This is a genomic window from Streptomyces sp. NPDC017936 (genome assembly GCF_044328485.1).
Lineage (GTDB): Bacteria > Actinomycetota > Actinomycetes > Streptomycetales > Streptomycetaceae > Streptomyces.
Genome location: NZ_JBIRHK010000012.1, coordinates 1 through 57,671, shown reverse-complemented (window position 1 = coordinate 57,671; position 57,671 = coordinate 1). Strand labels below are relative to the sequence as shown.

42 protein-coding genes, 6 tRNA genes and 1 riboswitch (1 of these 49 running past the window's edge) are annotated in these 57,671 nt (G+C 72.8%); of the genes, 28 read left to right on the top strand and 20 right to left on the bottom strand.

The window, feature by feature from the left end; all coding sequences use genetic code 11:
• Window positions 1-369, top strand: the 3' portion of a protein-coding gene (gene purM / locus ACH4F6_RS24460; RefSeq protein ID WP_397962445.1) for a phosphoribosylformylglycinamidine cyclo-ligase. 705 nt of this gene lie to the left of the window's left edge; 369 of the gene's 1,074 nt are visible here — the last part of the coding sequence; the start codon falls outside the window, past its left edge; its stop codon occupies window positions 367-369.
• A 68-nt stretch (window positions 370-437) separates the two neighbouring features.
• On the opposite strand, the gene ACH4F6_RS24455 is transcribed toward purM, so the two are convergent.
• Window positions 438-689 carry a DUF3073 domain-containing protein gene (locus tag ACH4F6_RS24455; protein WP_397962444.1) on the bottom strand — a complete coding sequence of 84 codons (252 nt, stop codon included), beginning with the start codon at window positions 687-689 and terminating at the stop codon, window positions 438-440.
• 336 nt (window positions 690-1,025) lie between these two features.
• Window positions 1,026-2,129 carry a Leu/Phe/Val dehydrogenase gene (locus tag ACH4F6_RS24450; RefSeq protein WP_397962443.1) on the bottom strand — a complete coding sequence of 368 codons (1,104 nt, stop codon included), beginning with the start codon at window positions 2,127-2,129 and terminating at the stop codon, window positions 1,026-1,028.
• A 219-nt stretch (window positions 2,130-2,348) separates the two neighbouring features.
• Here ACH4F6_RS24450 and ACH4F6_RS24445 point away from each other — a divergent pair, with 219 nt between their 5' ends.
• Complete coding sequence (locus tag ACH4F6_RS24445; protein WP_397962442.1) at window positions 2,349-3,191, top strand: hypothetical protein; 843 nt, start codon at window positions 2,349-2,351, stop codon at window positions 3,189-3,191.
• Between the two features lie 570 nt (window positions 3,192-3,761).
• Entirely contained in the window at window positions 3,762-3,968 is a 207-nt protein-coding gene (bldC, locus tag ACH4F6_RS24440) for a developmental transcriptional regulator BldC (RefSeq protein WP_003949541.1), read from the top strand.
• 619 nt (window positions 3,969-4,587) lie between these two features.
• Here bldC and ACH4F6_RS24435 read toward each other — a convergent pair.
• From ACH4F6_RS24435 to ACH4F6_RS24415, 5 genes are all read right to left on the bottom strand, one after another.
• Window positions 4,588-4,779, bottom strand: coding sequence for a DUF6274 family protein (locus tag ACH4F6_RS24435; RefSeq protein WP_397962440.1), 192 nt, complete (start codon window positions 4,777-4,779; stop codon window positions 4,588-4,590).
• A 184-nt stretch (window positions 4,780-4,963) separates the two neighbouring features.
• A tRNA-Asp gene (locus ACH4F6_RS24430) sits at window positions 4,964-5,038 on the bottom strand.
• 94 nt (window positions 5,039-5,132) lie between these two features.
• Window positions 5,133-9,077 (bottom strand): ATP-dependent RNA helicase HrpA, encoded by a 3,945-nt coding sequence (gene hrpA / locus ACH4F6_RS24425; RefSeq protein ID WP_397962439.1) that lies wholly within the window; start codon window positions 9,075-9,077, stop codon window positions 5,133-5,135.
• Window positions 9,078-9,253: 176 nt separating this feature from the next.
• Window positions 9,254-9,327 (bottom strand) — tRNA-Phe (locus ACH4F6_RS24420).
• Window positions 9,328-9,351: 24 nt separating this feature from the next.
• Window positions 9,352-9,426, bottom strand: a tRNA-Asp gene (locus ACH4F6_RS24415).
• Between the two features lie 429 nt (window positions 9,427-9,855).
• Between ACH4F6_RS24415 and ACH4F6_RS24410 the strand changes: the two genes are divergently transcribed.
• From ACH4F6_RS24410 to ACH4F6_RS24380, 7 genes are all read left to right on the top strand, one after another.
• Complete coding sequence (locus tag ACH4F6_RS24410; protein ID WP_397962438.1) at window positions 9,856-11,061, top strand: DegT/DnrJ/EryC1/StrS family aminotransferase; 1,206 nt, start codon at window positions 9,856-9,858, stop codon at window positions 11,059-11,061.
• Between the two features lie 164 nt (window positions 11,062-11,225).
• Complete coding sequence (locus ACH4F6_RS24405; protein ID WP_397962437.1) at window positions 11,226-12,446, top strand: hypothetical protein; 1,221 nt, start codon at window positions 11,226-11,228, stop codon at window positions 12,444-12,446.
• The gene (locus ACH4F6_RS24400; protein WP_397962436.1) at window positions 12,439-13,149 is read left to right on the top strand and encodes a phosphoribosyltransferase; all 711 of its coding nucleotides are present in this window, start codon (window positions 12,439-12,441) and stop codon (window positions 13,147-13,149) included. The genes ACH4F6_RS24405 and ACH4F6_RS24400 overlap by 8 nt, the downstream gene beginning before the upstream one ends.
• Complete coding sequence (locus ACH4F6_RS24395) at window positions 13,046-16,087, top strand: methyltransferase domain-containing protein (protein ID WP_397962435.1); 3,042 nt, start codon at window positions 13,046-13,048, stop codon at window positions 16,085-16,087. Before ACH4F6_RS24400 ends, ACH4F6_RS24395 begins: the two co-directional genes overlap by 104 nt.
• Window positions 16,084-16,884: an HAD family hydrolase gene (locus tag ACH4F6_RS24390; protein WP_397962434.1), complete on the top strand. Its 801-nt coding sequence runs from the start codon at window positions 16,084-16,086 to the stop codon at window positions 16,882-16,884. The genes ACH4F6_RS24395 and ACH4F6_RS24390 overlap by 4 nt, the downstream gene beginning before the upstream one ends.
• Window positions 16,881-18,176: a phosphoribosyltransferase gene (locus tag ACH4F6_RS24385; RefSeq protein WP_397962433.1), complete on the top strand. Its 1,296-nt coding sequence runs from the start codon at window positions 16,881-16,883 to the stop codon at window positions 18,174-18,176. Before ACH4F6_RS24390 ends, ACH4F6_RS24385 begins: the two co-directional genes overlap by 4 nt.
• On the top strand, window positions 18,173-18,907 hold the full coding sequence (locus ACH4F6_RS24380; protein WP_397962432.1) for a HisA/HisF-related TIM barrel protein: 735 nt from the start codon (window positions 18,173-18,175) through the stop codon (window positions 18,905-18,907). The genes ACH4F6_RS24385 and ACH4F6_RS24380 overlap by 4 nt, the downstream gene beginning before the upstream one ends.
• A gap of 71 nt (window positions 18,908-18,978) precedes the next feature.
• Here ACH4F6_RS24380 and hisF read toward each other — a convergent pair whose 3' ends face one another.
• The gene (hisF, locus tag ACH4F6_RS24375) at window positions 18,979-19,773 is read right to left on the bottom strand and encodes an imidazole glycerol phosphate synthase subunit HisF (protein WP_397962430.1); all 795 of its coding nucleotides are present in this window, start codon (window positions 19,771-19,773) and stop codon (window positions 18,979-18,981) included.
• Complete coding sequence (hisH, locus tag ACH4F6_RS24370) at window positions 19,767-20,408, bottom strand: imidazole glycerol phosphate synthase subunit HisH (RefSeq protein ID WP_397962429.1); 642 nt, start codon at window positions 20,406-20,408, stop codon at window positions 19,767-19,769. Before hisH ends, hisF begins: the two co-directional genes overlap by 7 nt.
• A gap of 296 nt (window positions 20,409-20,704) precedes the next feature.
• On the opposite strand from hisH, the gene ACH4F6_RS24365 reads away from it, so the two are divergent.
• A complete protein-coding gene (locus ACH4F6_RS24365; protein WP_397962428.1) occupies window positions 20,705-21,703 on the top strand; it encodes a phosphotransferase family protein in 999 nt (332 codons plus the stop codon).
• 73 nt (window positions 21,704-21,776) lie between these two features.
• On the opposite strand, the gene ACH4F6_RS24360 is transcribed toward ACH4F6_RS24365, so the two are convergent.
• Both ACH4F6_RS24360 and ACH4F6_RS24355 read right to left on the bottom strand, forming a co-directional pair.
• A tRNA-Glu gene (locus ACH4F6_RS24360) sits at window positions 21,777-21,849 on the bottom strand.
• An 80-nt stretch (window positions 21,850-21,929) separates the two neighbouring features.
• Window positions 21,930-23,570: a metallophosphoesterase gene (locus ACH4F6_RS24355; protein WP_397962427.1), complete on the bottom strand. Its 1,641-nt coding sequence runs from the start codon at window positions 23,568-23,570 to the stop codon at window positions 21,930-21,932.
• Window positions 23,571-23,654: 84 nt separating this feature from the next.
• Here ACH4F6_RS24355 and ACH4F6_RS24350 point away from each other — a divergent pair, with 84 nt between their 5' ends.
• The 9 genes from ACH4F6_RS24350 (at window position 23,655) to ACH4F6_RS24310 (ending at window position 34,446) form a co-directional block, all read left to right on the top strand.
• The gene (locus ACH4F6_RS24350) at window positions 23,655-24,005 is read left to right on the top strand and encodes a metallopeptidase family protein (protein ID WP_003999986.1); all 351 of its coding nucleotides are present in this window, start codon (window positions 23,655-23,657) and stop codon (window positions 24,003-24,005) included.
• Window positions 24,006-24,090: 85 nt separating this feature from the next.
• Window positions 24,091-24,618 (top strand): hypothetical protein, encoded by a 528-nt coding sequence (locus ACH4F6_RS24345; RefSeq protein WP_397962426.1) that lies wholly within the window; start codon window positions 24,091-24,093, stop codon window positions 24,616-24,618.
• A gap of 395 nt (window positions 24,619-25,013) precedes the next feature.
• Window positions 25,014-27,146, top strand: coding sequence for a DEAD/DEAH box helicase (locus ACH4F6_RS24340; protein WP_397962425.1), 2,133 nt, complete (start codon window positions 25,014-25,016; stop codon window positions 27,144-27,146).
• Window positions 27,147-27,383: 237 nt separating this feature from the next.
• Complete coding sequence (locus tag ACH4F6_RS24335) at window positions 27,384-30,488, top strand: FG-GAP repeat domain-containing protein (RefSeq protein ID WP_397962424.1); 3,105 nt, start codon at window positions 27,384-27,386, stop codon at window positions 30,486-30,488.
• 48 nt (window positions 30,489-30,536) lie between these two features.
• Window positions 30,537-32,084: an amino acid permease gene (locus ACH4F6_RS24330; protein ID WP_397962423.1), complete on the top strand. Its 1,548-nt coding sequence runs from the start codon at window positions 30,537-30,539 to the stop codon at window positions 32,082-32,084.
• Window positions 32,085-32,174: 90 nt separating this feature from the next.
• A tRNA-Lys gene (locus ACH4F6_RS24325) sits at window positions 32,175-32,247 on the top strand.
• A 326-nt stretch (window positions 32,248-32,573) separates the two neighbouring features.
• Complete coding sequence (locus ACH4F6_RS24320) at window positions 32,574-33,362, top strand: DeoR/GlpR family DNA-binding transcription regulator (RefSeq protein WP_397962422.1); 789 nt, start codon at window positions 32,574-32,576, stop codon at window positions 33,360-33,362.
• 47 nt (window positions 33,363-33,409) lie between these two features.
• Window positions 33,410-33,766: a DUF4406 domain-containing protein gene (locus ACH4F6_RS24315; protein ID WP_397962631.1), complete on the top strand. Its 357-nt coding sequence runs from the start codon at window positions 33,410-33,412 to the stop codon at window positions 33,764-33,766.
• Window positions 33,763-34,446 (top strand): NUDIX domain-containing protein, encoded by a 684-nt coding sequence (locus ACH4F6_RS24310; RefSeq protein WP_397962421.1) that lies wholly within the window; start codon window positions 33,763-33,765, stop codon window positions 34,444-34,446. The genes ACH4F6_RS24315 and ACH4F6_RS24310 overlap by 4 nt, the downstream gene beginning before the upstream one ends.
• Window positions 34,447-34,479: 33 nt before the next feature.
• Here the strand turns inward: ACH4F6_RS24310 and ribA are convergent, their stop codons facing one another.
• Both ribA and ACH4F6_RS24300 read right to left on the bottom strand, forming a co-directional pair.
• Entirely contained in the window at window positions 34,480-35,115 is a 636-nt protein-coding gene (gene ribA / locus ACH4F6_RS24305) for a GTP cyclohydrolase II (RefSeq protein WP_397962420.1), read from the bottom strand.
• 136 nt (window positions 35,116-35,251) lie between these two features.
• On the bottom strand, window positions 35,252-35,767 hold the full coding sequence (locus tag ACH4F6_RS24300) for a MarR family winged helix-turn-helix transcriptional regulator (RefSeq protein ID WP_397962419.1): 516 nt from the start codon (window positions 35,765-35,767) through the stop codon (window positions 35,252-35,254).
• A 156-nt stretch (window positions 35,768-35,923) separates the two neighbouring features.
• On the opposite strand from ACH4F6_RS24300, the gene ACH4F6_RS24295 reads away from it, so the two are divergent.
• The 4 genes from ACH4F6_RS24295 to ACH4F6_RS24280 all read left to right on the top strand — a co-directional run bounded on the left by ACH4F6_RS24295 (window position 35,924) and on the right by ACH4F6_RS24280 (window position 39,887).
• Window positions 35,924-37,051, top strand: a complete 1,128-nt coding sequence (locus tag ACH4F6_RS24295; RefSeq protein ID WP_397962417.1) for a dihydrofolate reductase family protein — start codon at window positions 35,924-35,926, stop codon at window positions 37,049-37,051.
• Window positions 37,052-37,248: 197 nt separating this feature from the next.
• Window positions 37,249-37,322: transfer RNA gene (locus ACH4F6_RS24290), tRNA-Met, on the top strand.
• Window positions 37,323-37,638: 316 nt separating this feature from the next.
• Window positions 37,639-37,798: riboswitch (cyclic di-AMP (ydaO/yuaA leader) on the top strand.
• Window positions 37,799-37,805: 7 nt separating this feature from the next.
• Complete coding sequence (locus ACH4F6_RS24285) at window positions 37,806-38,828, top strand: M23 family metallopeptidase (protein WP_397962416.1); 1,023 nt, start codon at window positions 37,806-37,808, stop codon at window positions 38,826-38,828.
• Between the two features lie 114 nt (window positions 38,829-38,942).
• On the top strand, window positions 38,943-39,887 hold the full coding sequence (locus ACH4F6_RS24280) for an aldo/keto reductase (RefSeq protein ID WP_397962415.1): 945 nt from the start codon (window positions 38,943-38,945) through the stop codon (window positions 39,885-39,887).
• 111 nt (window positions 39,888-39,998) lie between these two features.
• Here the strand turns inward: ACH4F6_RS24280 and ACH4F6_RS24275 are convergent, their stop codons facing one another.
• From ACH4F6_RS24275 to ACH4F6_RS24260, 4 genes are all read right to left on the bottom strand, one after another.
• The gene (locus ACH4F6_RS24275) at window positions 39,999-41,447 is read right to left on the bottom strand and encodes a PrsW family glutamic-type intramembrane protease (protein WP_397962414.1); all 1,449 of its coding nucleotides are present in this window, start codon (window positions 41,445-41,447) and stop codon (window positions 39,999-40,001) included.
• Window positions 41,448-41,525: 78 nt separating this feature from the next.
• Window positions 41,526-42,332, bottom strand: a complete 807-nt coding sequence (gene trmB, locus ACH4F6_RS24270; protein ID WP_397962413.1) for a tRNA (guanosine(46)-N7)-methyltransferase TrmB — start codon at window positions 42,330-42,332, stop codon at window positions 41,526-41,528.
• Between the two features lie 76 nt (window positions 42,333-42,408).
• Window positions 42,409-43,665, bottom strand: coding sequence for an L-2-hydroxyglutarate oxidase (gene lhgO / locus ACH4F6_RS24265; RefSeq protein WP_397962412.1), 1,257 nt, complete (start codon window positions 43,663-43,665; stop codon window positions 42,409-42,411).
• 86 nt (window positions 43,666-43,751) lie between these two features.
• Window positions 43,752-45,176: an MFS transporter gene (locus ACH4F6_RS24260; RefSeq protein ID WP_397962411.1), complete on the bottom strand. Its 1,425-nt coding sequence runs from the start codon at window positions 45,174-45,176 to the stop codon at window positions 43,752-43,754.
• Between the two features lie 724 nt (window positions 45,177-45,900).
• On the opposite strand from ACH4F6_RS24260, the gene ACH4F6_RS24255 reads away from it, so the two are divergent.
• A complete protein-coding gene (locus ACH4F6_RS24255; RefSeq protein ID WP_397962410.1) occupies window positions 45,901-48,042 on the top strand; it encodes an asparagine synthase-related protein in 2,142 nt (713 codons plus the stop codon).
• Between the two features lie 619 nt (window positions 48,043-48,661).
• Here the strand turns inward: ACH4F6_RS24255 and ACH4F6_RS24250 are convergent.
• Together ACH4F6_RS24250 and ACH4F6_RS24245 are read right to left on the bottom strand one after the other, a co-directional pair.
• On the bottom strand, window positions 48,662-50,230 hold the full coding sequence (locus ACH4F6_RS24250) for a sigma-70 family RNA polymerase sigma factor (RefSeq protein ID WP_397962409.1): 1,569 nt from the start codon (window positions 50,228-50,230) through the stop codon (window positions 48,662-48,664).
• A 468-nt stretch (window positions 50,231-50,698) separates the two neighbouring features.
• Window positions 50,699-51,466, bottom strand: coding sequence for a TetR/AcrR family transcriptional regulator (locus ACH4F6_RS24245; protein ID WP_397962408.1), 768 nt, complete (start codon window positions 51,464-51,466; stop codon window positions 50,699-50,701).
• A 377-nt stretch (window positions 51,467-51,843) separates the two neighbouring features.
• Between ACH4F6_RS24245 and ACH4F6_RS24240 the strand changes: the two genes are divergently transcribed.
• Together ACH4F6_RS24240 and ACH4F6_RS24235 are read left to right on the top strand one after the other, a co-directional pair.
• Window positions 51,844-53,247 (top strand): NAD(P)/FAD-dependent oxidoreductase, encoded by a 1,404-nt coding sequence (locus ACH4F6_RS24240; protein ID WP_397962407.1) that lies wholly within the window; start codon window positions 51,844-51,846, stop codon window positions 53,245-53,247.
• Between the two features lie 284 nt (window positions 53,248-53,531).
• Window positions 53,532-55,184: a SpoIIE family protein phosphatase gene (locus ACH4F6_RS24235; RefSeq protein WP_397962406.1), complete on the top strand. Its 1,653-nt coding sequence runs from the start codon at window positions 53,532-53,534 to the stop codon at window positions 55,182-55,184.
• A gap of 106 nt (window positions 55,185-55,290) precedes the next feature.
• Here the strand turns inward: ACH4F6_RS24235 and ACH4F6_RS24230 are convergent, their stop codons facing one another.
• On the bottom strand, window positions 55,291-56,577 hold the full coding sequence (locus ACH4F6_RS24230) for an MFS transporter (RefSeq protein ID WP_397962629.1): 1,287 nt from the start codon (window positions 56,575-56,577) through the stop codon (window positions 55,291-55,293).
• A 140-nt stretch (window positions 56,578-56,717) separates the two neighbouring features.
• Between ACH4F6_RS24230 and ACH4F6_RS24225 the strand changes: the two genes are divergently transcribed.
• Window positions 56,718-57,278 carry a MarR family winged helix-turn-helix transcriptional regulator gene (locus tag ACH4F6_RS24225; RefSeq protein ID WP_397962405.1) on the top strand — a complete coding sequence of 187 codons (561 nt, stop codon included), beginning with the start codon at window positions 56,718-56,720 and terminating at the stop codon, window positions 57,276-57,278.
• The last annotated feature ends 393 nt before the right edge of the window (window positions 57,279-57,671 follow it).

Genomic DNA, 57,671 nt, shown 5'->3' with positions numbered 1-57,671 from the left:
TCGCTGGACTGCCTGGCGCTGACCCGCACCACCGAGGTGCACGCCTTCAGCCACATCACCGGCGGCGGACTCGCGGCGAACCTCGCCCGGGTCGTCCCCGACACCCTGCACGCCGTGGTCGACCGCTCCACCTGGACGCCCGCCCCGGTCTTCGACCTCGTCGGCCGGACCGGGAAGGTCGAGCGGCTGGAGCTGGAGAAGACCCTCAACATGGGCGTGGGCATGATCGCGATCGTGCCGGAGGCGTCGACGGACGTGGCCCTCGCGACGCTGGCCGACCGCGGGGTCGACGCATGGGTCGCGGGCGAGATCACCGAGCGCGGCGAGCACACCACCGGTGCCGCCCTGGTCGGTGACCACGCCGGCTGAACCCCGCAGGCAGCACAAGACCCGGTCGGCGACCGAAGTCACCGACCGGGCGGGTGCTCAGCGCAGGGTCAAGCGCCGCGACGATGTTGGTGTGAGGACTCCTCGTCCTCGTCCTCGTCGTCGTCCGCGTACAGCTCGGCGTACCGTGCGTACGGGTCGTCGTCCTGCTCATCGTCCTCGAACGGCTCGCCATTCGGCGGCATGTTCGACGTCGATGCGCCCAGCTCTTCGGCCAGGCGTGAGAGGTCCGTCCCGCCGCTGTTGTACTTCAGCTGGCGGGCGACCTTCGCTTGCTTGGCCTTGGCCCGGCCGCGCCCCATGGCTCGACCCCCTCAACGACGGGGCTCGACGGCCCCAGAGTCTTGACACGCGTTCATGGTCCGGAACGGACTCTCCGCAGAGAGGCCGGTCCGTAGGGCTTCCACGGTACCTGAGCCCGCACCCATCCGGTACGTCGCCCGTGGCACGCGCGTGTGCACAGAACCTTCGAGGTGCCCCGTCCTCGCTGGTCAGTGGCGATTTTAACCACTTCTCGGCGGCCGACCCGCCGGAAAAGTGAGAGTTCTCTCCAACTTGCCACCGGCGGGTACCGAGGAAACCCGCGGACGAAACGGGGACGGGGCCTCCCGAGGCTCAGCGGAAGCTCCTCCTCCGGCTCACCACCCGCGCGCCCGGGCCGCGTCGTGCATCCGCTGCTCGGCGATCCGGTCCGCCGCCGCGGCCGGCGGAATCCCGTCCTCCTTCGCACGTGCGAATATGGCGAGCGTGGTGTCGAAGATCTTCGCCGCCTTCGCCTTGCACCGGTCGAAGTCGAACCCGTGCAGTTCGTCGGCGACCTGGATGACCCCGCCGGCGTTCACCACGTAGTCCGGCGCGTAGAGGATCCCGCGGTCGGCGAGGTCCTTCTCGACGCCCGGGTGGGCGAGCTGGTTGTTGGCGGCACCGCAGACGACCGCGGCCGTCAGCACCGGCACCGAGTCGTCGTTCAGCGCCCCGCCCAGCGCGCAGGGGGCGTAGACGTCGAGTCCGTCGACCCGGACGAGCGCCTCGGTGTCCGCGACCGCGGTCACGCCCTCGGGGTGCCGGTCGAGGATCCGGCGCACGGCCTCCTCGCGCACGTCCGTGATCACGACCTCGGCGCCCTCGGCCCGCAGGTGGTCCACCAGGTGGTGGCCGACCTTGCCGACACCCGCGACGCCGACCCTGCGGTCGCGCAGCGAGGGGTCGCCCCACAGGTGCTGGGCGCTGGCCCGCATGCCCTGGTACACGCCGAAGGCGGTCAGGACGGACGAGTCGCCCGCGCCGCCGTTCTCCGGCGAGCGCCCGGTGGTCCAGCGGCACTCGCGCGCCACGACGTCCATGTCGGCCACGTACGTGCCGACGTCGCAGGCGGTCACGTACCGCCCGCCGAGCGAGGCCACGAAACGGCCGTAGGCGAGCAGCAGTTCCTCGGTCTTGATCGTGTCGGGGTCGCCGATGATCACGGCCTTGCCGCCGCCGTGGTCCAGTCCGGCCATGGCGTTCTTGTACGACATTCCGCGGGCGAGGTTGAGGGCGTCGGCGACGGCCTCCGCCTCGGTCGCGTACGGGTAGAAGCGCGTACCGCCGAGCGCGGGGCCCAGAGCGGTGGAGTGGAGGGCGATGACGGCCTTGAGGCCACTGGCCCGGTCCTGGCAGAGCACGACCTGCTCATGGCCGCCCTGGTCCGAGTGGAAGAGGGTGCGCAGTACGTCGACTGGGGCGCCGGATACGTCGGTCACGGTGGTGACTCCTGGGTAACTAGCGGCGATCGGGACGGGGCTCCCGTACGGGTGGCGGGGCCCGTGGGATGAGCGTAGAGCCTGTGCGGCCCGCCGAACGCGAGGTGGTGCGGATCACCTTCTCCCGGAGTACAGACGTGGGACGATTTGCATGTTTTCCGGTCCCGTCGAGGGCCGGCCGGAGGGTTTCCCGCTCGGTCGAAGGGGGAGGGAGCAGGAGTGCCCCAGGTGTCCTCGGTGATCGTTCCGTACGCGGCGTATCTGCGCGTGTACGAGCCGCTGGCCGCCTTCCCGGAGCCGGAGCGCGCTCACTGGGCGCGCTACGCCCGCCGCCCGGACCTCCCCTCCTACCAGGACGAGCTGCGCCGCTCGCTGTCCGACCTGCTGCCCACCCCGCCGGTCGCGGTGCCGGTCCAGGAGAGCGGGGACGCGTTCGTCCTCGAGGCGGAGGGCGTGGTCTGCGTGTGTCCGTGGCGCACCCGGCTGCGCGGCTGGCAGGCCCTGGGGGAGCTGGGGGACGAGCTGCCCGGCCCGGTCCTGGACGCGGTCCTGCCGCCGGTGGTCCGTCTCCAGGCCGCCCAGGACTACGAGCGCTGGCTGGCCCGCAACCCCGACGCCCGCCCCTGGATCCGCACGGCGACCTGGCAGGTCCCGCTGACCTGGTTCGTGCTCGTCTCCGACGGCGAGCGCGAGTGGGACAAGGGGACCGCGGAGCTGCCCCCCGTGCTGCGCTACCGCACCCCGATGGTGCAGGCCCGGCGCCGGGTGGCCCGGGGGCTGCGCGCCCTGAGGGACGCCGTGGACGAGGGGCCGCTCATCGACGGCCTGGTGGACGTGGGGCGCTGGCTCGAGGAGTTCCACCCGCGCTCGCTCGTCGAGCTGGACTACGGCGGACTCGTCCACGCCCTGCCGGCCGGCGACCTGGAGAGCGATCACTCGGCGGCGGACGTCGCCGAGGGCATCGACGCGCTGCGGCGGGGCGACGGGAACGCGGCGGGGGAGGCGTACGCCCGGCTCGTGGAGCGGTGGCGGGCGGTGCGGGACCGGCGGTCCGCGAACTGACGGTGTGACAGGCGCGACAAACGTTTTCTCGGTGACGTACGTCACGGCCGTCAGGGCTTCGAACAGCGTACGGTCTACCGCACTTCACGGAACTGACGGGGCGTCGGCCTGCGTCGACCCCGTTCCGGGCGTATGGCGCAAGAGCCGCGAAGGGTGATGGACCGCACGTACGCGGCCCTTGCGTCGCTTGCCCCTCCTCGTGCCAAAATAGGACAAGGAGCCCGGGGAGGGCTCCGTCCGTCCACTTGTGCTCCATTGTGGGGGGAAGCTCAGCATTGCACGCTTTGGGGGGTCTGGTGACTCCTGAGCGCCCGTGTGACTGATCGTCACAGTGGCGTGACTGTCCGCTATGGCACGGTCCATCGGCTTCCGTCGCCGATGAACACCTGGGGGGCAATTCCATCGGTTTGGCCGACACGGCTGGACAGATGGTGTAGTTGTAGTGCCGAGGACAAGCCGTTCGTCCTATAACCGACTCGACTCGCGTCCGCCATTTCGGGCAACGCGGGTCAAGGTGCAGAATTTAGAGGAAAGAACCGAGAAGGTTCGGTTCTCCCGAGGAGGCCGCTCATGACCGCTCGCACCCCTGATGCTGAGCCGCTGCTGACCCCGGCTGAGGTCGCCACCATGTTCCGCGTGGACCCCAAGACGGTCACACGGTGGGCGAAGGCCGGCAAGCTCACGTCGATCCGCACGCTCGGCGGACACCGCCGTTACCGCGAAGCCGAGGTCCGCGCCCTGCTGGCGGGCATCCCGCAGCAGCGCAGCGAGGCCTGAACAACTGAATGACCGGGCGGAACCCAGGTCCCCCAACCTGTGGGAACGCCCGACAACCGGCTCCAAACGACGTGGGTCCTGCCCCAACAGGGCCCGTTCCCCCAGGGTGCGTCGTCGATCGCGCTGGACTCCGCCGGGTCCAGCGCGATTTTTTTGTGCCCCGGGGCCGGTGGCCCGGCACCGTGCGAGGGTCGCGCCGTGGGCGCCTGGAGCCGGGCGGAGTTGGCCGGGAGCGGTCAGGAGCGATCGATGGTGGTCGGGGTCGATCGAGGTCGGTCGGAGGCCGTCCCGGATCGGTCCGCGGCGGCTGTCGGACGGCTCTGTGAGCGGCCTGGCCGGCGTCTGGGGAATCCCTGGCAGGCTGCCGGGAAGCGTCCCTCCGGCGGCCGTCGGGCGTCCTCCGGGGCGGTACCGGAGGGGTGCACCGAGTGGTGCAATTGCACATATTAAATTGACCACTTGTAGGAGCCGGGTAAGAACCCCTGTTCCGAAAACTCATGCGGTGACACCCGTCACATGCCACTGGCCTTGTCGCCGCCGACGCGTGTGCGATAGAGGAAGCGCTTGCCGCCCCCGCGCCCACCAGCCCACGCCCCCAAGGGTTTTGACGCCGACACGGTCACGCCGGGGTGGGGCTCTCCCCCTCGTCGGCCTCCTGCGCGTCCCGCGCGCCCCGTGGAGCGCCGTCCATCGCCAGCCGCAGCAGGCGGTGGCAGATCGGACAGTGGCGGGTCAGATGTCGATAGGACGACGCGGCCGACAGGTGCGCGCGGAGCAGCGCCCGCGTCTCGTGCCTAGCCGATGCCGCCATACGCCACCTCCAGGAGGCCCGCGCGGGAAACGGGGCCCTGAACTCTGGGGTACCGGCGGAATGTGACGCCGTCAAGGGAGCGGGGCGCGTGCGCGGACGGGGTGTGCCGGTGCGCGCTCGGCGGGGGCGGGACGTGCGGCACGCGAAAGAGCCCGGATCCGAAGATCCGGGCTCTCTCACACTGCGGTCCTGACGGGATTTGAACCCGCGGCCTCCACCTTGACAGGGTGGCGAGCACTCCAAACTGCTCCACAGGACCAGGTTTCGCGGCACTCGGTGTTGCGCTGTGCTGCGAGAAGGACTCTACAGGAGGGTGAGCCCCTTGGTCGAACTCACCCTCCGTGCGGGCCCCGTCACGGGGCCGCCGCGTCGATCGCCTTCACGATCCGCTTGTCGGAGACGGGGTACGCCGTGCCCAGCGCGTGGGCGAAGTAGCTGACCCGCAGCTCCTCGATCATCCAGCGGATGTCCAGGACGGCGGACGGCACGGGCCGGCCCGGGGGCAGCTGCTCCAGCAGCCACGCGTACTCGTCCTGCATCTCGTGGACCTTCTCCATGCGCGTGGTGTCCCGCTGGACGTTGGTCGGCATCTGCTGGAGCCGCCGGTCCGCGGCGACCAGGTACCGCATCAGGTCCGGCAGCCGGCGCAGCCCCGTTCGCGTCACGAAGCCCGGCCGCACGAGCGCGTCGAGCTGCTTGCGCACGTCCGTCAGGTTCGCGAGCAGCGCGGGGCTGGCGACGGCCTTCAGACGGCGCTCACAGGCCTGCCAGGCGGCCAGCACCTGCTGCACCTGTCCCACCGTCCGCACGGTCGTGTCGACGATCTCGGCGCGCACCTTGTCGTACAGCTTCCGGTACGACTCCTCATCCCACGCCGGCCCGCCGAAGTCACCGATCAGCTTGTCCGCCGCCGCCATCGCGCAGTCGTCGAACAGCGCCTGGATCGAACCGTGCGGATTCGCCGACAGGGCGAGCTTCTGAGCGTTCGTCATCTTTTCGGACGCGAACTTCGCGGGGTTGACCGGAATGGTGCGCAGGATCAGCCGGCGGGTGCCCTTCCACATCGCCTCCGCCTGCTCCGCCTCCGTGTCGAAGAGGCGTACGGAGACGGTGTCGCCGTCGTCGACCAGCGCGGGGTACGCCTTCACCGGCTGGCCGGCCCGGCGGGTCTCGAAGACGCGGGTGAGCGTGCCGATCGTCCAGTCCGTCAGGCCCGACCGCTCCAGGGACTCACCGCCCCGGCGCTCGGCGGTGGCCGCGGCGGCCTGGGAGAGGGCCTTGCGGGCCTTCGGCTTCAGCTGGAGCCGGAGCGCCTCCAGGTCCTTGTCCTCGGCCAGCTTGCGGCGCCGCTCGTCGACGATCCGGAAAGTGATCTTCAAGTGTTCGGGGACCTTGGACCAGTCGAAGTCCTCCGCGTCGAAGGGCACGCCGACCATCCGCTTCAGCTCACGGGCCATGGCCGTGGTGAGCGGCTCCTGCGCGGGCACCACCTGGTCCAGGAACCGCTTCGCGAAGTTCGGCGCCGGCACGTAGTTGCGGCGGATCGGCTTCGGGAGCGAGCGGATCAGCTCGGTCACGACCTCCTCCCGCAGGCCGGGGATCTGCCAGTCGAAGCCCTCGTCCGTGACCTGGTTGAGCACCTGGAGCGGGATGTGGACGGTGACGCCGTCCGCGTCCGCGCCCGGCTCGAACTGGTAGGTGACGCGGAACTTCAGCGGCCCCTGCCGCCAGGAGTCCGGGTAGTCGGCCTTGGTGACCGCCTCCGCCGACTCCCGGATGAGCATCTCCCGCTCGAAGTCGAGGAAGTCCGGCTGCTCGTGCCGCTTGCGCTTCCACCAGGAGTCGAAGTGGGCGCCGGACACGACGTGTTCGGGCACCCGCTGGTCGTAGAAGTCGAACAGCGTCTCGTCGTCCACGACGATGTCCCGGCGCCGGGCCCGGTGCTCCAGCTCCTCGACCTCGCTGAGGAGCTTGCGGTTGTCGGCGAAGAACTTGTGGTGGGTCCGCCAGTCGCCCTCGACGAGCGCGTTGCGCAGGAAGAGCTCCCGGGAGACCTCCGGGTCGATGCGCCCGTAGTTCACCTTCCGCTGGGCGACGATCGGCACGCCGTACAGCGTGACCTTCTCGAACGCCATCACCGCCGCCTGGTCCTTCTCCCAGTGCGGTTCGCTGTACGTCCGCTTCAGCAGGTGACCGGCGAGCGGTTCGACCCACTCGGGCTCGATCTTCGCGTTGACCCGGGCCCACAGCCGGCTCGTCTCCACCAGCTCCGCCGACATCACGAACCGGGGCTGCTTCTTGAACAGCGCCGAACCGGGGAAGATCGCGAACTTGGCGTTGCGGGCGCCGAGGTACTCGTTCTTGTTGCCGTCCTTCACGTCCTTCATGCCGACGTGCGAGAGCAGGCCGGCGAGGAGCGAGGTGTGGATGCTGTCGCCCGAGGCGTCCTGCTCGTTGAGGTGGATGCCCATCTGCTTGGCGACGGTGCGCAGCTGGGTGTAGATGTCCTGCCACTCGCGGATGCGCAGGAAGTTCAGGTACTCCTGCTTGCACATCCGGCGGAAGGACGACGAGCCGCGCTCGCGCTGCTGCTCGCGGACGTACCGCCACAGGTTGAGGTAGGCGAGGAAGTCGCTGGTCTCGTCCTTGAAGCGGGCGTGCTGCTGGTCGGCCTGGGTCTGCTTGTCGGCCGGGCGCTCGCGCGGGTCCTGGATGGACAGCGCGGCGGCTATGACCATGACCTCGCGGACGCAGCCGTTCCGGTCGGCCTCCAGGACCATGCGGGCCAGCCGCGGGTCGACCGGCAGCTGGGCCAGCTTCCGGCCGGTCTCCGTGAGCCGCTTGCGCGGGTCCTTCTGCGCCGGGTCGAGCGCCCCCAGCTCCTGCAGCAGCTGCACGCCGTCCCGGATGTTGCGGTGGTCCGGCGGGTCGATGAACGGGAACTTCTCGATGTCGCCGAGGCCGGCGGCGGTCATCTGGAGGATGACGGAGGCGAGGTTCGTGCGGAGGATCTCGGCGTCGGTGAACTCCGGGCGGGCGGTGAAGTCGTCCTCGCTGTACAGCCGGATGCAGATGCCGTCGGACGTCCGGCCGCAGCGGCCCTTGCGCTGGTTGGCGCTGGCCTGGGAGACCGGCTCGATGGGCAGCCGCTGCACCTTGGTGCGGTGGCTGTAGCGGCTGATGCGGGCGAACCCGGGGTCGATGACGTACTTGATGCCCGGAACGGTCAGCGAGGTCTCGGCGACGTTGGTCGCCAGCACGATCCTGCGGCCGGTGTGGGGCTGGAAGACGCGGTGCTGCTCGGCGTGCGAGAGCCGGGCGTACAGCGGGAGGACCTCCGTGAACCGGTACCTCCTCTTCTCGAGCGCGTCGGCGGTGTCGCGGATCTCCCGCTCACCGGAGAGGAAGACGAGGATGTCCCCCTGCCCCTCTCCCATCAGCTCTTCCACGGCGTCGCAGATCGCGGTGATCTGGTCCCGGTCGGCGTCCTCGGAGTCCTCCTCCAGGAGCGGCCGGTACCGCACCTCCACCGGATACGTCCGCCCGCTGACCTCGATGATCGGCGCGTCGCCGAAGTGCCGGGAGAAGCGCTCGGGATCGATGGTGGCCGAGGTGATGACGACCTTGAGGTCCGGGCGCTTCGGCAGCAGCTGGGCGAGGTAGCCGAGCAGGAAGTCGATGTTGAGGGACCGCTCGTGGGCCTCGTCGATGATGATCGTGTCGTAGGCGCGCAGCTCGCGGTCCGTCTGGATCTCGGCGAGCAGGATGCCGTCCGTCATCAGCTTCACGAAGGTCGCGTCCGGGTTCACCTGGTCGGTGAACCGCACCTTCCAGCCGACGGCCTCCCCGAGGGGCGTCCGCAGCTCGTCGGCCACGCGCTCGGCGACGGTACGGGCCGCGATCCTCCTCGGCTGGGTGTGCCCGATCATGCCGCGCACACCACGCCCCAGCTCGAGACAGATCTTCGGGATCTGCGTCGTCTTGCCGGACCCGGTCTCACCCGCGACGATGACGACCTGGTGATCACGGATGGCCGCCGCGATCGCGTCCTTCTTCTGGCTGACCGGAAGCTGTTCGGGATAGGTGACGGCGGGCACCCGCGCCCGCCGCGTCTCCATGCGTTCCTCGGCCTTCGCCGTCTCCGCCTCGATCTCGGCGAGAACGGCGGCACGGGCCTCCGGCTTACGGATCTTGCGCGCGCCTTCGAGCCTGCGCCCGAGCCGGTGCGCATCGCGCAGGGACAGCTCGGCCAGGCGGGGAGCGAGGGCGCCCAGGGCGGGGGCAGGGTGCGTAGACATACGCGATCCAGGATCTCATCCTGGAGAAAAACGTGGCGAACGCTTTTGTCCCGAAGGCCCTGCGCGTCCCCTGTGACCCACGCCCCCGGCCGACACGACGTGGCCACGCGCACGCCGAGGCGGCCGATCCCGGACACGAGAAAGGCCCCGATCCGAGGATCGGGGCCTTTCACCTGTGGCTGGGGCCGGGGTCGAACCGGCGACCTTCCGCTTTTCAGGCGGACGCTCGTACCAACTGAGCTACCCAGCCACGAGATCTCCGGGGAGATCTCAGCGGTCCTGACGGGATTTGAACCCGCGGCCTCCACCTTGACAGGGTGGCGAGCACTCCAAACTGCTCCACAGGACCAAGATCTTGCGCGACTTGCGTGAACAGTCTCGCACAAGTGACGTCGTCCTTTTGCTTCAGCATCCTGTCCCGCCAGTGGTTGCTCCTGGTGAGGATTTCGATGCTGACCGGCCGGGCCGACGTCGCTGAAGAAGCGTATCAGAGGATCAGGGGTGCCCTGAAACGCATATCGCGGCGGCCGGAATCGGCCGTGCGCGGGCCGGCCCGCAGGTGGCGGTCCACGGCTTCCTGTGATCGCTCTGTGTAGCCGTTCCGGCGGCGAGGCGTGAATGAGTCATTGCCTGAAAACGATCTAGGTGGCTAACATCGTTCCCTCAATCGGCCCAAGCCGCAGGGGAGTTGCTCCAGGTTTTCCCTTCGAAGACCGGGAGCGGAGCCGCTCGTCGTCCCCCTGCGCCGGGCCGCGTCACGGTAGCGAGGGGGAAGCCTGTGGTCGGTGGGTCGGGCATAGCCGAGAGCACCATCGAGGAGGTCACGCGCTACCTGAAGCAGGGCAACCCGCTGTCGATCGGCGACGGCTCCGGGATCATCGAGCGCCTGGAACGCCGGCTGGAAGAGCTGCTGGGGATCGAGAACGTGCTCACCTGCAGCTCGGGTACCGCGGCGCTCCACTCCGCCTATCTGGCCCTGGACCTGCCGACGGGTTCCGAGGTCATCGCCCCGGTCACGACGTTCCACGCCTCCGTCACGCCGGCCCTTCAGTGCGGTCTCGCTCCCGTCCTGGTGGACGTCGACCCGGACAACGGCAACATCTCGCCGGCGGCGGTGCGGGAGGCGATCACCGATCGCACACGGTGCGTGGTCGTCACCCACAACCTGGGACACCCGGTCGAGCTCGACGAGATCGCCGCGATCTGCCGTGAACACGGGCTGAATCTGATCGAGGACTGCTCGCACGCTTACCTGTCCACCTACCGCGGCCGCCCGGTCGGCACCGTCGGCGATGTCGCGGTGTGGAGCATGCAGGCGGCGAAGACGCTGGTCGCCGGTGAGGGCGGCTTCCTCGCCACGAAGGACCGGACCCTGTTCGAGCGGGCCTGTCTCGCGGGTCACTACCGTGGCCGCTCCGAGCGGATCACTGATCCGGAGCTGCGCGCGTTCTCGGACACGGGCATGGGACTGAAGTACCGGCTGCACCCGCTGGCCGCCGTGATCGCCTGGTCCGAGGCGGCACACCTGGTCGAGCGCGTCGAGCGGCGGCAGAAGCTGCTGAGCCGCCTGAGCGCAAGGCTGGAGGACATCCCGGGGGTGCGGCCGCCGCGCGTGCGGGAGGACGTGGGCATGGGCGGCTGGTTCAGCTACCGGCCCACGCTGGTCACGTCCGGTGACGACGCCACCTGCTACGAGCGGACGGTGAAGGCCCTGCAACGGGCCGGAGTGCCGGCACACCGGCCGTCGATCGGCTCGCTCGACTCGATGCCCCTGTTCACCAGGACTCCTCCGCTGCGCCATGCGGAGGCGACGTGGCGACCGAGGCTGTGCGGGCCGTTCGAGGGCGCCCGCGCCTACGAGAAGGACCGGCTGTCGGTCACGGTGACGGCCGAGGACACGGTGGACCGGATCGAGGCGTACGCGGACGCGTTCGCCGACGTCCTGAGAGAACGGGGCGGTCCCGCCGCGGGCGGCGGTCGATGACCGCGGAGCCGGTCGGCACGAGGCTGACCGGTGAGGAGAGCCGTCACGTTCTGCGGATCGCACGGGAGATCGCTTCCCACCAGCGGTCCCTGAGCCGCGACTGGAGCGGGCGGCTGCGTGAGTCCGGCGCGGTGGCGACGCCCGGCGGGGACGCCGATCTTGGCATGTATATGGCACCAGGCGGCGGCTTCCGGCTGACCGGCGCGGACCTCGAGGACCTCGGGGACACGGCGCGGGCGTTCTTCACCGACACCGTCACCCGGGACGGGTGGACCCACCTCCGCGGCTATCGCTATTACGCGGCGGACGCGCAGATGCACCTTCCGCGCCGGGTCCCTCCCGCAGCCGTGCGCTGGCAGGTCGTCCAGGACGGCTGGCCGCGCTTCGCCGAGCACGCGGCCAAGCTCGCCGAGGAGACCGCCGTGGTGCCGATCTCCTGGGGGCGGTGGCTGGCCTGGCTCGCCTTCCTGGAAGCGATGGTCAACGACCTGTGCGCCGCGGCGTGGACCGCGAGGCACCTTCGCGCCGGGGCCGCGGCCGAGCTCGTCGACTCCGCGTTACGGAACGTTTCGCAGGTGCTGGCCGAGAGTGCCTGGCACCTGTGGAACGAGCCGTATCGCGCTCGCCCCGACACCTGGGCCGAACGGGTGCACGCCGTCGCGGCCGACCCGGGCCTGCACGCCGTGCTCCGTGACCTCGGTGCCGAGGTGGCGCGGCTGCAGCCACCGGCGTGGGCGGTACGGGCGATCCGGGAGGGCGACTGCCTCTGGCAGGTCGTCGCGGCGTACGAACAGCGCTGGCCCGCCGTCCGGGCGGCCCACCCGGGCCTTCCCGTCCTGCTGCTGAGCGAGGCCTTCGGAGCGATGTCCGCCGGTCCGCTGTGGACGGCCCTGATGCCCGAGGCGGATCGCGCGCGTGTCGAGTCGGCCGTGTGCCGACTGTCCGTGCACGAGGAGGAGATGGGGCGCGTCTCCGCAGCGGGGTGGCGTACGGAAGGCATCGAGGCCGAGGGCCGCGTGCTGGTGCACATCGACGACTCGGTGTTCACGGGACGCACCCATGCGGCCCTGCGCGACGTCCTGGTCGGGGCTCCCGCGGCCGTGTACCTGGCACCGCTCACCTTCGACGTGGGCACTCCGTTCAACCATCCCGAGGAGATAACCGCCCTGGGCCGGACCGTGGAGGAACACCTGTGGCTCATGGAGGACCTGGTGCGCGCACCGGGCGGGCGCATGCCCGCGGCGGCGAGCCTGTGGGCCCGCCGCAAGCGTCGGAGCGCTCACGACGGATCGGACGAAGGGGAGTTCTCCCGGGTCCTGGGGGGTTCGGACCGGCTGCACGCCCTGTTGTGGGAGCTCTACGGTGCGGAGGTGCGCCATGGCTGAACTGACGGGAGAGGCGAGGGAGAGCCTCGTCTTCCGCGCGGCCAAGGACCGTGCGTCGCGCATGGTGTCCTGGGCGGCGGTGCAGCGCGACATCGACGCGCTCGCCGACGCCGTGCACACGGCGGGCGTGGAGCCGGCCGCGCTGGTCGGGATCTTCCAGGGCGGGTGGCTCGTCGCCCAGTGCCTGGCCGATCACTTCCCGGGCGTTCCGGTGCTGGGAGCCACGGCGCGTGCGGACGACGCCGGGGACGCGCGAGTGGCGTTGTTCGGGGCGGCCGACGGGTTGCTGACACCGGTGTCGCCCGAGCCCGGCAGCACTGTGCTGCTGGTGGACGAGGTGGTCGACTCGGGGCGCACCGCGGCGTTCTACCGGCGTCGTCTGCGGGACGACCTCGGCGTCGACGCGCGTCTGGTCTGTCTGGCCGCCGACACCCGCGCCGAGCCCGCTCCGGAATTCGCGGCGCAGCGGATGGAAGCGCTTCCCGCGCTGGTCCTGCCCTGGCGCGTGCTGCGGGACTTCGAACAGACGGCTGCGTGTCTGTTGCGCGCCGAGCCCATGACCACCGCCCAGATCGACGAGAGGCTACGTGAGTTCGGACATGACATCGGCCCCCGCGTCCTCGAAGCACGGCTCCGGTCCCTCGCGGCCCGGGGACTCGTCCGGCTCACCGCTGACGGCGCCTGGAGCCGGGACGGCGCTTGAGGAGGTCCGCGCCTTCTACGACAGCGACCCGCTGCGCGAGTGGCAGCGGACTCAGGACGGTGCCTACCACCGGCTCGAGTTCGAGGTCATCCACCGGGAGATCCTGCCGGATCTGCTGGCACCCGGCAGCCGCGTCCTGGACGTGGGGAGCGGTCCCGGGCGGCACGCCCTGACCTTGGCCCGGCAGGGCCACCGTCTGGCGCTCGTGGACCTGTCGGCCGGATGCCTCGCGGAGGCGCGCCGGCGTTTCGACGAGGCGGGGCTCGCCTCCCACCTGCTCGACACGCAGCACACGAGCGCCGCTGACCTGCGGGTCCCACCCGGCACGTTCGACGCGGTCCTGTTGTTCGGACCCTTGTACCACCTGGTGGACGACGCGGACGCGGCGGAGTGCGTGCGCCGGGCCGCGAGCGCGCTGCGTCCCGGCGGGCACCTGTTCGCGACGTTCCTGACGAGGACGTCGATCGTCCGGGATCTGCTCAAGCGGGGACGCTTCGCCGAGATCCGCTCCCTGTTCGGCGACGACTACCTGAGCCACGGCCGGTACCGGCCCCTGTCCGCGGAGTCCCGTGCCGACTACATGCCCCCCGTGCGGACGCACGCGCTGGAGGAGGCTCGGCATCTGCTCCGTGCCACCGGGCTGGAGATCGTCGACGTGCACTCGCTGGAGGGCGCCGCGGCGTGGATGCGTCCGTACATCGACCAGGTGGGCGCCGAGCCGGAGGCGTTCCGCGAACTCAGTGCGGTCGTACGGGCCACCAGCCGGCTGCCGGAGCTGATCGAGGCGGGTGACCACTTCGTGATCACCGCACGTCGTCCGGCGGGACGTGCGGACGGAGCGACCCTGCCGGCCGCCGTGCCCGAGCCGCGCTTACGCGGTGCCGTGACCGGTGGTGCCGCAGCCGGGGACACGGTGGACGTCGGCGCGGCGACCCGCGGCGCGGACCTGGTGCGGCGCGGCCGTACGGTGGTGGCGGCCGCGGAGGGCCGCATCTTCTTCGCTCCCTCCGCCGTCACCCACGCCGGACGCCGCCTCCTCGCGATGGCGGCCGGGGCGGCCGACGACCGTGTGTACACGCCGGTCAGACACCCCGGTCGCGCCCCCGAGCCGTGGTACACGGGCGGACGCAACCGCCTCTGTGTCGTGCCGCTGGGGAAACGGGGGACGGCGCGGCCGGACGAGGCGGTCGACGTTCCGCTGCCGGAAGGCACGACAGACGTGACCGGCGCGAGTCTGGTGAGCACGGGCGGCGGACTCCGTCTGTGGTTCGGCGCCCGTGCCGCGTCGGGTCCCTGGCGGATCCACCACACCATGAGCGCGGACGGGGGACGGACGTGGTCCGCTCCCGGCCTCGCGCTGGAACCGGGGCCCGAGGGGGCCGGTGACTGTGAGCACGTACTGCTGCCGTCGGTGGTCCACCGGCACGACGGCTGGTGGATGTGGTACGCGGGCCGTGACGGTTCCCGTCGGCGCGTGCACCTGGCGCGTTCCGAGGACGGGACCCGGTGGCGGCGCCACGGCGTGGCGCTCGAACTGGGGCCCCCGGGCAGCCCCGACGCGTACGCCACCGACTCACCGGCCGTCGTGTCCCTGCCGGACGGACGTTTCCTGGCACTCTACGGAGCCGGCTCCTCCAGGTCCCTGGCGGCAGCCGTTTCGGCCGACGGTCTCGCATGGCGCAGGATCGGTCCGGTGCTGCACCGCGGCGCACCCGGCGCGCCGGACTCCCGGTACGCCTTCTATCCGGCGCTGCTGCCCGACGGCACCGGCGCCACAGCCGAGCTGCTGTACGCCGGCGAGGACGACGAGGGCAGGTGGAGGATCCTCGGCGCGGGCCCGGTCGATCTCCTGCTCCTGGCGGACCGCCCTGAGCCGCTGCCCCTCACCGCGGGGATCGACGACAGCGTCGCCTTCCTCCGCGCGGAGGTCGGCGAACCGTTTCTGGAGGTGCCCGAGGACTGCCACGGCCCAGCGCCCGCCTACCGGTCCGACGACGGACTCGTGCGTCAGCTCCGCCCCAGCTCGACCCCCGTTTTCGCGCTCCGCTCCGGTGTGGACGAACCCGACAGCCTGGTCGTCAAGCTCGGCCGCGGCCGCACCGCGGTGGAGCGGGAGTTCGACGGCCTCCAGGGACTGGCGCGCCATCTGCCGCTCCCCGCCGCCGCCCTGCACTACCACGGAGATCGGGCCGCCCTGGTCCTCGACCACCTGGAGGGCGCTCCGCTCGCGTCCCTCGCGGCCTGCGATCCCGACCGCTTCGACCGCGTCCTCACCGACGTGGTCACCCGTCTCGCCCGTACGGCCGCGGCCACGCTGGAACCGGCCCGGGACGTCGCGGACGGCGCCGACCACACACTGCAGACGCCCGAGGTCGTCGAGGAGTGGCTGCGGAAGGCCGAGGAGGCCCTGGCGCCTTGGCGGGACCACCGGTTGCTGTTCGACGGAACACCACTGGACGGCAGCCTGGGCGACATCGTGCGCACGTCCCGGACGCTGACCCGCCGTGAGCCCGCGTGGCTCGTCCACAGCAGTGGCGACGTCCACCTGCGGAACGTGCACGTCGCGCCGGCCGGGGAACGCTGGTGGCTGCTGGACATGGAGTTCGCCGGCCGGCACGACCTCGACCGCACCGTCGCCACGTTGCTCGGCTCCTGCCTCAAGCACAGCGGTCTCCTCACCGGGGCCCGGGCGGAGGTCCGGCGGAACGAACTGCGCCTGAGCGCGGCGCCGGCGGGCGAGCCGGGCCGGCGTCTGCTGACCACGCCGTTCCTGCTCGATCTCTTCGCGGGACTCCCCGTGGACCCCGACCGGGTCTTCGCGTTCCTGCTTCCCGACCTCTACTTCCGGCTGAGCGCCCCCGGCGGGGACGGCGTACCGGCCTTCGGGCTGGCCGCCCTCGCCCTGGGCGCCCGGATGACGCGTCAAGGACACCCATGACAGTCACCTTTCCCGCGGTCGAGGCCGTGGTGTTCGACGTCGACGACACCCTCGTGGACACCCGCGGAGTGTGGACGGGAGCGCTCGACGCCGTCTGCAGGGACATCGCCGCGGCGGTACCCGGTGCGCATGCGGACGTGCTGGCCGACACCTATCGCGTCACGTCCGACACGCTGTGGAACGACTACGCCCGCACCCTGGCCCCGCTCGGCTCCGTGTCCGACATGCGCCGGTACGTCTGGAAGCGGGCGCTGAACGCCTGCGACGTCCGGCTGACGGACGACCACATCGGTTCGCTCGTCCGCGACTTCGCCGACCTCCAGCGCACCGGAATCCGACCCGATCCGGAACTGTCCCGTCTGCTGGGGCTCCTCGCCGAGCGGTACCGCCTCGCGGTCTGCTCCAACGGCGAAGGAGCGCAGACCCGTATGAAGCTGGAGCGGGCGGGCGTGCTCCAGCACTTCGAGAAGATCGTCTGCGGCATGGACGAGCAGGTGCGCAAACCGGATCCGGAACTCTTCCGGCGCTGCTGCCGGATCCTGGACGTCCCGGCGGAGCGCTGCCTGTACATCGGCGACGACTGGCGCAACGACGTCGACGCGGCCCGCAGGGCGGGGCTGCACCCCGTCTGGGTCCCGGCGGATCCGGCGGCGGCGGTACCCCCCGGGGAGCAGCCGCCGCTTCGCTGCCCGACGGTCCGGGAGTGCCTGCGCCGGCTCCTGGACGGTACGGCCGGCCGTACCGCGTCCGAGCTGTCGCGAGCGGACCGTCATGCTGCCCAGGAGGAAAAGCTGTGAACGACTGGCGGTGGCCCGCTGCGGCCGAACACCCCGTGACCGCTCCCGTGCCGGTCCCTCGGCACGACGTGCTGGGCGTCTTCCACATCCCCGTGAGGGAGACGGCCACCGCCGTCCGGCTGGGCGTCCCACAGCGCCTGCTCGACCGGTTCTTCCCCACGGTCTCCGAGGAGAGCGCACTCAGCCGCTCCGCCGACTACTACGACCCGCGACGCGCCGTGCAAGCCGTACCGGAGCTGTACCGCGCGTTGCGGACCCTCGACGGAGCCCCCGACGCTCCGGTGGCCGTGCTCCGCCGCGGCCTCGTGGAGAACCTGCACAACATCTGCGCCGCCGTCACCTTCGCCATGTGGGAGGTCCTGACGGAACGGGAGATCGTCCGCGGCGATCACGAGAAGACACTGGAGTCCCTGCTCGAGGCCGGTACCCGGCTCAGCGCCGACCTGGCCGGGACCGCGCCCCGGGGCTGGAGCGAGGAGCCGATGCCCGACGTCGCGGCCTTCTCGGGCCTTCCGGCCCTGCGCGTCTTCAGGGAACTGGACAACCAGGCCAAGCTGCACGACGAGCTCGGGTTCCTCCTCGCGCACGTCATGGACCAGCACCCGGACATCACGTCCGTGGTGGTGCCGCTGTACGGCTCGCTGTCCCTCGGGCTCGCGGCCCGTGCGGTACTGCCGGTCACCCGCCCCCGGCGCGACCTCTCGGTCCACCTCATACGCCTCGGCTTCCACGACCTGTCCCGGGTGGACTACCGGCGGACGGACGGCGGTATCCGCGTGGACCTCGTGGGGCCGCCGGAGCACCGTGAGCGACTGGCCCAGGACGTCTGCGGAGCCCATGTGCTGGTGGTCGACGACAACGTGGGCTACGGCACGACGCTGCGCGCGGCGAAGACGCTGATCGGCCAGCTCGGCGGCCGGGCGACGACCCGCAGCGTGGAGACCGCCTGGCACCTGTACCGCCGCGACGGCCGCCACGACGTCGCCGACGCGGCGGACCTGCCCGGTCTGCGCCCCAACCTCCACCACCGCATCCAGGACCGGCTCATCGGCCACCTGCTGCGGGGCGACGCCACCGCCTACGTCAACGACCCGGCCCACGCCGTGCGTTCCTCGCTCCACCTCCAGATGAGGGCCTCGTACGACATGGCACTCGGCCTCGGCAGCTGGACACCACGGCAGTTGCAGTCCATGCGTGCGGAACTCGCGTACGCCACGCTGAACTGGAGCGAACCGCCCGTTCCTCCGGCACCCGCCGCCACCCCACCGATGACCGGGAGGACGGCCGCGTGACCGAGCAGCTTTCGGACCCCGCACTGCTTGCGGACCCCGCTCCCTCGGGGCCCTGGCGGGTCAACGTCGACATCCGGCGGGGTGAGGTGACCGCGTGCCCGGGCGAACCGGTGGACGGGCTCATCACCCGGCTCCTGCGGCGGGGCGTCCCCCTGGCCGTCATCGATCTGGACCGGAGCATCGACGCGGCGCCCGAGACCACCCTGCTCGAACGAACGGCGCGGCGGTACCCGGGCCGGGTCTGGCTCGGCGGACGGCTCGCCGCGAGCGACCCGCTGACCCGCCGCCTGTTGGACCAGGGCGCGGCGGGAGTGCTGCTCGGGTCGTCCCGGCTGTTCCGGGACGGCCGGATCGACCACGCGGAGATCAAGGCCCTGGCGGGTTTCTCCGCACCCGAGCGGGTGATGGTCAGCATCGACGTCGCCGACGACCACGTGGCCGTCAACGGGTTCACCACCCGCACCGACCTGCCCGTCGCCCAGGCACTGGACGCCGTCCTGCAGGCCACCGGCGGGCGGTGCCCCGTGCTGTACACGGACACGGCCGCCGCCCTGCGGCACCGGCCGCCCGCCTGGCGACGCATCGAGGCGATCGCCGCGGCCCACCCCGACGGCCGGTTCTGGTACGCGGGGGGCCTGACCCGCTGGTCCGAGCTGCGACACGCCTGGGACGCCGGTCTGGGGGCGGTGGTCGGCCGGGCCTACCTGGAGCCGCCGCTCGGACTGGAGTGACGGTCGTCACCGGCTGCCGGGCACCGCGAGTGCGCAGGGTCCGGCCACCGGCGACGAGCGCGCGGAGGGCGCTACAGGCAGGGCCGGACCGGCAGGTCGTGCACCTTGGCCAGATCCGCCTTGACGTCGCGTACCGAAAGGGTGCGCTCCATGCGCGGGGAGTACAGCAGGGAACTGATGATGGCCGCGGACGCCGAGGCTTCCTTGAAGGCCGCCGCCACGTGGTCCGAGGAGCCGGCTCCACCGGACGCGATCACGGGCAGGTTCACCGCGTTCGCGATGGTGCCGGTGATGTGCAGCTCGTAGCCCTCGTGCGTGCCGTCCTGGTCGATGGAGTTGACGACGATCTCACCGGCGCCGAGCTCCTCGCCGCGACGGGCCCACTGCACCGCGTCCAGCCCCGTCGCGACGCGGGCGCCGTCGATGAACACCTCGTACCCGCTGGGGATCTCGGGTGTCACCGGGACACGCTTGACCTGCATCGACTGGACCATGCACTGACGGCCGAACTCCTTCGACCCCTGGGCGATGATCTCGGGGTTGCGTACGGCCATGGAGTCGAGGGAAATCTTCTCGGCACCGGCGTCGAGGACGGCGTGCATGTCTTCGAGGGAGCGGATTCCGCCGCCGACCGTCAGCGGCACGAAGACCTGCCGGGCCACCGCCTCGATGGTGCGCAGGTCGGCCTGCCGGCGGTGCGCGCTGGCCAGGATGTCGTAGAAGATCACTTCGTCGACGCCGTCCGCGTACACCGCCGCGGCGATCTCGGCGGCGTCGCCGACGTCGATGTTGTCCTGGAACTTCCGGGCCTTCGTGACCCGGCCCTCGACGATGTCGAAGCAGGCGATCAGCCTCGCGGTCAGCACAGTTCCTCCTGCGGGAGCTTGGTGAAGCGCTCGAGCAGGTCGAGGCCGAGCGGCCCGGACTTCTCCGTGTGGAACTGGGTGGCCATGATGTTCCCCTTGGCCACGGCTGAAACGAACTTCACTCCGTAGTCGGTGGTCGCGGCGACGTCCGGGGCGTTCGCCGCCTCCGCGTAGTACGAATTGACGAAGTAGAAATAGCCCTCGTCGGGAAGTTCGGCCACGAAGGGGTGGTCGGACGTGCGGTGCACCTGGTTCCAGCCCATTTGGGGAACGCGGACCGTTCCGGGGTCGAACGCGCGTACCGTCCCCGGGAGCCAGCCGAGGCACTTCGCGTTCTGCTCCGCGCTTGTCTCGAAAAGGACCTGGAGCCCCACGCAGATACCCAGGAAGGGCATGTTCCCTTCGACCACCTTGGGATACAGCGCGGAGGGCCAACCGGCGCTGTTCAGGTAGTCCATCGTGGTTCCCGCCGAGCCCACGCCCGGAAGAATGACACGGTCGACGCCGGTGAGGTCGTCGGGTGTTTTCATCAGGCGATTCGGCACACCGAGAAAGTTGAGCGCATACTGCACGCTCTGCGAGTTCCCGGTCTGATAGTCGATCACGCCGACGACTGGCCGGTCACGATAACTCATGAACGCCTCAATCTATGGTCACCACGGGGGGCGACCAGGTTGGGATGGTTCGCGGAACTGCCCTCGTGCGATACGGGCAACAACACCATCGTAGCGGTTGCCTGTTGGCGGAGCCCGGGTGTCTCACAGGGGAAGATCGGTCACGCCCCGGCCGTTCGGCGCCGGTGCCCGCGGGGGGACGGGAGCGACTGCCCGTGTTTACCGGCCTGCTGGGGGACGGGTGCGTGGTGACCGGCACCGGACCGCGCTCTCCCGGAAACCGCTCGGGAGCCGACGCGCGGCATTAGCATGCGCACATGAAAAGCATGATCAAACGGATAGTCGTGCCGACCGATCTGGAGAGGCGAATACGCGAGTCGACCGGTGTCGTGTGGCGGGTGGAGCGTGAACTGACCGACGGCTGGTTCAATACGGCCTACCGTGTGGTGACGGCCGAAGGGGATTCCGCCGTCGTCAAGATGTGCCCGGCTCCGGACGCACCCGTTCTGCGGTACGAGCGAGGGGTCATGGGAACCGAGGCGATGTTCTATCGGAGGGTGGCGTCGCTGTCCGGTTTCCCGACCCCCGAACTCCTTCACGAGGGCCCCGACTTCCTGTTGATCTCCGAGCTGCCCGGAGAACCGTGGAAAAATGCGGTCCGGCAGCTCCCCGAGGGGGAAAAGGGAAAACTCATGCGGCAGGTCGGAGGAATCGTCGCAGCTCTCCATTCCGTGGAATGCGAACCGGGGCGGTTCGGATGCCCCGCCCCCCAGGCCGCGTTACTGGCGGGTGACTGGCCCACCGCGTTCCTGGCGATGGTGGAGGCGATCCTGGAGGACGCCGAGCGGTGGCGCTCTCCGCTGGGGCTCCCCCACTCCGACGTGCGGGGACTGGTGAAGGCGGGAACGCGTGCGCTGGAAGAGGTGCGCAGGCCGAGCCTGGTCCACTTCGACCTGTGGCCGGGAAACCTGTTCGTGGACCCCGGTTCCGTGTCCGGCGGCGCACCTCCGCGGGTGACGGGCGTCATCGACCACGAGAGGGCGTTCTGGGGAGACCCGGTCGCGGATCTGGTCGCGCTGCAGATCTGCGGCGATGTGGGCCCCGGCAGTGGATTCCTCGCCGGGTACCTGGAGAACGGCGGCCGGCTGGAGTACACGCCGTCCGTCGTGCACCGGCTCGCGCTGTACCGCCTGTACTTCAGCCTCGTCCTGGTCGTCGAGTGCGGCCCGCGGGGATACGGGGGCGACCATCTGGAGTGGTGCCGCGCTCAGCTCGACGCCTCCGTGGAGACGCTGCGCGTGCTCGGAGGGGCCTGAGCCGCAGAGGACGGCCCCGGAAGACGGACGGGCCCGCTTCCGTAACGGAAGCGGGCCCACCACAAGTCACTCGTGCCCCCAACGGGATTCGAACCCGTGCTACCGCCTTGAAAGGGCGGCGTCCTAGGCCGCTAGACGATGAGGGCTATCGGCCCGCCTGGGCGCTTCTCAGCGCGTCGGGGACGTGAGAAGCATATGGGATGGCGGGAGGTATCGCCAAAACGGTTTACGGGGAGCTCGCGGACGCGGTGGGCGAGGGGGTGGAGGCCGTGGTGGACGGGGGAGTGGAGGAGGCGGGGGACGGAGGGGTGGGGGACGGGGTGGCTCCGGGCCGGTTCTCCTTCGGGAGGTGGCGGCTGACCTCGGCCGTCGTCAGGCCCAGGCCGCCCAGCTTGATCGCGTCCCAGGCCTGGAGGCGGCGGGTGTCGCGGTCGAAGTAGAGGATCGACGCCTCGATGGGGTCGGGGTGGGAGTCCTCGACGGCGCGCAGGCCGCTGCCGCCGGTGGAGCCCTCGGTGCGCAGCCGGGTCCCCTTCGGCAGGACCTCCATCTCGTTGTGGTGCACGTGTCCGGCCAGCACCAGCGGCACCTCGCCGTCGGTCCGGCGGGCGGCGGAGGGTTCGTGGGCGACGGCCACGTCGACCGGGGTGTCCGCGGCCCGCTGGGCGCGCAGGGCGGCGGCGAGGCGGTCGCCGGCCGCCTCCTGGACGTCCTTGCCGCCGGGGGCGGTGGAACGGTCGGGGGTGAACTGGGGGTCGCCGATGCCGGCGAAGCGCAGGCCCGCGATCGTGACGGCGCGGCCGTCGTCGAGGACGTGGACGTTCTTGATGCCTTCGAGGTAGCGCTGGGTGACGTCCGAGTCGTGGTTGCCGCGGACCCAGACGTAGGGCGCTCCGAGGTCGGCGATGGGGTCCAGGAAGCCGTTCTCCGCCGCCGTGCCGTGGTCCATGGTGTCGCCGGAGTCGACGATGACGTTCACCTTGTACTGCTCGACGAGCGAGGCGATGATCTTCCAGCTCGCGGGGTTGAGGTGGATGTCGGAGACGTGCAGGACGCGGACGGTGGTGGGGTCGGGCTGGTAGGCGGGGAGGGTCGAGGTGACGTCGTAGAGCTTGGTGACGTTGGTGACCAGGCGGGCGAGTTCCCGCTGGTAGACGTCGAACTCGGTGACGATGCTGCGGGCGTCGCCGACCAGGGAGGGGGCCGAGGAGAGCAGGCCCGAGAAGCGGGGTTCGAGGACCGACTTGGGGTTCCAGGTGGCGTAGGCGGTGGCGCCCGAGGCGGCGAGGAGCGCGAGGGCGAGGCCGCCGGCGGCGAGGGCGCGGCGGGGGCGGCGGTAGACGGCGAGGCCGAGGGCGGTGGCGCCGGAGACGACGGCGACGCAGGAGCGCACGGCCAGGTCGAGGGTGCCGTGTCCGACGTCGCGGGCGACCTCGTCCTGGAGGCCGGAGAGCCGTTCGGGGTGGTCGACGAGGGCCTGGGAGCGGGTCGGGTCCAGCTGGTCGACGTTGACGTCGAGGCGGACGGGGGCGATGTGGCTGTCGAGGTGGAGCGCGCCCAGCGGGGAGACGTTGATCTTGGTGCCGCCGGTGAGGGAGGGACGCAGGGTCATCGTGGTGTCCATGGGCCCGACGGGTGCGCGGACGTTGCCGACGATCAGCAGGCCGAGCCAGGCGCCGACGAGGACCACCGCCGTCAGGCCGCAGGCGCGCAGCCAGGGGCGGGGCCGGGCGGCCAGTTCGGGGACCGGGTGGGGGGAGCGGCGGGAGCGGCGTGTCGTGCGGAGCCGGTTCGGGCGCTTCGGGTGGTTCGGGTGGTTCACGGGGTCGGGGGCTGCGACGGGGACGCGGGCACGGGCGCGGGCCATTGGTCCCGTATGCCCAGGTGCGCGCCGGGATATGCGGGCCGTTCGTGCGCCTGCTCCGACCGTGTCGTGCCGGAGAATGGGCCTGTGCTGGAGATGACGCGCGAGGAGTTCGAGGAACTGGTCGCCGAGGCGCTGGACCGTATCCCGCCGGAGCTGACACGGCTGATGGACAACGTCGCCGTGTTCGTCGAGGACGAGCCGCCGGCGGACGATCCCGAGTTGCTCGGACTGTACGAGGGGACTCCGCTGACCGATCGCGGGGAGTGGTACGCGGGGGTGCTGCCCGACCGCATCACGATCTACCGGGGGCCGACGCTGCGGATGTGCGAGACGCGGGAGGAGGTCGTCGAGGAGACCGAGGTGACGGTGGTCCACGAGATCGCGCACCACTTCGGGATCGACGACGCCCGGCTGCACGCCCTGGGGTACGGCTGAGCCGTCGTCGGGCGGGCCGCGTGTCCTCCTGCGGGCGGCGGGAGTTGGTGGGGTTGACTCCTGTGTCTGCTCCCGGAGGTGGCCCGTGCGCCCCTTGTACGTACCCGTTCGCCTGGCCGCCACGGCCGTGGCGGTGGCCGTGGCCGCCGGTTGCATGAGCGTGGGGAACGAGGGCGGCGGCCGGGCCGAGCCGTCGCGGTCGGCGGGGCGGCACGGTGGCGAGGCGTCGGAGGGCGGGTCCGGCGGGCCGGCCGGCGGGCACGGGTTCGGTGCGGCCGGCGGTGACGACGGGCGCGAGCGGGGCGGCGACGGCGCGAAGGGCGGGCGGGGGAGGTCCGCGTCCCCGTCGGCCGTGCCGTCGAAGGGGGCGAGCGCGTCCGCCGCGACGGGGGCGCAGCCGGGGCAGAGCGTGCGGCCGGGGGTGCCGGAGCCGCCGGGGGAGGAGCCCACGCCCACGCGTTCGGCCGATCCGGAGCCGCCGCCGTCGCCCGAGCCGCCGCCGTCGCCCTCGCCGGAGCCGACCGTCGCCGAGCCGTCGGCGTCGGCGCCCGGGGAGCCGGTGCCGCAGCTGGTGCAGCGGGAGCCGGCGCCGCGGGCGGGGGAGCCGGCGTAGGAGGCGGGTGTGCCGGGGCCCCGGCGGGTGACGGCCCGCGTCCGCGCACGGCGGTCCGTCCGTCGTACGGGCTTTCGGTCCGCCTGTCGTACGGGTCCGCGGCGCGTCGTGCGGGCTCTCGGTCCGTCCGTCGTGCGGGTCCGCGGCGCGTCGTGGGGGAGCGAGGGCCCGCGGTCCCCCGTGTGACGTACGTCAAGGGAGATCGGTTTGCCTCCGGGGGTGTGGGGTGCGTATGGTGGTAGATCGTTTGATCCCATTTGCCCGGCGCCACCACAGAGCGCGCCGTGTGGCGCGTACTCTCCCTTGCCGTGGCTGACCGCATCGAGGCGGTCTTATTGCGAATCACGGAGTTGACGGGCGCGTGCCGACGAGACTCCGGAAGGTTTCGCATACGCATGTCCATTTCCCGTACCGATCACGCTGTCCTGCCCGAGAACGACGAGGCCGTGCAGGCCGTCGACACCCTCGAGGCCGCAGCCGACGAGGCGCCCGAGGTCACCTTCGCGGACCTGGGTCTGCCCGAGGGCGTCGTGCGCAAGCTGGCGCAGAACGGCGTGACCGTCCCCTTCCCGATCCAGGCCGCGACCATCCCGGACGCCCTGGCCGGCAAGGACATCCTCGGCCGTGGCCGCACCGGCTCCGGCAAGACCCTCTCCTTCGGTCTGCCGACCCTGGCCACGCTGGCCGGCGGCCGCACCGAGAAGCACAAGCCGCGCGCCGTGATCCTCACGCCGACGCGCGAGCTGGCGATGCAGGTCGCCGACGCGCTCCAGCCGTACGGCGACGTCCTCGGCCTGAAGATGAAGGTCGTCTGCGGCGGTACGTCGATGGGCAACCAGATCTACGCCCTGGAGCGCGGCGTCGACATCCTCGTCGCCACCCCGGGCCGGCTGCGCGACATCATCAACCGCGGCGCCTGCTCCCTGGAGGACGTGCGGATCGCCGTCCTCGACGAGGCCGACCAGATGTCCGACCTGGGCTTCCTGCCCGAGGTGACGGAGCTGCTGGACCAGGTGCCGACGGACGGTCAGCGGATGCTGTTCTCCGCCACCATGGAGAACGAGATCAAGACCCTCGTCGACCGCTACCTGAACGACCCGGTCTCGCACGAGGTCGACGCGGCCCAGGGCGCGGTGACGACCATGTCGCACCACATCCTGATCGTGAAGCCCAAGGACAAGGCGCCGGTCACGGCCGCGATCGCCTCCCGCAAGGGCCGCACCATCATCTTCGTCCGCACCCAGCTGGGCGCCGACCGCGTCGCGGAGCAGCTGCGCGACGCGGGCGTGAAGGCGGACGCGCTGCACGGCGGCATGACGCAGGGCGCGCGCACCCGCACGCTGGCCGACTTCAAGGACGGGTACGTCAACGTCCTCGTCGCCACGGACGTCGCGGCCCGCGGCATCCACGTCGACGGCATCGACCTGGTCCTGAACGTGGACCCGGCCGGTGACCACAAGGACTACCTGCACCGCGCGGGCCGCACGGCGCGGGCCGGCCGCACGGGCACGGTCGTGTCCCTGTCGCTGCCGCACCAGCGGCGTCAGATCTTCCGCCTGATGGAGGACGCCGGCGTCGACGCCGGGCGCCACATCATCCAGGGGGGCGCGGCCTTCGACCCGGAGGTCGCCGAGATCACCGGCGCCCGGTCGATGACCGAGGTCCAGGCCGAGTCCGCGGGCAACGCCGCGCAGCAGGCCGAGCGCGAGGTGGCCCAGCTCACCAAGCAGCTGGAGCGTGCGCAGCGCCGTGCGGCCGAACTGCGCGAGGAGGCCGACCGGCTGGTGGCGCGGGTCGCCCGTGAGCGGGGCGAGGACCCCGAGGCGGCGGTGGCCGAGGCGCAGGCGGCGGCCGTCGAGGCCGTCGAGGCCCCGGCCGTGGCCGAGGTCTCGGTGCCGGAGCAGCCGGCCGCGCGGGACATCGACCGGGACGAGCGTCCGGCGGCCCCGTACGAGCGGCGTGAGCGGCGGCCCTTCGAGCGGGACCGTGAGCGTTCGTCCGAGCGGCGCGACGACCGGGGCGGTTTCCGCGGCCGTGACGACCGCGGCGACCGCGGTGGCTTCAACCGCGACCGTGACCGGGACCGCGGCTTCGGCCGGGACCGGGACGACCGGGGCGGCCGTGGCTTCGAGCGGCGCGACGACCGTCGGGACGACCGTCGTCCGTTCGACCGGGACCGTGACCGCGGTGGGCGTGGCTTCGAGCGCCGTGACGACCGGGGCGGCCGTTCCTTCGAGCGGCGCGACGAGCGCCGTCCGTTCGACCGGGACCGCGAGCGCGGCTTCAACCGCGACGACCGCGGCGGCCGTTCCTTCGAGCGCCGTGACGACCGCGGCGGTTTCCGCGGCCGTGACGAGCGCGGCGGCCACCGGGGCAGCGACCGTCCGTTCAACCGCGACCGCCGCGACGACCGCCCGGGCTTCCGCACCGGCGGTCACGACCGCCCGTTCGGCCGCCGTGACGACCACCGCGGTGGCGGCTCCTTCGGCCGCCGCGAGGACAAGCCGCGCTGGAAGCGCAACGGCTGACGCCCTCGGCGCACGTGAGTGAACGCCGTGGCCCCCACCGACTCCCGGTGGGGGCCACGGCGTTTTTCCGTGCGGGCGGCTGTGCGGGCGGCCCGGAAGGCCGTGCGAAACCCCTTTCCCCGAACCTGTCAACAGACTGTAGGATCAGCCGACTTGTGAGGCGGATGTGAGGGCCGGGGGGCCCGGGGCGCCGAAGCGGCGCCCGGCCCGTCTCCGTGTTCCCGGGGAGGGACCTTCTTGGCACGTCACGTCTTCGCCCGCCTGCGTCTCGTCGCCGCCTCGGCGGTGCTCGCGGCCGGCCTGAGCCCGTTGCTGTCGTCGAGCGCCGTCGCGGACACCCCGCAGGAGACGGTGGTGCCGGCGGCGCTGCGCGGCACCTACACCGAGGGCGCGCTGTTCGGGGGGTTGACGCGCTTCGGACAGAGCCCGGCGGGCGACCGGGGCGTCTTCCACACCCTCGAGGGTTCCGGGCTGGTGTGGACGCGGTACGCGGACGGCACGTCCACCAAGGTCGTCAAGCCGACCGGGTTCCGGAACTGGGGCGCGACCGGCGGTGACTCGATCGCCTATTACTACTCCGGCGACGACGGTCACGAGTGGGTCGACGTGCGGAACGCGGCCGACGACACCAGTCGGGTCCTCCACGCGCCCGAGGACGGCTCGATCGTCACCGCGTACGACGACCTGGCGGTCGCGGAGACCTGGGTGACGGACGGCACCGGGGACCGGCGGGAGACGCACCTGCTGTTCCCGGGCGACGACGGCACCACCCGTGACGTGCCCGTCACCGGCCTCCCCGAGGGCACGGAGATGGGGGACCCGCTGGGCGGGAACGCGGACGCGCTGTTCTTCAGGGGGAGGAAGGACGGGAAGTACCTGGTCGTCCAGGTCGACCGCAGGACCGGACGGGTCACCGGGTCGACCCCGCCCCTCTCGGAGGCGTACTTCCACGCGAAGGCGACCGGCGATCACCTGGCCCTGTACACCATCGGCGACCCGGTCGTCCTGGTGTACGACACGGCCGATCTGTCCGCGGGGCCGACCGAGGTCACCCCGAGCGGCGCCGACGGCGCCGGTGGGGTGCAGGGCCTCGCCGTCGTGGGCGACTGGATCGTCCACCAGCCCGGTGTCAACGGACCGGTGGTCGCCACGCCCCTCACGGGCGGCCCCACGGTCACCCTGCTGACCTCGTCGTTCTCGGGCGTGGCCCACGCCGTCGACGGCACCGCCGTCGTCGTGGGCCGTACCTCCGCCGCCCTCGACGACTGGGGCGTCCAGCGCATCCAGCCCGGCCCCGACGGCGCGCCCGTCGTCACCCGGGTGAAGGCGCTGCCGAAGCCGCCGCTCAAGATCCAGGGGTTGTCGCTGGACCACGGCCTGCTGGTGCTCACCGACCAGCAGGCCGCCGAGGCGGGTGGGGGTTCGCGGACCACGCATGAGCGCACGGTCGCCCCGACCGGCGCGCCCGCCTTCGGTCCGTCCTCCACCTTCCTGAGCGGTGGTGCGGTCGCCAACTGCGCTGCCAGCGACGTCACTTGCTCCCAGATCTGGGGCGCAGCCGACGGGCAGCTCGTCTGGCTGGAGCACGACCCGGCCACGAACAGCGACCGGCTCAGCAACGGCGGGGGGGATTACTGGGTCAAGGAACGGAGGGTGCCTGCCGGTGGACAGATCACCGACGTGTCCGGCCGCTACGTGATCCACACGACCGCCACCCAGCAGTCCGTCTACCGCATCACCAGCCCGAACGGCAGCGCCCCGACCCTCACCCGTGCCCCGGGCGTGGCCGCTCTCTCCGGCGACACCCTGTGGACCCCGGGCGCGACCCCGGGCACCCTGACGGCGTACGACCTCACGGCCGGGAAGACCACCGAGACGGTCACCACCGACGCCGGCTGCACCCCCACCGAGCTCCAGGCGCTGGGCCGCTGGATCTACTGGGCCTGTGGCGGGCGCGCGGGCGTCCACGACCGTACGACGCACACGTCCGTGCCGGTGCCGGCCGACGAGGCCGCGCTGGGTGACGGGTACGTCGTCACGCACGACAAGCGGGCCGGGAAGCTGGTCCTGACCACGGTGGCCGGCGGCGCGCCCACGAGCCGTGTCATCGGCGATCTGCCCGACACCGGCGTCTCGCAGCGCGGCGTGCGCTGGACCGTGGACGAGTCCGGGGCGAACGCGGCCTATGTCGACGCCCAGGAGCGGGTGCATCTGGTGCCCACGGGTGTGCCGCAGCAGCCGTTGTGGCTGCTGGAGCCCGCGCAGACCCCGGCCCAGACCTCACCCGGCTATCACCTCGTCACGTCCGTGCTGCTGTCCAAGCCGGCCGCGAACTGGTCGCTGGACGTCCGCAGCAAGGCGACCGGCAAGCACGTCGGCGGCACCGACGGCGGTGCGGTGCGCGGGGCGCTGAACGTCACCTGGGACGGCAGCGCCGCGTCCGGCGGGAAGCCGGTGCCGAACGGTTCCTACGACTGGACGCTGACCGTCGCGCCCGCCGACGGCGTCGGCGCCCCGCTGGTGGTGCGGGGCACGGTCCGGATGGTGGGCGGCAGCGCCGTGTTCCACGACTACGTGGGCCCCGGGGCGAAGCCGGACGGCGTCGGCGACCTGCTGACCATGCCCCGCGAGGGCACCCTGACCTACCAGCAGGGCACGGGACTGGGCACGTTCTCCGGCCAGGTCAGCGGCAGCGGCTGGCCGAGCGGCATCAGGGCGGTGCCCTTCGGCGACCTGAACGGCGACCGCTGCGACGACGTCCTCGTGCGGCTGACCAGCGGGGAGCTGCGGGCGTACGGGACGGGCTGCGGCGGCGCGGTGACGCCGAAGTCACCGCACTGGACGGTCGGGGCCGGCGGCTTCAACCAGTTCGACGTGCTGACCTCGCCGGGTGACGTGACCAAGGACGGCCTGCCCGACCTGATCGCGCGCAACCCGTCGACGGGCAGGGTGTACCTGTACAAGGGCACGGCCGCCCGCATGCTGGCGGCGCCCGTCAAGCTCTACGACAACTGGAAGTCGTACAAGAAGATCGTCGGCGTGGGTGACCTCAACGGTGACGGCGTCGGGGACCTGATCGCGCAGGACACGTCGAACAACTTCTACCGCTACATCGGCAAGGGCGACGGCACCTTCTCCGCCCGCGTGAAGCTGTTCGCCGATTGGGGCGCCTCGTACAACGCGGTCGTCGGCGCCGGTGACATCACCGGCGACGGAAAGGCCGACCTCGTCGCGCGGGACACGGCGGGCGGTCTGTACCGGCTCGACGGCACCGGAACGGGCACGTTCGGGGCGCGGGTGAAGATCGGCGCCGGCTGGCAGAACTACAAGGGCCTCTTCTAGCCACCTTGTGACGTGTGTCACGCCCCCGGTGAGGGAATTGCTGGGGGCATGACAGATGACGCCAAGGTGAGTGGGCTGTCTGACGAGGAACGGCTGGCCCAGCTCGGTTACACGCAGGTTCTCGCCCGCCGCATGTCGGCGTTCTCCAACTACGCGGTCTCCTTCACGATCATCTCGGTCCTGTCCGGTTGCCTGACGCTCTACCTGTTCGGCATGAACACCGGCGGCCCCGCGGTGATCACCTGGGGCTGGGTCGCCGTCGGTCTGATGACCCTGTTCGTCGGTCTGGCGATGGCCGAGATCTGTTCGGCGTACCCGACCTCGGCCGGTCTGTACTTCTGGGCGCACCGCCTCGCGCCCCCGCGCACGGCGGCCGCGTGGGCCTGGTTCACGGGCTGGTTCAACGTGCTGGGGCAGGTCGCGGTGACGGCCGGCATCGACTTCGGGGCCGCCTCCTTCCTCGGCGCGTACCTGAACCTCCAGTTCGGCTTCGAGGTGACGCCCGGCCGCACGATCCTGCTCTTCGCGGGCATCCTGGTCCTGCACGGCCTGCTCAACACCTTCGGCGTGCGCATCGTCGCCCTGCTCAACAGCGTGAGCGTGTGGTGGCACGTGATCGGCGTGGCCGTGATCGTCGGCGCGCTCGCCCTCGTCCCCGACCGGCACCAGCCGGCGTCCTTCGTCTTCGGCGAGTTCGTCAACAACACCGGCTGGGGCAGCGGCGCCTACGTCGTCGCCCTGGGCCTGCTGATGGCCCAGTACACCTTCACCGGCTACGACGCCTCCGCCCACATGACGGAGGAGACCCGCGACGCGTCGACGGCCGGCCCGAAGGGCATCGTGCGGTCCATCTGGACCTCCTGGATAGCCGGTTTCGTCCTCCTCCTGGGCTTCACCTTCGCCATCCGGTCCTACGAGGGCGCCCTCACCTCCCCGACCGGCGCGCCGCCCGCCCAGATCCTCCTCGACGCGCTCGGCGCGACCGGCGGCGAACTGCTGCTGCTCGTCGTGATCGGCGCCCAGCTCTTCTGCGGCATGGCGTCCGTGACGGCCAACAGCCGCATGATCTACGCCTTCTCCCGCGACGGCGCCCTCCCCCTCTCACACGTCTGGCGCACCGTCGACGGCAACCGCACGCCCGTCGCCGCGGTCTGGCTCGCGGCCGGCGGCGCGCTGGTGCTGGGCCTGCCGTACCTGATCAACGTCACGGCGTACGCGGCGGTCACCTCGATCGCGGTGATCGGCCTCTACATCGCCTACGTCATCCCCACCCTGCTGCGGCTGCGCAGGGGCGAGGACTTCGAACGGGGGCCGTGGCACCTGGGCCGGTGGTCGAGGGCCGTGGGGTGGGTGGCGGTGACCTGGGTCGCCGTGATCACGGTCCTCTTCATGCTGCCCCAGGTCTCCCCGGTGACCTGGGAGACCTTCAACTACGCCCCCGTCGCCGTCCTGGTCGTCCTCGGCTTCGCCGCCGCCTGGTGGCTGGCCTCGGCACGGCACTGGTTCCTCGACCCCGAGCACCCCAGGAACGCGGGGCGGGCGCGGGCGACCGTCCGGGACGGGGCCGGCGCGACCGCCCGGACGACCGATCCGTGACCGGTCTCCGTCGTCCGGCAGGGCCGTGTCCCCGATACCCGATCGGCGACACGGCCTCGTCCGGCTATGCTCAGGGTGGCAACATCGCCTGGGCCCTTAGCTCAATTGGCAGAGCAGTGGACTTTTAATCCATTGGTTGTGGGTTCGAGTCCCACAGGGCCTACCGGAACGCCCCCAGCTCAGAGGTACTTCGAGCTGGGGGCGCTGCCGTTGCGGCGCCTTCACCCGTTCGGTTCGCCCGCGCCGGGCGGCTGCCCGACGACGAAGGGCCCTTTGTCGCGCACGGTGACGATCAGCCCGCGCTCGCGAAGCTCCTGTGCGGCTCCCCCGTGCCCCGTCCGCTGCCCTGAGGGTCGCGGAATCCCGGGGGGACGCGCCTTTCCGCGCCGGACGGCGAGGACCCCGAGTCGTGAGGTCGTGAGGGCGCGGACATCCCCGACTCGAACAGATCGATGTTCATTCGATCAAATGCATGGTAGAAATGCCGGCATGGGAGTAGCCAACCGTCTCGACCTGACCCTCCGCCTCGTCCAGGGCGCCGAAGGCCGCGTGTCCGTCGCCGAGCTCGCGCAGCGGCTCGGGGTGTCCGAGATGACCGTGCGCCGGGATCTCGACGCGCTGGAGAAGCAGGGGCTCGTGCGCCGGGTGCACGGCGGGGCCGTCGCCGACCGGGCGCGGGAGGAGGGCGGCGGGTTCGAGGCGCGGGCCGGCTGGCAGGCCGCGACCAAGGACCGGCTCGGGGCGGCGGTCGCCGGGCTCGTGGAGCCGGGCGCGCGGGTGCTGCTCGACGCCGGGACCACGACCGTGCACGTCGCGGAGCACCTCGCCGCCCGCGGACCCCTGACCGTCGCCGCGGTCGGTCTCCAGGCGGCCGTGCGGCTGGCCGACCGGCCGGGGATCGAGCTGCTGGTGGTCGGCGGACGGTCGCGGCCGGGGGAGCGTTCCCTGGTGGGGCCGCTGGCGCTGCGCACGCTGGAGTCGCTGGCCTTCGACGTGTTCGTGATGTCCATCGGCGGGGTGCACGCCGAGCACGGCTGGTCGGAGTTCTCGCTGGACGACGCGGCCGTCAAGCGGGCGGGGCTCGGCCAGGCCGGCCGTACGGTCGCCGTCGCCGACGCGACCAAGCTGGGCGTGCGCGCGTTCAGCCGGGTCGCCCCGCTCGACGCCGTGGACACCTTCGTCACCGACGCCGCCGCGGCCGACCCCGCCACCCACCCCGGCGGCCCGCAGACCCTGGACGCCCTGCGCGAGGCGGGCGTCGAGACGCTCCTCGTGTGAGCCCCCGAAGACCCGATCCCTCCGAAGGAGGCCCCGTGCCACCCCTGATGATCCTGGTCGCCGGCCCGTACCGCTCGGGCACCGGCGACGACCCCGCCGCACTCGCCGCGAACGTACGGGCCATGAACGAGACCGCCCTCACCCTCTTCCGGGCCGGGCACCTGCCCGTCACCGGGGAGGCGCTGGCGCTGCCGCTCCTGGAGACGGCCGGCAGCACCGGGCCCGGCGACCCGCTCTTCGAGGAGCTGTTCCACCCGGTCGCCGAGCGCCTGCTCGACCGCTGCGACGCGGTCCTGCGCATCGGCGGGCCCTCCGAAGGCGCCGACCGCATGGTGACGCGGGCCCGTGCGCGGGGCAAGGACGTCTACACGCGGATCGCCGACGTGCCGGAGGCCGGCCGGTGAGCGCGCAGAACGCACACCCCGGCCGGCCGGGCATCGACCTGCCCGACCCCCGCGGCCGTACCGGACTCGACCGGCAGGGCCGCGACCTGACCGGCAACCCCCGCGTCCGCGTCCACGACGTCGAGGTCCTCGCCTGCGACTGGTCGGTCCTGCGCCGCACCACCTTCGACTACCGGCACAGCGACGGCCACTGGAGCCGCGAGCGGCGCGAGACGTACGACCGGGGCGACGGCGCGACGATCCTGCTCTACGACCCCGAGCGCCGCACGGTCCTGCTGACCCGTCAGTTCCGGCTGCCCGCCTACGTCAACGGGCACCCCGACGGCATGCTGCTGGAGACCGCGGCCGGGCTGCTGGACGGCGACGAACCCCGGGAGGCGATCCGCCGGGAGGCCGAGGAGGAGACCGGGCGGACCATCCACGACGTCGAGCACGTCCTCGACGCCTACATGAGCCCCGGCTCGGTCACCGAACGCCTGAGCTTCTTCGCCGCGCCCTACGACGGCTCGGTCCCCGGCGCGGACACGGCCGGCGTGGCCGACGAGGGCGAGGACATCGCCGTGGTCGAACTGCCGTTCACGGAGGCGCTCGCCCTGGTCCGCAGCGGCGGGATCGCCGACGCGAAGACGATCATGCTGCTCCAGTGGGCCGCGCTCGACGGCCCCTTCCGGCAGTCGTGACGGGCGGCCCCGGCCGGTGGAGGTGACGGCGCCTCAGCCCACGCCCAGCTCCGCGAGGTCCGCCAGCGGCAGCGTGTGCTGCGTCTGGAGGACCTTCGCGCGCAGGTAGCGCATGTTGTGCGGGGTGGTGAAGACGCCGGTCGGCACGCGGTCGTGGACGTCGATGCCCAGCGCGCGCAACTGCCCGGCCTTGTCGGGGTTGTTGGACAGCAGGTCCAGCGCGGTGATGTCCAGGGCGCGCAGCATCTGGGCGGCGGCCGTGTAGTCCCGGCCGTCCTCCGGCAGGCCGAGGGCGGCGTTCGCCTCGTAGGTGTCCAGGCCCCGGTCCTGGAGGGCGTACGCGTCGAGCTTGTTGTACAGACCGATGCCCCGGCCCTCCTGGCGCAGGTAGAGCAGGACGCCGCCGCGGTCGGCGATCCGCTCGACCGCCTCGCGCAGCTGGGGGCCGCAGTCGCAGCGGGCGGAGCCGAAGGCGTCGCCGGTCAGGCACTCGGAGTGCAGCCGGACGAGGGGGCGGGGGCCGGGGTCGCCGAGGACGACGGCCACGTGTTCCTGTCCGTCGGCCAGGCCGTGGAAGGTGACCAGTTCGGCGTCGGCGGTGTAGCCGTCGTGGAAGCGCAGCGGTACCCGGACGCGGGCACGCGGGGTGGCTGCGGGGATGTCGAGCATGCGGGTTCTCCGGGTCCGGCGGGCACGGTGCGCGGATCCGCCCCACTGTTTCAGATTTGAAGCAGATCCGACGATCGAGACCCTATCCCATGCTTTAAAGTTGAAGCAACGGTCGGTGACGGCGTTGTGACCCGGCTCATGAGCAGGGCCGGGACGACCTCCGGCGCCAGGGGAGGTCCTCCGGGCCGGACGCGCCGTCGTCGCCTTGGAGGCCCTGGGCGATCCTCGTGCAGATCTCCTCCAGCTGGCCCACCTGCTCCGGGGTGAGCCGGTCGAAGAGGGAGGCGCGGACCGTCTCGACGTGGCCCGGCGCGGTCCGCTCCAGGACCGACATGCCCCCGTCGGTCAGGACCGCGACGCTCCCGCGCTTGTCCCGGCGGCACTCCTCGCGCCGCACCAGCCCGTCCTTCTCGAGCCGGGCCACCGCGTACGTCAGCCGGCTGCGGGTGATCTTCAACGACTCCGCGAGATCGGTCATGCGCAGGCTCCGCCCGGGCGCCTCGGAGAGGTTGGCCAGAATGGAGTAGTACAGGTGCGGCATGCCGGCCTCCTGCTGGAGCTGCCGGTCGAGCGTGTCCTCCAGGAGGAGGGACGCGGCGACGTACGCGCGCCAGGCGCGCTGCTCCTCGGCGGTGAGCCAGCGGGTCGTCATGCCCCCAGTGTAGGTTTGCTTCAAACTTGAAACCAAGAGATGTCGGGGCGGGGGCGGGGCGAGGAGGCGGGGCGCACCCGCCGGCCGGCCGCCCGACCTCCCGCTCCCTCGCCCCATTCCCTTCCCCCTCGCCCCTCGCCCGGAGAGCCCGCGCCGATGCCGTACCCGTACGTCCTGCTGTCCGCCGCCGTCTCCCTCGACGGCTGTCTCGACGACACCGGCCCCGACCGCCTGCTGCTCTCCGGCCCCGCCGACTTCGACCGGGTCGACGAGGTGCGGGCCTCCGTGGACGCGATCCTGGTCGGCGCCGGCACCATCCGGGCCGACAACCCCCGCCTGCTGGTCAACGCGCCCGAACGCCGGGCCGCGCGCCGGGCGGCGGGCCGGCCGGAGTACCCGCTCAAGGTCACGGTCAGCGGCTCCGGCGAGCTGGACCCGGACGCGAACTTCTGGCACACGGGCGGCGAGAAGGTCGTGTACACGACCGACACGGGCGCCGAGCGGGCCCGGTCGCTCGGCCTCGCGGCCGACGTCGTCCCCCTCGGCGCCCGCCTCGACTGGCGGCGGCTCCTGGAGCACCTGCACGACGTCCGGGGCGTGCGGCGGCTCATGGTCGAGGGCGGCGGGACCGTCCACACCCAGCTCCTGCAGGAGGGCCTCGCCGACGAGCTCCAGCTCGTCCTGGCCCCCCTCTTCGTCGGCGACCCGGACGCGCCCCGGCTGTTCGGACCCGGCGGCTACCAGGCCGGACGGCTGCGGCTGGTCGAGACGCGGCCCATCGAGGACGTCGTGCTGATGCGCTACGAGCCCACCGCGCCCGGCGCCGGCCCGCTGCCCGTCGCCGCCGACCACCACTGGCTGGCCCTCGCCTGCGATCTGGCGGCCGCCTGCCCGCCGTCGCGGACCGCGTTCAGCGTGGGCGCGGTCGTGGTGGCCGCCGACGGGACGGAGCTGGCGCGCGGCCACTCCCGGGAGGCCGGCGACCCCGTGGTGCACGCCGAGGAGGCGGCCCTGGCGAAGATCGACCCGGCCGACCCCCGCCTGGCCACGGCCACCGTCTACACCAGCCTCGAACCCTGCACCCACCGCGCCTCCCGCCCGACGCCCTGCGCCCGTCTCGTCCTGGACGCGGGCGTGGGCAGGGTGGTGACGGCCTGGCGCGAACCGAACACCTTCGTGACCGGCGCCGACGGCTCCGGCCTGCTGGCGGCCGCGGGCGTGGACGTCGTCGTCCTCCCGGAGTACGAGGAGCGGGCCGAGGCCCCCAACCGGCATCTGCTGTAGCGCCGCCGGGCGGGCAGGCGCCTCGTGCAGCACCGCCGGGCGGGCAGGCGCCTCGTACAGCGCCGCCGGGCGGGGTGAGGCCTTGGGGGCGGCCGCCGTGCCGCCCGCCGAGGAGCCCTCCGGCGGTTCCCCGGGCGCCCCTGGAACAACCCTTGTGCTTCCCGTCCCGCGGATGGCGTACACTGGTGTCATACCGACGCGGGGTGGAGCAGCTCGGTAGCTCGCTGGGCTCATAACCCAGAGGTCGCAGGTTCAAATCCTGTCCCCGCTACTCAAGGCCGAGGGCCGGAACCCGATCAGGGTTCCGGCCCTCGGTGCGTTCGCCGCCGGCCCGCCTCCCGCCCGGATCTCACGGAAAGTGACCGGCCGAGCGCCCTGCGCATAACGACTGGGTCACCATCAAAACCGCCGTGACCCCTGAACCGCCCCCGACGTGGGGTCAACTCGCCCGTTTTTCGCCGCTGGTGGGACAAAAGTCCAGGCCAGGAATGTTGTTGATCAAGGGGAACAGCTTGGAAACCGGGCCTCGCGTCTATTAACGTTCGATAACGCAGCGCGGTCGTCCCAGCCGTCACAAGAGGCGGCTCCGTGCGCACGCGCCGAATCCCGTAAGGGAACCGGGGAACCACCACCTTGGGGTGAATCACGCGTAAGCCGCCGTGAGGCAACGGCCGGTATACGCGCGTAGGAGACCTTCCCGCTCCGAACCCGTCAGCTAACCCGGTAGGCGACGGAAGGAAAGGAGTACGCCCGCGTGGCGTCCAACCCGCCTGCCCCAGAAGCCCCGATCGCGCCCAGCCAGACCTTCGGCTACGGCGGCAACCGCACCGACGAGGGCCCCTGGGAGGAGTGGAACCCCACCGCGGAGTCCATTCGCCCGGTACGCGGCCGGCACCGCGTCGCCAAGCAGCGCGGCGGACTCGCCCGCAGCTCCACCGTCCTCGGCGTCGGCGTCATCGCCGCCGTCGGCGCGGGCGGCATGGCCAGCGCCAACACCGGCAAGCCGCCGGTCTCCATCTCCATGCCGGACCTCCCCTCCGTGGGTTCCCTGATCTCGGACGACGACACCTCCGAGGAGGCGGCGCCCGCCCTCAGCAGCTTCGGCGCCACGGTCGCCGCCGACGACAGCACCGCGAGCGCGGCCGACGCGGGCGAGGCGCTGCGCAGCCGGATCATGGCGCAGGCCGAGTCGCAGCAGACCCAGATCGAGACCAAGGCCCAGGCCGCGGCCGAGGCCGCCGTCGCCAAGGCGGAGGCCGACGCGGCCGCCAAGGCCCAGAAGGAGGCGGAGGCCCAGGCCGCCGCCGCCAAGAAGAAGGCCGCCGAGGAGGCCGCGAAGAAGGCCGAGGCCGAGCGCCTCGCCGAGCTCGCCAAGCAGTACACGCTGCCCACCTCCTCGTACACCATCACCTCGACGTTCGGTCAGGCCGGCGCCTACTGGTCCTCCGGGTACCACACCGGTCTGGACTTCGCCGCCCCCACCGGCACCCTGATCAAGGCCGTGCACAGCGGCACCATCACCTCGGCCGGCTGGGACGGGTCGTACGGGTACAAGACCGTGCTCACCCTCGACGACGGCACCGAGATCTGGTACGCCCACCAGTCCTCCATCAGCGTCAGCGTCGGCCAGAAGGTCGCCACCGGCGACGTCATCGGCCGGGTCGGCGCGACCGGCAACGTCACCGGCGCCCACCTCCACCTCGAGGTGCACCCGGGCGGCAGCGCCTCCGGCATCGACCCCGGTGCCTGGCTGCGCGACAAGGGGCTGAACCCCTGAGGTCCCGTACCTCCTGAGTCGTCCGGGGACCGGTGAGGTGGTTTCCCGGATCTTTGTGAACCTTTGGCCGGAGGCGCGGAATGCGCGCCTTCGGCCGAGGTGTTGAAGGGAGGCATGACTTCCCTGCGCAAGCTCGGCTCCTCCGACCTCGAGGTCTTCCCGCTCGCCCTCGGCGGCAACGTCTTCGGCTGGACCGCCGACGAGGCCGCCTCCTTCGCCGTCCTCGACGCCTACACGGCCGCCGGCGGCAACTTCGTCGACACCGCCGACTCCTACTCGGCGTGGATCGAGGGCAACAGCGGCGGTGAGTCCGAGACCCTGATCGGCAAGTGGGTCAAGGCCCGCGGCAACCGCGACGACATCGTGATCGCGACGAAGGTGAGCCAGCACCCCGACTACCAGGGGCTGACCGCCGCCACCATCAAGGCCGCCGCCGACGCCTCGCTGCGCCGTCTGGACACCGACCGCATCGACCTCTACTACACCCACTTCGACAAGCCCGAGGTGCCCGTCGAGGAGATCGTCGGCGCGCTCGACGAGCTGGTGAGGGCGGGCAAGGTGCGGCACATCGCCGCCTCCAACATCTCCCCCGAGCGCCTGCGGGCCTCCCTGGAGTTCTCCGACCGCGAGGGCCTCGCCCGGTACGTCGTCCTCCAGCCGCACTACAACCTCGTATCGCGCGACACCTACGAGGGCGGGCTCCAGGACCTCGTCGCCTCCTCCGGCCTCGCCGCCGTTCCGTACTACGCGCTGGCCTCCGGCTTCCTCACCGGCAAGTACCGGCCCGGCACGACCGTGGACAGCGCGCGGTCCCAGGGGGCCGCCAAGCACCTGGAGACCGAGCGGGGCCGGAAGGTCCTCGCCGCCCTGGACGACATCGCCCGCGCCCACGACAGCGAGATCGCCACCGTCGCCCTGGCGTGGCTCGCGGGCCGGCCGACCGTGGCGGCGCCGATCGCCTCCGCGCGGACGGTGGAGCAGCTGCCGGCGCTGCTGGCGGTGGCCGAACTGGAGCTGACGGAGGACGAGACCCGGCGGCTCACGGAGGCGTCCGCGTAACGGCACGCCGGCGGGCCGGGGACGAGGAGCGGCGGAGCCCGGAGACGCGCCGGGCGCCTCCGGGCCGTGACGCGCTGTCCGGGCCGTGACCCGGTGTCCGGCCGGGTGCCCCTACCCCTCGTGCTGCTGGGGCCGGGGGTACGGGGGGTGGGGGACGTACCCGGAGTACCCCGGCCGCGCGTGCAGCGGCTGCGGGGCCGGTGCCTGTAGCGGGTGCTGCGGGTGCCACGGGTACGGGCCCGGCCCGGCCGGGCGCCCGTACCCCTGCCCGTACCCGGGGGCCCCGTACACCGCCCACGGCGGCACGGCCACCGGAACCGGGGGAGCCGTCATGCGCGCCGCGTGGTCCAGTGCGGGGCGCGCGATGTCCTTGCGGCGCCACAGCTCGTTCAGCAACTCCCGTTCCCGCACGACGAAGTCGGCGCCGGCCCGGCCGAGGCGCCCCCGGTGCCGCAGGAACGCGAGGGACGTCGCGTACGCCTCGTACCGCGCCACCTCGCGCGCGGCCGGCTTGCCCAGGTGCCGGCGGGCGTGGTCGCGGGCCAGCCGCCGGGCCCGCATCGAACCGAGCGCGTACGGCTCCGCCGGGGAGATCCAGCCCGCGGCCGCGTAGGCGGGCAGTTCCTCGCGCACGGTGCCCAGCTCGCGCTGGCGCGTCCACACCACCAGCCAGGTCAGCACCGCGAACGCCGGCACCATGAACGCCCCGTACACCGCGAAGAACCCCCACTCGCCGAGCACCGACGAGCCGTTCCACAGGGCGTGCATGCCCATCGCGAGCAGCAGGCCGGACAGCGGCAGCAGCACCCGCCGGACGCGCTGACGCTCCCCGGAGAGCGCGGCGACGCCGAAGCCGATGCCGGTCAGGACGGTGAACAGGGGGTGCGCGAACGGGGACATGATGACGCGCACGAAGAAGGTGGCGGCGGTGACGGAGGCGATGCCGCCGTCCCCGGTGAGCTGGTCGGTGCCGAAGGCGTTGCCGAGGTAGAGGATGTTCTCGGTGAAGGCGAAGCCGGTGGCGGTGATCCCGGCGATCACGACTCCGTCGACCAGCCCGGTGAAGTCGCGCCTGCGGAAGAGGAAGACGAGGAGGACCGCGGCCGCCTTGGCGGACTCCTCGACGACCGGGGCGATGACCGTCGCACCGAGGGTGTCCGCACCGGACGGGTCGGCGGTCGCCGTGGCTATCCACCGGGTGGCGAAGCTGTTGGCGACGATCGCTATCAGCGCCGCCGCGCACGCGCCCCAGGCGAACGCGAAGACCAGGTTCCGCCAGGGGCCCGGCTCGACCCGGTCGAGCCAGCGGAAGGCGGCTATGAGGAGCGGGACGGGCAGCACGGCGAGTCCCAGGCCCACCAGGAACCCCTGGGTGCCGGTCTGCTCGCGGACGAGGGCGAGGATGACCAGTCCCGAGAGCGCGAGCAGGGTGATCAGGGCGCCGTAGCGGACCCCCGTGCGCTGCCACCAGTGCGCGTGCCGGAGGACACCGCCCTCGGGTGCGCCGCCCGGCTGGGGCGGGTTCGGCGGGTGCGGCGGGAACGGGGGACTGATGGCCACGGCATCGACCCTAACGAGGGAGAGGACGGTGGTGGACGGGCTCAGCGGGCGGGAGCGGTGGTGGTGGGGTCGCTTCGGTCAGCCGTGCTGTACGCGACGGAACAGCAGGTCGTTCACCACATGACCCTTGTCCAGGCCCTGACCCTCGAAACGGGTCAGCGGCCGGAAGTCGGGCCGGGGCGCGAAACCGCCGTCCGCCTGCGTGTTCTCGAAGGCGGGGTGTGCGGTGAGCACCTCCAGCATCTGTTCCGCGTACGGCTCCCAGTCGGTGGCGCAGTGCACCAGCGCGCCCGGCCTCAGCCGGGTCGCGGCCAGGGTGAGGAACTCCGGCTGGATGAGGCGCCGTTTGTGGTGGCGCTTCTTCGGCCAGGGGTCCGGGAAGTAGACGCGCAGACCGTCGAGGGAGTCCGGGGGGAGCATCTCGCGGAGCAGGATGATCGCGTCGCCGTTCGCCACCCGGACGTTGGAGAGGGCGTTGCGGTCGGCGAGGTTGAGCAGGTTCCCCTGGCCCGGGGTGTGGACGTCGACGGCGAGGATGCCGGTGTCCGGGTCGGCGGCGGCCATCTGCGCGGTCGCCTCACCCATGCCGAAGCCGATCTCCAGCACGACCGGGTGGTCGTTCCCGAACAGCTCGGTGAGATCGACGGGGTGTCCGTCGATGTCCAGCCCCCACTTGGGCCACAGCCGCTGGAGCGCGTCCGCCTGCCCCGCGGTCACCCGGCTGCGGCGCGGCTGGAAGCTCCGGATCCGCCGCTCGAAGTGCGAACCGGCGGGATCCGCCTTGGGGCCGTCGGGGAAGCGCGGCTCCCCCTTGGCCCGGGCAGGGCGGAGGGACTCGCCGGGGACGCGTCGGCGGGAATCGGGAGTGTTGAGGGAATCAGACACAGTGCCGTCGATTTTACGTGGGCGGGTGGGAGGAGCGGGTGCGGGTGGCCGGGGCGCGGGACGGCCGGGGGCGGGATCACCTGCCCAGCACCTCCAGCGCCCTGCGGGCCACCTCCCGTCCGATCGGCAGCGAGGCCGTCGCCGCGGGCGAGGGCGCGTTCAGCACGTGGATCGCCCGCGGCCCCTCCCGGATCAGGAAGTCGTCCACCAGACCCCCGTCCCGCAGCACCGCCTGCGCCCGCACCCCGGCCGCGGCCCGCACCAGGTCCCCGTCCTCCACGGCCGGCAGCAGCCGGCGCACCGCCTCCGCGAAGGCCGCCTTGGACAGGGACCGGCGCAGCTCCCCGGCGCCGTAGCGCCAATGCCGCCGGGCCATGCGCCACACCCCGGGCCAGGCCGCCGTCGCCGCCGCCTCCCGCGGCCGGACGACACCCCAGGCGTACCCCTCGCGGGCCAGCGCCGGCACCGCGTTGGGGCCGACGTGGACGCCGCCGTCGATGCCGCGGGTGAGGTGCACCCCGAGGAAGGGGAACGCCGGGTCGGGCACGGGGTAGACCAGGCCCCGGACCAGCTCGGGACGCGCCAGCTCGTAGTACTCGCCCCGGAACGGCACGATCCGCACCCCGGGCTCGTCGCCGGCCAGGCGGGCGATCTCGTCGCACTGGAGGCCGGCGCAGTTCACCAGGACGCGTCCGCGGACGATGTCGCCGTGCGCGGTACGGACGGCGACGCCCCGCTCGGGGCGCCGGTCGATCCGGACGACCCGCGCGCCGTAGCGGATCTCCGCCCCGGACGCCTCGCCCAGCCGGCGGGCGACCGCCGTGTAGTCGCAGATGCCGGTCGTGCCCACGTGGATCGCGGCGAGGCCGCGGACCTCCGGCTCGTACTCCGTGATCTGGGCGGGGCCCAGCTCCCGGACCGGGATGCCGTTCTCCCGGCCGCGCTGGACGAGCGCGTGCAGGCGGGGCAGCTCGGCGCGGTCCGTGGCGACGATCAGCTTGCCGGTCACGGCGTGCGGGATGTCGTGCTCCGCGCAGAACTTGACCATTTCGGCGGCGCCCCGGACCGCGTAACGCGCCTTGAGGGAGCCGGGGCGGTAGTAGACGCCGCTGTGGACGACCCCGCTGTTGCGTCCCGTCTGGTGCCGGGCGGGGCCCGGCTCCTTCTCCAGCACCGTCACCCGCGTGCCCGGCGCGGCGCGCGTGATCGCGTGCGCCGTCGACAGGCCGACGATCCCCCCGCCGATCACCAGCACGTCGCAGTCGTGGCCGACCGCTCCGGTCCCCGGCACCTGCCGCACCACCCGCACCACCTCCCGGCTCCGATAGTGCACTGCGCCACTGACAACGCCTTCAAACCCGGAGGAGCGCGGTGCCGCCGGAGACGGACGCCCCGGAACCGGCGTCGCCCGGGCGAGCGCTACGCCGGAGTCATCAGCAGGGGCCGGGCCCGCTCCCGCAGCTCCACGACCCGCGGCTCGTCCCCGTACGGCTCCAGGCGGTGCAGGAGATCCTTCACGTACTCCGTGGTCCGCGCCGACGAGATGCGTCCGGCGACCTCCACCGCCCGCACCCCCTGCTCGCACGCCGCGTCGAGGTTGCCCGACTCCAGCTCGGCCACCGCGGAGACGACGAGCCGCAGCCCGTGCGAGCGCACGAACTCCTCCGTCGGCTGCGACAGCGCCTGCTCCGTGAAGCGGCGCACCTGACGCGGTGCCTTCAGGTCGCGGTAGCACTCGGCGGCGTCGGCGGCGAAGCGGTCGTAGGAGTAGAAACCCAGCCAGGACGGGTCGTGGTCGCCGTCGCGGGCCCGCTCCAGCCAGCTCTCGGCGGCCTTGAGGGCCGCGCCGGCGGCCTGCGCGTCACCCGCGCGCGCGTGGGCGCGGGCCTCGACCAGGCGGAAGAAGCTCATCGTGCGGGCCGTGGCCAGGCCGCGGTTGCGCTCCAGGGCGGCCTGCGCGAGGTCCACGCCCTCGTCGCCGAAGCCGCGGTACGTCGCCTGGAGCGACATCGATGCCAGGACGTAGCCCCCCAGGGGCACGTCCGCCGCCGCGCGCGCGAGCCGCAGCGCCTGGATGTAGTACCGCTGCGCGGCCTCCTGCTGGCCGGTGTCGAAGGCCATCCAGCCGGCGAGGCGGGTCAGTTCGGCGCTCGCCCCGAACAGGGCGCGGCCGACCTCGTCGGAGTACGAGCCGAGCAGCAGCGGCGCCGCCTCCACCCGCAGGCACTCCGGCACCATGGACGAACGCCAGTCGCCGCCGCCGTACTTGGAGTCCCAGCGCCTGGCGTCCTCGGCGGCCTCCCGCAGCTTCTGCACGTCGCTGTGGCCGACTTTGAGCGGTGCGCCGGCGTCCTCCAGGGAGTGGGCCTCGCGCGCCACCGAACTGTCGGCCGGGGTTATCAGCCATCGTGAGGCGGGCGTCGCGTACGCGCTTACTGCGAACGAACCGGCCAGCGACTGCCAGATGCCGCCGGAGCCGGCCCGGCGGCCCGCGAGGTCGAGGCGGTACAGCTCGGTCGCCGAGCGCACGGCCTGGCCGACGTCCCGCGGGAAGGCGAGGCCCACTTCGGGCGCGGGATCCGCGTCCGCCAGGCCGATCTCGTGGAGCGGCACCGGCCGGCCGAGCTTCTGCCCGATCGCGGCCGCGATGAGGTGCGGTGCGGCGCCCTGCGGCACCATGCCCTTCGACACCCAGCGCGCCACGGACGTCTTGTCGTAGCGAAGAGTCAACCCGCGTTGGGCGCCGAGGTCGTTGACGCGTCGCGCGAGTCCCGCGTTGCTGATTCCCGCGAGGGCGAGAACGGTGCCGAGCTTTTCGTTCGGCCCGCGTTGCTCCCTGGACATTGCGCCACCCCTCGACACAGACGGCTGCCGCGCTGGCATAACCACGCGGCATTCGTAAACCCAGCGTAGTTCGCCGCATCCCAAGCGTTAAGGGGCATTCTTCCGGATGGCGGGATTGTGGCCCGTACGGAAGTGCGGCCTTCGGCACGGTCCGTCGCGGCGTGCTCCCGCTGTGTGGCCGTGCGCCCGTGCGTGCGACCTTCTCCGGCCACGGGGGGAGCGGTTCCCTGGGTCGTGCGTGGGTCGGCCCGCTGTACTGGATCCAGTGGGCTGGGGGACACCGCCGCCACCATCCCCGCGGGCGGCGGAACGGTCCGGGAGGCGGCCTCCGCCTCCCGGACCGGCGCGCCGACCCCGGCGCGCGGTCGTGTACGGAGCGTGTGCGGGCCTGTCCCGACGACGGCCCGGCGTTTCGTATTTGGCCGAAAATCGACCCCGTGTTCTGTGGGTGAATGCGCTTCCCACCATGGAAATCAAGGGCATTCGGGGCGACTTGGGGGAGCGTACAGGGGGCGCATTCGCGTCGCACGGGCGGGCGCACACGCCGTGGTCGGCGCCCCGCGCGCGTGAGCGCACCGGGCCCCGCAGGCGGACGCGGGAGCGTTCGAGGGGGCGCACTCCGGCGGGTCCGGGCGGCGTCACCTCCTTCTGCGACGCGTTCTTCGTGGCAGCATGTGAACCGTTCGTACGGTGCACTGTTCGTCCACAGCCTGTGGAGGCGTCGATGCGGTGGTTGGTGGGATGGAGCAGCACCGCAGCGGGAGGCACCGGTCCCGGCGCCGCCGGAGCGGGGGGCTACGACGGTCCCGGCGCGTACACCGGCCACGGTGAGGCGGGCGGGCGCATCGGGTACGACGGCGAGACGCTGCACCCGGTCGGTTCCCAACTGCTGTGGGGCGACCCGGATCCGCTCTGGGCGGTCGGCGACTGGCGGCCCGACGAGGTGCGCGTGGTGCGGGCCGACGCCCAGACCCGGATCGCCGTGCTCGGCACCTGCGGGGCGACGGACGAGCAGTTGCGCGTCGGGCTGTTCGCCGCGCGCGGAGGGGCACTTCGCCACCTGACGGCCTGGCCGGGCAGCTACACCGCCGTCGTCCAGGTCGGGCGGCGCATCACCGTCTGCGGCGACCTGGCAGGTGCCCGCCCGGTGTTCCACACCCCCTGGGCGGGCGGCACGGCGTACGCGACGGCCGCGCTGCCGCTCGCCGACCTCATCGAGGCCAACCTCGACTTCGGCCACCTGGCCGCCCTCCTCGCCGCCCCCGACGTACCCGCCGCCGTGCACGACTCCACGCCGTACGACGGCGTGCGGCGCATTCCGCCGGGGCACGCCCTGATCCTGCGCACCGGGGCCCGGGAGATCGCCGGGTACGAGCCCGTCGCCTCCCTCGCCGTGGCGGCGCCCCCGGCCGACCCGGACAGCGCGGTCGACGCCGTGCGCGACGCCCTCGTCGAAGCCGTGCGCGCGCGCCTGTCCGCGCCGCGGCACGTCCCCGACATCGACCCCGGGCCCGTCCCCGGCATGGGCCCCGCCGAACGGCGCGCCGCGCGCGGGATGCCGGTCCCGGGCATCGGCGCCGACCTGTCCGGCGGCCCCGCCTCGGGCACGCTCGCGCTGCTGGCGGCCGGCCTGCCCGGCAGGCCGGGCACCCTCCTGGGCCACGGCACCGGCGCCGGCGAGCGCCTGCTGGCCGTCACCTTCAACGACCTGGCGGTCGGCGGCCACGAGGCCGAGCTGGAGCGGGCCGGCACCCTCGCCGCCAACCCGCGCCTGCACCACGTCGTCGTGGCCGGCGGCGAGGAGACCCTGCCGTACGCCGACCTGGACGGCCCCCTGACCGACGAACCCGGCCCGAGCCTGGTGTCGGCCGCCCGCCACCGCGCGCGCCTCGCCGCGGGCAGCGCCGACCACTTCACCGGCTACGGCGCCCGGCAGGTCCTCGACGCCCACCCGGCGCGCCTCGCCGACCTCCTGATGGACCGCAAGAGACGCCACCTGGTCCGGCCCGTGGCCGCCCTGACGAAGGCGGACGGCTCCGTGCTCGTCCCCGCGCGCGTGTACGGCGCCGCCCGCCGACTGGCCCGCACGCCCTACCGGACGGGTGTGGAGGGACTCGCCGAACGGCTCCTGCACCGCCGCTTCGACGACCCCGCGGGCGGCGCCGGGGCCGTGGGGGCCTCGCTGGCGGCCCTCGTCTGGGGCGGACCCGGCCCGGCCGCGCGCTGGCTCACCGGCGAGGCGCTGGCCGAGGTGTCGGTCCGTCTCCAGGGGACGGCGCACCGCGCCGGCGTCGGCCCCGGCCAGCGCCCCGGCGACTACCGCGCGCGTGCCGCCCTCGCCCGCCACGCCGCCGACCTGCGCGTCCTGGAGCAGGCCGCCGAGATCCGCTCCCAGCGGCTGCACGCGCCGTTCCTCGACAACCAGGTCGTCCGCGCCTGCCGCGCGCTCCCCGAGACCCTGCGCGTGCAACCCGGAGCGCGCGCCGCGATCCTGCGCACCGTCCTGAAGGGCGCCGGCGTGCCCGACCTCCCGCCGGGCTGGGGCGCCCCCTCGCTGGCCCCCACCACCGCGGCGGCGCGCGCGGGCCTGCGCAGGGCCGCGGACCCCCTCCTCGGCCTGTTCGACGCCCCCCTCCTCGCGGAGGCCGGCCTCGTCGAGGCCAGAGTCGTCCGCAAGGCCCTCAAGGGCGCGGCGGCGGGCGAACCCCTCCCCCTGGACGGCCTGGCCGACCTCGTCTCCCTCGAACTCTGGCTCCGCCGCCTCCTCTCCCGCCGGGGCACGTGCTGGACCGGCACACCGGGACGTGCACGCGCGGTACCGGCGGGGATCGCTCCGCAGCGGCGGGCCGTGTCGTCCGGGGGATGAGGGAACCGGCCCCCGGACCGGCCCCTGGACCGGCCCCTGGACCGGCCCCCGGACCGGTCCCGGCCACCCCGGGGGCCCTCGCCCCCGCACCCGACACCCCGGCGGCAATGACCCCGCGCCTGCTCGCCCGGTGGGGCGACCTCCCCGCAGCGGTCCGGCTGTCAGCGGCCGCGGACACGCCGCGCGGCCCCCACGCGTGCTCCCGCCCCCCGGGACCCCGGCGCCGAGCACACGGCCACGGCCGCCCGGGCCGCCCTCGGCCCCGAGCGTCACGAGGCCGAGCGCACGCGCGGCGCGTCCCCGACCGTGGCGGACGCCCCGCGCGAGCCGACCGGGGCCGTGCGCGCCCGTCCGGTGCCCACCGCGCGACGCCCGGCCCCGGCCGGTCCCGCGGCGGCCGGGGGCGGACGAGGCCGGCAGCGAATCCGGTCCGCGACAGGGGCGGAGGGGGACGGGGGCGACGAGCGAGTCCGGTGGCGCCTACGGGCAGGGGGACCGTGACTCGGCCCGGTCGGCGAGCCCCGGCGTGTCGAGGTGGTGGTGCGGCTCGGCCACCGGCCGGACCGTCCGCCGGCCGGCGAGGGTCACAGGGGCCGGCCCGGCCGCGTCACCGCCCTGATCACCCGGGACGTCCACAGCGGCTCCCGGCGGCGGACACGGAGAAGGCCACCTTGCCGAGTCCGGGCGCGAGGCCGTCGACGCCGACCACGGAGTCGTGGGCGGTGCACGTGCGGTGGAGGCCGATGACGACGGAGGAGCGGCCGTGGACGGTCACCCCGCTCGCGTACCGCCGGCCGGCGACGGACAGCTCGGAGCGCTGCCCCACCGAACCGCCGCCGCCGAGCCGGATCTCGGGCCCGGTCCCGTCGCCGTCGTCGTCGCCGTCGGAGGACGGCTCGCTGAGCCGGTGGGCGGCCGGGACGCGCGGGGGAGCGGGCGCCGGGGCCACCGTCGGCGTCGAAGGGGGCGTCGGGGCCGGTGGCGGCGTGGGGACCGGCGCCGGTGCCTCCCCGGGGGTGGCGCCGGGCGGCGGCGCGGGCGCGACGGCCGGGACGACCGCCGCGGGCCGGGGCCCGGGCTCCTCCGGCGTGCGCGCGGGTGCGGGGGCCGGCGCCTCCGGCTGGACGGCCGGAGCGGAGACAGGGGGGCCGGCCGCCGGCTGCCCGGCGGGGCTGTCGTCGCCGACGAGGCCGAGGGCCGCCACGGCGGCCGCCACGGCGACCGCGCCGGCCGCGATACCGGCCTTCACCGGCGCGCCCGGCCCCGCCGGAACCGCCGCGCCGCCACCGCTTCCGGCACCCGCCCCGCCGAAGGAGCCGGTGCCCGCCGCGGCGGCCGCGCCCGCGCCGGCGGTGGCGCCGCCCGCGACGATCCCGGCCGCCTTGGCGTACCCGGCGGCGCCGAACCAGCCGAGGACCGCGACCGGCACGACGGCGGGGATGCCGCCGGCCACCTCCTCGATCTGCAGGGCGGCCAGCCGGCACCTGGCGCACTCCCGCAGGTGCCTGCGCAGTCCCCGCTCGGCGCGGGTGCGCAGCCGGCCGCGGGCGTAGGTGCCGAGCCGGTCGGCGTAGCGGGCGCACTCCTCGTCGGTGGTGAGGATGGTGCTGACGTGGGCCTGGAGATAGGCCTGCCTGAGCCCCTCGCGGGCCCGGCTGGCGAGCACGCGCGTGCCGTTGGCGTCGAGCCCGAAGAGCGCGGCCACCTCACCGGGCGACTCGTCCTCGACCTCGGTGTGCCACAGCACGGCCTGCCAGCGCTCCGGCAGCGAGCGGAAGGCCCGCACGGCCATGGACCGCTCGGCCGCGTGCAGGGCGCGCACGTCGGCGCCGAGGTCGTGCGTGTCCCGGTCGACGATCCCGGCGGTGCGGGAGGCCTGCGCGGCGAACACCGCGAAGTCGTCGACGAGCTGCTCCCGTTTCGCCGACCGCGTCCAGCCGGCGGCGACACGGCGGACGGAGGTGAGCAGATAGGCGCGCACGGCGTGCTCGGGTCCGGAACCGCCGCGAACCGCCGCGAGCATGCGGGCGAAGACCTCGGCGGTGAGGTCGTCGGCGGTGTGGGCGTCCCGGCAACAGGTGCGCGCGTACCGGCGCACGGCGTCGGCGTGGCGGCGGTACAGCTCCTCGTACGCGGTGTCGTCGCCCGAGCGCATCCGGCCGATCAGGGCGGCGTCGGCCGGCGGCACGGCGCCGTCTCCGTGCCCTGCGCGCTGCGCCGGCACACCGCGTTCCGGCGGGTCCGCCGCGGCATCGGCGGTCCGCGGCGCGTCCGCGCGGCCGCCCTGAGCCGGCACCTGGGGCGAGACCCGGCTTCCGGCCCGCGCGTCACCGTCGTCCGGCGACTCGTCCCGTCCGTCAACACTCATCGCGGAAAGCCCCCGCCCGCCCAACCCGTCCGGACCACCAGGGCAGAGTGCCATATCGGGTTTTGTTCAGGACATCTGCGGACAACGCCGTCCACCCGGCCGTGGGGACACCCCGAAACCGCGCACCAGGAGCCGCCCGGACGGAGGATGTCCAACCTCCTTGTTATGGAAGGCCGTTGAACCGTACGCCCGGAACGCCCGACCCGTGGACGGCGGCGGGCCGGGGGGAGGAGCGCCGGAGCGCCCCGCCCCCACAGTCACCCTTTCGGGTCACGCTCCGGCCGGTGCCTACGACACCGGCCGGGACCGCAGGCCCTCCAGCAGGATGTCCAGCAGTCGCGCCGACGCCGCAGCCTGCTGCGCCGCGTCCGGCAGCGAGGGCGCCGCCGTGGCGATCACCAGCAGGACGTCCGACACCGACACGTCCGGCCGCAGTTCGCCCGCCGCGCGCGCCCGCTCCACGAGCCGGCCCACGACGTCGAGCAGCGCGGCCGCCCCGGCGTCGTCCACGGCGGCCGGCGCGCCCTCCTCCGGCACCAGCCGCAGCTCGCCGCCGATCGGCTGGGACCGCTGCTGCGGCACCCGCACCTCGTCGGCCGGAGAGCCCTCGGCGCCCTCGTCGGCGACCCCGACCCTGAGCACCTGCGGCGGCAGCAGCCGCCCGGCGCCCGAAGCCACCGAGGTCCGCAGGAAGCGCGAGAGCGCCGACCACGGCTCGTCCTCCTGGCCCAGGGCCGCCCGCGCCTGGTCGGTCAGCCGGGAGGTCTCCTCCTCGGCTATCCGCCGTACCAGGACGTCCTTGCTGGGGAAGCGCCGGTACACCGTGCCGACGCCGACCCGCGCGCGCCGCGCCACGTCCTCCATCGGCGCGCCGTACCCCAGCTCGCCGAAGACCTCGCGCGCCGCGCGCAGTACGTGCTCGAGATTGCGCTGTGCGTCCACGCGCAGCGGCGTGGTCCGCGGGCCGTCCCCGCGTCCGTTGCCCGCCGCCGCGCTCACCGCGCCGCCCGTTGCAAGGGCGGACGCGGACGACCAATGCGTGTCCTGAATGTGCATGAATGTTCCCCCGGTAATGACGTCTCCCCCCGGAGACTCTCCCCGCCATCGAAAATCCGGGATGCGTGGAACAGGGGACCACCGTGCGGACCCGCCCGTCGCGGACCACAGAGCGTTCCCCCTACACCCCGTCGACACACGAACATAGTTGAGAGGCAGTCAATTCAGAAGGGGCAGGTTCCGCACGGAGCGCCCCCCGATCGGAGTACGGGCGGCTTACGCCCTGATTGCGCCCGCCCCCGCACCCCGGCGCACACACGTTGACCTGCGCCGCCGCCCTCCACACCGGTGTTTCGGCCAACCCCGCCCGCATCCGGCCCGCGGTCACACGAATGGTCGGGGCTGTGGACAAACTCCGGTGCCGGGTGCGTCATGGGATGGTGAAGGAACGTGCGCGCATTCTCGTTGTCGGCGGTGGCTACGTCGGGATGTACACGGCCCTGCGGCTCCAGCAGAAGCTCAGACAGGAGATCGGCCGCGGCGAGGCCGAGATCACGGTCGTCACGCCCGACCCGTACATGACGTACCAGCCGTTCCTGCCCGAGGCCGCCGCCGGCTCCATCTCCCCCCGCCACGTCGTCGTCCCGCTGCGCCGCGTCCTGCCGCACTGCCGGGTCGTCGTCGGCGAGGTCACCGCCGTCGCCCACACCGAGCGCACCGCCACCCTCACCACCCTCGCCACCGACGAGGAGGGCACCGGCCCCCTGCAGCTGACGTACGACGAACTCGTCCTCGCGCCCGGTTCCGTCTCCCGCACCCTGCCCGTGCCGGGCCTCGCCGACCACGGCATCGGCTTCAAAACCGTCGAAGAGGCCATCGGCCTGCGCAACCACGTCATCGAACAGATGGACATCGCGTCCTCCACCCGCGACCCCGCGGTCCGCGACGCGGCCCTCACCTTCGTCTTCGTCGGCGGCGGCTTCGCCGGCGTGGAGGCGCTCGGCGAGCTGGAGGACATGGCCCGCTACGCCACGCGCTACTACCACAACGTCACACCCGAGGACATGAAGTGGATCCTCGTCGAGGCCTCCGACCGGATCCTGCCGGAGGTCGGCGAGGACATGGGCCGCTACACGGTCAGCGAACTGCGCCGCCGCAACATCGACGTCCGGCTGAACACCCGCCTGGAGTCCTGCGCCGACCGCACCGCCGTCCTCAGCGACGGCGCCCGCTTCCCCACCCGTACGGTCGTGTGGACCGCCGGCGTCAAACCCCACCCGCTCCTCGCCGCCACCGACCTGCCCCTCACCGACCGGGGCCGGCTGAAGTGCACCCCCGAGCTGACGATCGAGGGCGTCCCGCACGCGTGGGCCGCCGGAGACGCCGCGGCCGTCCCCGACGTCACCGCCCGCGAACCCGGCGCCCACACCGCGCCCACCGCCCAGCACGCCGTGCGCCAGGCCAAGGTCCTCGCCGACAACATCGCGCGCTCCCTGCACGGCCAGGCCCTCCGGACGTACTCCCACAAGTACGTCGGCTCGGTCGCCTCCCTCGGACTGCACGAGGGCGTCGCGCACGTCTACGGGCGCAAGCTCAAGGGCTACCCGGCCTGGTTCATGCACCGCGCCTACCACCTCAGCCGCGTGCCCACCTTCAACCGCAAGGCCCGCGTGTTCGCCGAATGGACGCTGTCGGGACTCTTCAAACGGGAGATCGTCTCGCTCGGTTCACTCGAACATCCCCGCGCCGAGTTCGAACTGGCCGCGGGGGGAAAGCCTTCTGACGACCGGAAGGACGGCCCGCGGGGCGACGAGAACAACAACCCGAAAGGGTTGTCCTGACCGAACCCAGGAACTTCACCGACCGCCCCGGCGTCTGACGGATGTCGGTCCGGACGGTCACCACTGCCAGACCGCCGACCACCCCTCCCCAAGCCCCTCCCCGAGCATCCCCGAGCCCCTTCCCGAGCCCCGCGGGCCACCGCCCGCCCCGCGAGAACCGACGAGGCCGTACCCACGTGCCGCACACCCGGGTGCTGCGACAATGTGCGGCCACCGCCGCGCGGCCCCCGGAGCCCAGGCCGGGCCCGGAGCCGGCCGACGACGACTACACGAGGCAAGGATTCGTGAACTTCACGCGCTGGAGCGCCCGGCTCCCCGGAACGCAGCGCCGCGCCGCCGCGCGGGCCGAGCACACGGTCACCACCACGGACCGACGGAGCGAGGGCTCCGTACCCGCGGCCCGCGTCGAACAACTGACCGACGAGCCGCCCCCGGTGCCCGCCGTCGACGAACTCCCGGTCCGTGAGGTCCTCGACCGCGTCCCGGCCCTCGTCGCCCTCGTCCACGGCCCCGACCACCGCCTCGCCTACGTCAACGACGCCTACACGGCGGCCTTCGGCGCGCGCCCCACCGGCGAACCGGCCGGCGACGCCCTCCCCGAACTGCGCGACCTCGGCCTCGTCCCCCTCCTCGACCAGGCCCTGCGCAGCGGCAAGCCCCGCACCCTGAAGTCCCGCAAGGCCCCCGACGGCCGCCACTACACCTTCACCTGCACCCCCGTCACCGAGGACGACGGCCGAGGCGCCGTCCTGGTCTTCGCCACCGACGTCACCGACCACGCCGAAGCCGCCGAACGCCTCAGAGCGAGCGAACGCCGCCAGCGCGAAACCGCCGTCACCCTCCAGCGCTCCCTCCTCCCCCAGGAGCTCGAACAGCCGGACGACCTGCGCATCGCCGCCACCTACCAGCCCGGCGGCACCGAAGCGGCCGTCGGCGGCGACTGGTACGACGTCATCACCCTCGGCGGCGGCCGCACCGCCCTCGTCATCGGCGACGTCATGGGCCGCGGCGTCCGCGCCGCCGCCGTCATGGGCCAGCTCCGCACCGCCGTCCGCGCCTACGCCCGCCTCGACCTCCCCCCGCACGAGGTCCTCAACCTCCTCGACGGCCTCGCCACCGAGATCGACGCCAACCAGATCGCCACCTGCGTCTACGCCGTCCACGACCCGAACGAGGGACGGCTGGTGTACGCCTCCGCCGGCCACCTGCCCATCCTCGTCCGCGACGGGACCGGCACCGTCCAGCGCGCCGACGAACCCACCGGCCCCCCGCTCGGCACCGGCGGCTGGATGCACGCCTCCGGCTCGATCGCCCTCGGCCCCGGCTCCACGGCGGTCCTCTACACCGACGGCCTCGTCGAACGCCGGGACGAGGACCTCGACGAGGGCATCACCTCCCTCGAGCGCGCCCTGGCCGGCGCGACCGGCACCCCCCAGGTCGTCTGCGACCGCCTGGTCCGCTCCGCCGGCGTCACCGCCGACCACGACGACGACGTCGCCGTCCTCGTCCTCCAGCACCCCCGCCGCACCGGCGCCGCCGCCGAGCTGTTCCGCAACGCCGCCCTGGAACTGCTCGGCGGCGTGGAAGCGGCCCCACGCGCGCGTGCCTTCGCCTCCGGCGTCCTCACCAGCTGGCGCTTCCCCGCCGACCTGCACGACCTCGGCGTCCTCGCCACCAGCGAACTGGTCGCCAACTCGCTCCAGCACGGCACCCCGCCCATGCGGCTGCGCCTGCGCCGCACCGACCGCCGGCTGATCATCGAGGTCACCGACGGCGACGACCACCTCCCGCGCCGCCGCCGCGCCGGACCCGGCGACGAGTCCGGCCGGGGCATCGCGATCGTCGCGACCATCGCCTCCCACTGGGGCAGCCGCCGCACCCCGGGCGGCGGCAAGACCGTCTGGTGCGAGTTCCTGCTCCCCCGCGGCGCCGACTGACGGGCGCGCGGCACGACACGGGAACAAGGGCAGCCCGGAAGCGCCCCCTCGAGCGGGTACGACAGAGGCGGCCGTCGTCCAGGACGACGGCCGCCTCTGTCACGCTTCACGCCTCGGCGGCCACCGGCTCCGCGGCCGCCCCGCTCCGGGCGACCACCCGGTTCCGCACCGACCACGGCTGGTCCTGCACGGCGGTCAGCCGCCGCCCCAGCCGCACGGCGAGCACACTGATCCCCAGCGAGAACAGCAGGAACGTCACGATGTACGGCGCGTGCAGCGAGGCGCCCATCGGCCCGCCCACCGCCGGCCCGACCGCCAGCGCCAACTGCTTCACCAGGGCGAACGCCGAGTTGTACTGCCCCGCCAGCCCGGCCGGCGCCAGATCGGCGACCAGCGGCGCGACCGTCGGCGACAGCATCGCCTCACCCAGCCCGAACAGCGCGTACGTCGACACGAACGCGGCCGTCGCCATCTCCTGGCTGCCGTGCCTGAGTCCCGCGTACCCGGCCACCGCCCACGCCACGGCCCAGATCAGCCCCACAGCAGCGATCACCCGGGTGCGCCTCTGCCGCTCGACGAACCTCAGCACGGCGAACTGCGCGACCACGATCACCGCGGTGTTCGCGGCCAGCGCCGTCCCCAGCGCGGACGTGGAGATCCCCGCCGCCTCGACCCCGTACGCGCTCAGCCCCGACTCGAACTGCCCGTAACAGGCGAAGAACAGCACGAAACCCAGCACGCACAGCTGCACCATGGCCCGGTTGCCGAGCAGCTCCTTCAAGCTCCCCTTCGCGGACCCCTGCGGAGCGTCCCCCACCCGCGGCGAGCGCGGCATCCGCACCGTCGCCATCACCACGACCAGCAGCAGGAACATCGCCGCCTCGATCGCGAACAGCAGGGTGAACGACGACACGCGCGTGGTGTCGACCAGGTGCCCGCCGATCAGCCCGCCGACACCGAGCCCCAGGTTCTGCAGGAAGAACTGCGTCGCGAAGGCCCGCGACCGCGTCTCCGCGGTCGAACAGTCCACGATCATCGTCGCGAGCGCCGGCTGCATCACGGCCTGCCCCGCCCCGAGCAGCACCGCGGCGGCCAGCACGGCGGTGGCGTCACCGGCGAGCCCCAGACCCAGCGCGCCCACCGCGGCGGTGACCAGGGCGGCGACGAGGACCGGCAGCGGGCCGCGCCGCACGATCGCCCGACCGGCGAACGGCAGCACGATCAGCGCGGCGACGGCGAAGACGGCGAGGACCAGCCCCGCCGTCACGGCACCCAGCCCCCGCACCTGCGCCACGTAGACGTACAGGTAGGGGACGGTGAAGCCGAGCCCGAACGCGCTGAGTGCGTTGCCCACGTGGATCCGGCGCATCGCGGCGCCCATCGCCCTGGTCACGTTCACCTCTCTCAGGTAGTCACTGACTGGTTGAGAAGCCTCAGTACTTAGAACCGAAGACTTCGAAGATAAATTTCGAAGCTAAACAGTACACCCCGAAGAACTTCAACGCGAACGGCCGCCGTGCGATACTGGCGGTCATGGGCGACACCCCCGGCAGCACAGGCATCGGCAGCGAGCCGACCCTCGAAGAGCAGATCGCCGCCTACCAGCGCGAGTTCCAGGACCTCGATCCCCAGGTCGAGCAGATCGTCTCGGCGCTGTCCCGCCTGAACCGCCGCATGAACGTCGCCTACGGCCGCCAGACCGCCGCGCTCGGCATCAGCACCACCGAGTGGGAGGTCCTCAAGGCCCTCGTCCTCTCCGGCGCCCCCTACCGCATGGGCCCCAGCGACATCGCCAAGCGCCTCGGCCTGACGCCGGCCGCGATGACGCACCGGATCGACCGCATGGTCGCGGAGGGACTGGTGACCCGTGAGCGGGACGAGTCCAACCGGGTGCGCGTGATCGTGGAGCTGACGCCCGACGGCCGTGAGAAGTGGCTCGAGGCGATGCGACTGGCCACGGTCTTCGAGGAGGACCTGCTCCAGGACCTCTCCGCCGAGGACCGCACGGCCCTCGGCGACGTCCTGACCAGGCTGCTCCGACGGGTCGAACACGCCCAGCCGGACGCCGGCGGCCGGCTCACCGACCTCGACTAAAAGATCTTGACAGGGGGCACTTGACACCCCCCGGTCGGGTCCGTAGAGTTCTTCGGGTTGTCGGAGAGCCGTAACGGTTCTTCGTCGACACATCCGCCGCAGAAGCGGCACCTCACACCACAGCAAGATCTCCCAACGGGGTTGAATTCGGCGTGCCTGAATTCAATTCGCACGGGGCCCGGTAGCTCGATTAGCGCTCACCGGGAAGGATCCGCTAAGGTTTGAGACGTCGGAACGGCCCAACGGCCGGGAAGACGACTCCCGCTGACTGGGAATCAGGCCCGAAAGGATCTGATAGAGTCGGAACCGCCGGAAAGGAAACCGCGAGTCAAAAGCGGGAACCTGGAAAGCGCCGAGGAAATCGGATCGGAAAAAAGATCTGATAGAGTCGGA

Excerpts from the sequence above, each read along its gene's own strand:
- ACH4F6_RS24455 (WP_397962444.1), bottom strand. The coding sequence starts at position 689 with ATGGGGCGCGGCCGGGCCAAGGCCAAGCAAGCGAAGGTCGCCCGCCAG.
- bldC (WP_003949541.1), top strand. The coding sequence starts at position 3,762 with ATGACCGCTCGCACCCCTGATGCTGAGCCGCTGCTGACCCCGGCTGAG.
- ACH4F6_RS24435 (WP_397962440.1), bottom strand. The coding sequence starts at position 4,779 with ATGGCGGCATCGGCTAGGCACGAGACGCGGGCGCTGCTCCGCGCGCAC.
- hrpA (WP_397962439.1), bottom strand. The coding sequence starts at position 9,077 with ATGTCTACGCACCCTGCCCCCGCCCTGGGCGCCCTCGCTCCCCGCCTG.
- ACH4F6_RS24405 (WP_397962437.1), top strand. The coding sequence starts at position 11,226 with ATGTATATGGCACCAGGCGGCGGCTTCCGGCTGACCGGCGCGGACCTC.
- ACH4F6_RS24400 (WP_397962436.1), top strand. The coding sequence starts at position 12,439 with ATGGCTGAACTGACGGGAGAGGCGAGGGAGAGCCTCGTCTTCCGCGCG.
- ACH4F6_RS24395 (WP_397962435.1), top strand. The coding sequence starts at position 13,046 with ATGACATCGGCCCCCGCGTCCTCGAAGCACGGCTCCGGTCCCTCGCGG.
- ACH4F6_RS24390 (WP_397962434.1), top strand. The coding sequence starts at position 16,084 with ATGACAGTCACCTTTCCCGCGGTCGAGGCCGTGGTGTTCGACGTCGAC.
- hisH (WP_397962429.1), bottom strand. The coding sequence starts at position 20,408 with ATGAGTTATCGTGACCGGCCAGTCGTCGGCGTGATCGACTATCAGACC.
- ACH4F6_RS24365 (WP_397962428.1), top strand. The coding sequence starts at position 20,705 with ATGAAAAGCATGATCAAACGGATAGTCGTGCCGACCGATCTGGAGAGG.
- ACH4F6_RS24355 (WP_397962427.1), bottom strand. The coding sequence starts at position 23,570 with ATGGCCCGCGCCCGTGCCCGCGTCCCCGTCGCAGCCCCCGACCCCGTG.
- ACH4F6_RS24340 (WP_397962425.1), top strand. The coding sequence starts at position 25,014 with ATGTCCATTTCCCGTACCGATCACGCTGTCCTGCCCGAGAACGACGAG.
- ACH4F6_RS24330 (WP_397962423.1), top strand. The coding sequence starts at position 30,537 with ATGACAGATGACGCCAAGGTGAGTGGGCTGTCTGACGAGGAACGGCTG.
- ACH4F6_RS24320 (WP_397962422.1), top strand. The coding sequence starts at position 32,574 with ATGGGAGTAGCCAACCGTCTCGACCTGACCCTCCGCCTCGTCCAGGGC.
- ACH4F6_RS24315 (WP_397962631.1), top strand. The coding sequence starts at position 33,410 with ATGATCCTGGTCGCCGGCCCGTACCGCTCGGGCACCGGCGACGACCCC.
- ribA (WP_397962420.1), bottom strand. The coding sequence starts at position 35,115 with ATGCTCGACATCCCCGCAGCCACCCCGCGTGCCCGCGTCCGGGTACCG.
- ACH4F6_RS24300 (WP_397962419.1), bottom strand. The coding sequence starts at position 35,767 with ATGACGACCCGCTGGCTCACCGCCGAGGAGCAGCGCGCCTGGCGCGCG.
- ACH4F6_RS24295 (WP_397962417.1), top strand. The coding sequence starts at position 35,924 with ATGCCGTACCCGTACGTCCTGCTGTCCGCCGCCGTCTCCCTCGACGGC.
- ACH4F6_RS24280 (WP_397962415.1), top strand. The coding sequence starts at position 38,943 with ATGACTTCCCTGCGCAAGCTCGGCTCCTCCGACCTCGAGGTCTTCCCG.
- ACH4F6_RS24260 (WP_397962411.1), bottom strand. The coding sequence starts at position 45,176 with ATGTCCAGGGAGCAACGCGGGCCGAACGAAAAGCTCGGCACCGTTCTC.
- ACH4F6_RS24255 (WP_397962410.1), top strand. The coding sequence starts at position 45,901 with ATGCGGTGGTTGGTGGGATGGAGCAGCACCGCAGCGGGAGGCACCGGT.
- ACH4F6_RS24245 (WP_397962408.1), bottom strand. The coding sequence starts at position 51,466 with ATGCACATTCAGGACACGCATTGGTCGTCCGCGTCCGCCCTTGCAACG.
- ACH4F6_RS24240 (WP_397962407.1), top strand. The coding sequence starts at position 51,844 with ATGGTGAAGGAACGTGCGCGCATTCTCGTTGTCGGCGGTGGCTACGTC.
- ACH4F6_RS24225 (WP_397962405.1), top strand. The coding sequence starts at position 56,718 with ATGGGCGACACCCCCGGCAGCACAGGCATCGGCAGCGAGCCGACCCTC.